Source organism: Bacteroidia bacterium (genome assembly GCA_023228875.1).
In the GTDB taxonomy this organism is placed as follows: domain Bacteria; phylum Bacteroidota; class Bacteroidia; order NS11-12g; family UBA955; genus JALOAG01.
On sequence record JALOAG010000001.1, the window covers coordinates 1 to 57671 of the forward strand.

Here is a 57671-nt window from a genome sequence, read left to right on the forward strand (position 1 = left end):
AAATGTTATAAACTATTTTATCTCTTGCTTTCTCGTCAAGCTTATCAAGAAACTCTTTTGCCTCTTCCAAAAACTCAACTCGAAATTTGTAATCTGTCATCCGTTTTAAATTATAAGCAAATTTACAAGTTTCTTATTTAGGAAACAAATTTTTTCGTTAAATCTTAATTGTGTTCTTCAATTTCGGGGTTCGATGTTTTGGGAAACGGTTGAAAATGCTGACGCACAACGGTTTGGGTATTGCCGAAGGCAGGGATTTTTAGCACAAAAGTTCAATCGAAGAACGAATGTTGAACCTTGCACAAATGTCCAATCGAAGCCGTTCGTCCCCGCTTTTGGCAATACCTTGTGCCTGTTGCACAACCACACCCATAACTTCATTAGGCAAATATAAATCAATTATGCATGTATTAACAAAAGTGCAATAAGTGTGCGTAATTAATTGATTGTCAGTGTTGTATATTTTGCCTTAAAAATTTCTTTTCTTATCTTTGATGCATGCAGGGACGTAAGGATATTCAACCAAAAATGTTGTATCAAGTAAGCATTGACAGCTTGGTACCAACTGACAATTTTTATCGCTTATTATCACAAACCCTTGATACAGCATAGCGCAAGCCATGCAAAAAATAGAGGCAACTGCGCAAAACACCTTTCGTTTTTTTATTGACTACATCACAACGCTCACAACTCCTATATAAACCACCCAAAAAACCAACTTAAAAAGCGTAGTTGAAAAAACAAGTGTGCTTAAATCGCTTCTAATGAAGCCGTTTTTGATGTTTTTTTCTTTTTTTAGAGAGTTGTGCAACAGCTACGCCTGTTACCTGCTGGCTTTTTATCTTTCGCTTTGTATTTCATACCTTTTATTGTCAGGGTTGTGAATTCTGTATATAAACTTTTCAAACATTGTCGAGGTACAAACTTCGTCCGCAATTTGTCTTGTTTTTAAAAATAACGTGTCTCCCGAAAATTCAATATCTCCAATTGTCTTTCCGCAAGCATTTACTTCAATTAAAGTCGTTACGATTAATGTGTCGCCAATTTGCTCTTCCGAAAAATAGTCTTTGATAAAGTTTTCATAGTCTTCGTGATAGCCGTCAGCTTCCTCTCCGTCTTCCATTACATACTTCGTTTTACAGTCTATTAGTCTTTCGTGAGTTTTTGTCTTGTCAATTTCTTTTTTGTCGGTCGAGTTTGAACACGAAAAAAGTCCGAACGATAATGTTAAGATAATTGCCAAGCTGTATGTTTTCATTTTACTCATTTAGTTGTAAGTCTTGAAATTAAAAACGAAACTAAGTTTAACAGGATAAGTCCGGGAATGTAAAAGAATGCACCAACAATAGTGTAGGTCATTCCTGTGTTCATAAGAATGTCTGTAAAGTCAGTACTTTGACCTTCTGCATATATTTTCTTGTCCATAAACCCCATTAGTCCTAAATAAAACCCTGCCAAGATAATTTGAACAATAAGAGCAAAATTGAAACCTTTAATCAATTGTCGTAACGAAAACGGGGTAAATGCTTTTCTTGTCAAAATGAAATACAAAACGGGAAGTCCAAATGATAGAACTGTCAAAACGATTGATATTTCATAATTTCCTTTCATAATGTTGTATCGTGTCGTTGTGTGTCTAAGCTTGCAGGTAACGTTTTGCCGCTTTGCGAAGGCGGGGATTTTTAGCACTAAATTTCATTAGATGCACACAGCTTGAATTTAGCACTTCACTATCATAGAAGCACGAAACCCCCGCTTTTGCAAAACGGCTGTTAGCAGGCGTTATTTTTTTTCTCATCAAAGTATATGTCAATTAGGTTGTCAAGTTTGTCAAAGGAATAGAATTTAATTGTTTTCAAGTCAAAAGTCTGTCCGTGTCTGCTTTGAATTTTTGCATTTAATTCTTCGGGTGTGTCAAGGTTGAATTTGTAAACTGAGTCATTAATTTTTATTGGCGAATAGTAAATTGAAGTCATATCAAAGTCTATGAAACCAAAAACTTTTTTGTCTAAGTCGAATATTGTAAACGGTGTTCCGGAAAGTTTGTCTGTCGGATTGTATGCAAGTTTTCTTATAAATAAAAAATTGTCGGAAAAAGTCAGCGAGCGGTCGCCTTGCCAAACAAACCATTGATTTGTCGGGTTTGCAATGAGTGTTGGTTTGTGTTTGTCTTTAAAAATTCCAATAAGTCCTGCATAGGCCCCCATTCTATACTCGCTAATTGTGTAGTACAAGCAAGATAAATTCTCTTTTTCGTAAAGATTGTCAAAAACGAAAATATATGGGTCAGCTCCACGCTTTGGTGTCAGTAATTGTCCAAACTCAATATCCCAACCTTTTGTGTCAAGTTCGTCTGGTCTGTTTAATATGTATAGTTTGTCTGTCATTTATAATGCCTGCTAACGTTTTGCAGCTACCCGAAGGTGGCGATTTCGGAGCACTTCACTGTCATAGAAGCACGAAACCCCCGCTTTTGCAAAACGGCTGTTATAGCCCGTTTTTCTCTCTTTCATATAAGGTTTTTCTATTTGTCCGGTCTTCAATTTTTTGTATTTCGTTCGTGTAAAAAAAGTCAATGTTAAAGTCTTTTATTTCTGGACTTATGTTGGTCGTAATATGTGCAAACTCGTCACCAATGTCATAACCCCAAGCTATATTCCAAACAGTCAAAACGGAATTGTTGTCAAGATACACTAACTTTTCTATTTGGTCTGTTGTCTTGAAAATTTCAATTATGTGTTTGTCTTTAACCATTAGTTTTTTCATTAAGGAAATTTAATATCTCCTTGTTCGTTAACATATTTCCATTCACTTTTATTAATTGTCAAAGTGTCAATCGGTGTTGGTAAAATCCAAAAATTCATAAAAGGCTTTATCTCAACCGTTCTCTGTCCACCGTAACCAAAAGCTCCAATGTCATAGAGTTGTTCTTTAATTTCTCGGTTTTCCGTCTTGTGTTTGTATATTGTCGTTACAGTTGTCCAAACACCAAAGCCAAATGAAAAAATCATAAAAAGCTGTCCTACGAAACACAAAATGGAAGTCAAAGCTGTCAAAATGCCCAAAGTCCAATTTTTTGTTTTTGAGTTTTCTTTTTTTAGTGTCCCAAAAAGAGTCAGAAGAACGGCAAATGGAAGTCCAAATATGATTGTGTCATAGAACTTGTGTTGAATTCTGTAGTCTGCAAATTCATAAGGCAATAGTTGTCCAATTGTCAAGCTAAAAACTGTCAAGCCAATAAAGGCAATTGCAGTCCAAAATATTATTTTTTTAATCGTTTCTGTCACTGTAGTGTTGTCGTCTTAAAATTGGCTATAACGTTTTGCAGCTACCCGAAGGTGGCGATTTCGAAGCACTTCACTGTCAACCAGGCACAAACTTTGATAGAAGCACAAAGCTTGATTTAACCACTGAACCGCCACTTTTGGGTAGGTGCTGTTACCTGCTGGCGTTCTGTCCGCTGTTGTTTTCATTATCAATTTTTCGTTTTTGTCTTATGCTATAAATTATCCCTGCAATTAGTCCTGTCAGCCCGCCTAAATAACTAAAATTATGCATTGAGCCGACTACAATAAAATTTTTTGTGTCAATCAAGTTCTCGGGCAACCACCAATTTACACCTGTATCTGCGAGATATATTTTTCCGTATGCAAGTCCAATAAGTCCTGTTGCAAATGCTATAATTACGGTAACTATAATTGCTTTAATTGTTGTCTGAAACATTATTTTACTGTCCTTATGAACCAACCCCACAAGTCCGAGAATAAGGCCAATTGGAAGACCCATCCACCAAGTTGCCATAAAACCAACTACTGAAACTTGAAGTCTTGGAGTTGGAAAAATTGCTTCGTTACCCAAGTCCATTAGTCCAAATTGATAGAACTTGAATTTTGTATAATACTCAGGCGAAATCGTGTAAGTCAGTTGGTCGTGCAAAATGCCGTATAGACCACCAATTATAGGGGCGAGAATTATAATCAATATTAGTATTCCGAACTTCTTCAAATTAATTTTCTTTAACTGTCATTAAAAGTTCGCTGTCAAAAATTGCCGCTGGTGAAATTACTATTTCGTCCATTGGAATTTTGTCGCCATATCGTTCTTTCATTTTTTTCTTAACTGCATCGTTTGTCAAATCAAAGTCGCTTAGTTTTTCAAGTTTCCCTATTTCAATTCCTGTCGCACGTTTATAGATTTTCCAAATGAGTTCAGAGCAATAAATTTTTTCGTCACTCCACTCAAAAGTCAGGTCGTAATTTTTGCCCTTAAATTTATCTCCTTCTTTTTTCATTTTTTGAAGTGTCTCTGCTGTCAATACTTGGTCAGCGTTTTTAAGTCGCTTGATAACATAATGTCCATCTTTTCCACGAGCAATCCATTTGTCAAGCGGTGTTGTCGTTACCGGTTGTATTGCTTCAAAAACGTAAAACTGTCCGTTGTCGTTGTAAACAATTCCGCAATGCGAATATTTTGAGTTTGTCGCAAGTTGAATTGCTTTGCTTTGTCCTGAAAGAGAAGTCTGGAAAATTAAGTCGCCATTTTTTATTTCGTCATTGTCGGCAAGTTGTTTTACTTCCGTTTTAGCATTTTCAAGTTTGTGTTTCGGGTCGTAAAATTTTCGTTTAGCAGAAAGTCCACCGAAAATTATCAGTCCTAAAAGTCCAAGTATAATTATTGCTTTCTTCATTCTCTTTTGTTGTTGTGCCGTCCGCTACGCTTGCAGGTAACGTTCCGCAGCTACCCGAAGGTGGCGATTTCGAAGCACTTCACTGTCAATCAAGCACAAACTTTGATAGAAGCACAAAGCTTGATTTAACCACTGAACCGCCACTTTTGGGTAGGTGCTGTTATGCCTAGGCTTTCTTTTCATTTGTCTGTCAGCTTGTTGTAAAATATTCAATTAAGAGGTTGTTTCCTTGTCGCCACCTTATCCAACCTGATTTTATTTTTGTCTTGCTGTCTGTGTAGCCCTCGTCACAATGGTCAGCCGTAAAAATTTCAATCCAATCTCCCCTCATTGATTTTACTTGAAAACAGTCTCGACCTTGATAAATAATTTCTTCAGAATTGTCGGTTGGTAAACTTCTGATTTTCTGTTTCCGGTCAGGAAGTCTTGCAACACCGAACATTTCCTTTAAATAGTCTTCCCAATTTCTAAAAGTCGTCAAGTCATTTTTCTTGAGCCATAAAGTCTCTCCGTTTTCATTGTTAACTATAACTTTTAACCAATTGTCTTGAACTGTTATGCAGCGAAAAACGAATTGAGAATAGTCGAGCCACAAAATCTCTGGTTTCAGCCATTCTGTTTGTTTGTCACGGTCACGAATGTTCCAACTGTTAATTGTCTGGTCGTTAAAAAACTGAATTATTCTTTTTGGTTCTTTGTCGTTAGGTGTCGAGTAGAAATGCAAGGTCGTTTTGTCGTCAAAGTTGATTGAAACGAGTCCAAGTCCAAGGTCTGTTTGCGCCAAAAGATTTGTCGTCAAAAAGAGAAATATGTATGTCTGTAGTGTCTTCATTTAAGCTTAGGCATAACGTTTTGCAGCTACCCGAAGGTGGCGATTTCGAAGCACTTCACTGTCAACCAAGCACAAACTTTCATAGAAGCACAAAGCTTGATTTAACCACTGAACCGCCACTTTTGGGTAGGTGCTGTTATGCCCAGTTTTTCTCATTCTTCCCACAGTTCAGAGTTTAAAATTGTCCATTTGTCGCCAACTTTTTTAAACATATAACTTGTCGTCAGGCCTTCACCTACATATGAAAGTTGAAGTCTTACCGAATTTAGTCCACAAACCCAGTCACCAACCACAAAATAAAACTTGATTTGTTGTTTCTTAATTTCTTCTTCGGTCATTATTTTTATTTGTCTGCCGAATTTTTTCACTCCTGTTAAGTTGTTGTGTTTAGCGTCACCAAAGTATTGGATTATTATCTGTTTTCTTGTTGTGTCCGTGTCAATATGAAAGTATTGTTGCAGTTTTGGTAGGTCAAGAGCAAGTTGAAATATTTCTTTAAAGTCTATTGGCGTTAATTCCTTCGTTTTGTCTCCGTGAAAATATTCATACAAGTCTTTATAGCTGATTTCATTTTGATTCTTACCTACTGCACCCTTTGCTTTTTTATTGTAGTTGTCAGCTGTCAGCCAGAAGTCTCCACAACTTGAAATAATGTAATCAGTTTCTTTTTCATTTATATGGGTATATTCTGAGCCATTTTGTCCTTTGTAAAAAGCTATAATGTAATATTCTCCAATTTTAAAATTTGAAAGATACGGTCGGCATAACGCTCCATTGTCTCCCCAAATGGTTACTTTCTTTCTTGTCTCTTGTCCGTTAAAAATTTGAAGAATTTCAACTTCCATAGACATTGGAGTCGGTTTATCGTAAATATTTTTGTAAGTCAAATAACTGTCAACCTTTACGAGTGCAACAAGTTTTGCTTTTGGTGCAACAGTCAAAAAGTTTCCTTGAGAACCACAGTCACAAGCGAAAGTCAGACTTGTCGAAGTCAGAAAAAGAATTGTCAATATTGTTGTCAGTCGTTTCATTGCTGTGTCGTCTTAAAATTGGGCATAACGTTTTGCAGCTACCCGAAGGTGGCGATTTCGAAGCACTTCACTGTCAACCAAGCAGAAACTTTGATAGAAGCACAAAGCTTGATTTAACCACTGAACCGCCACTTTTGGGTAGGTGCTGTTATGCGGTCGGCTTTCTTGTATTTCGTTCATTTTCTGTCCTTTTTATATTTCTGTCTATTCTCTTCGCTAAAAACTATTGGCACTACCCAAGAACGTCTTTCGTGTTGTCCACGTCTATAAAATACGTCCCATTCAGGAATTGATTTTACTACTCTTATTGCTTCATTGTCATAGGTTTCGTTAAATCCTTTTCTAACTTCTACACTGTCAATAATTCCTTGTTCGTTTGCAGAAAATTGAACAACTATTTTAACTGGCTTGTCTTGATTAGGCAACTTGTCCCAGTCAATGTTGGTGTAAATGAAGTGTAATAAGGTCGTGTCTTCGCTGTATATTGATTTTCTTGATTTACTGTTGTCAAAGGTTGTCGTTCCTATTAATTGCCCGTTAATAATTTCGTAAACAACTTCTCTTTCGTAAAGCGATTCGTAATGTGAATGAACGTAGTAAAGTTGTTTTCCTTGCGGTGATAGAATTTTCGCTGTCACCCAATCTGCTTGAACTTTGCCATTTATAAACTTCTCACCAAATAGCGACTTTAAGTCCGCTTTAATTTTGTCTTGATAGTAGTCACAACTGTAAATAGCTGTCAAGTAAAGTTGATTATCAATTAATGTCCATTCAGCTTGATACTTTCTATAACAAGCAGTTGTCCAATAGCTCTCTTTATCTCCAAACAGTTTCTCCCTAAGAGTATCAATGTTGTCAAGTTGCTCTAATGGATTTGAATATATTGAAAGTGTGTCACCATTGTATATTAGTATATCTGGAATTTGAGCAGTCCCAAAACTCTTGAAGTGGATTGTCGTCAAGAGTAAAAGTGTTAATATGTAATTTCTAATTTTCAATATCGTGTTGTCTTTTAAGCTGCCGCATAACGTTTTGCAGCTATCCGAAGGGCGGGATTTTTTACCACAAAATTTGATTTGAAAAACTAATGTTTGATTATCCACAAAACTGTCTTTGGAACACGAAACCCCGCCTTTTGGGTAGGTGCTGTTATGCGGTCGGCTTTCTTTTTTTGTCGTCAGTTTCATTGGTTTTCTAATTGTCTTTTTGCTGTTTTAAATGCTGTCTTAGTCCAAAGGTTAGGTTTGTTTTTTCTTAATTTTTATTGTCTTTGTAAATGCCAAATTCGTTCAATGATAATTTCTAAAATTAATCTATATACCAAGTCATCATCGCTGAAAATGGTTTCCAATTCCACAAAAGCAAATACAGTCCACAGCCAATATAACTTGTCAAAGCTTGTCTTAATGTCAATTTTGGAAAAGGTTTTATTAGTCGTCCGATTATAAAGTGTCCCAAAACAATGCAAGGAATTATTACAATGCCCCAAAAGGTCGTCATCATTAAAATCATATTTACTAAACCGCTGTAAGGTATTGGATAACTTTCTTGTCCGCCATCTATTCCATATTTAGGTAGGTGTCCAAGTTCATTTCCTGTAATTAGATAATTTGTCAGGACTAGAATTACCCAAATGACTGGCAATAAACCTATAGTCCAATAGGTTAGTGAAACAATATTATTAATTCTTTTCTGTGTCATTGTTTTCTTCCTGGTGTCTGTTGTGGCGTCTTTTAAGCTGCCGCATAACGGTTTGCAGCTACCCGAAGGTGGCGATTTCGAAGCACTTCACTGTCAACCAAGCAGAAACTTTGATAGAAGCACAAAGCTTGATTTAACCACTGAACCGCCACTTTTGGGTAGGTGCTGTTATGCCTAGTTTTTTATTTTCAAGTCCTTTTTCAAGTCAACATATTTATATTTCAATTGAATTGTCGGTGTCAAATTTTTAATTGCGTTTGGAAGGTAACAATTTTCAATTATTTCTAAATGGTCAGAATAAAGAGCAAACGATTTCAATGTAAATTCCTTTTCACAGTTTTCATATTGCTCTAATGCCCAATTATAGGTGTCTTCGTCAAGTTCTGCATTTTTGTCGAGCAACATTTCTTTGAGGTCTTTTTTCTGTTGCTCATATTGTTTGTCTCTGTCTGCAATAACTCGATTTTTAAAATTCCCTGTTGTATCAATAATTTGGTCAATGGTTAAAAACTGTCCTGTTATGTAATTGTATGTAAAGTAGTCTGTCCAAACTGTGCAATATGCTCCGCAACCTTCAGCACTTATGTTTAACGAAATAAGTCCGTTTTTTAAGTAAGTAACTTCAAAGTCAAGATAAATAATTCCATCAGACCATTTAATTAATGTAGAGTCAGTTGAAAGGTCTGGATATTCATTATTAGTAAAACGGTTTTTCAAGTCGTTATTTATTGCTTTGTCAACTTGCAAATTACCTGTCTTTATCACAGGAAATTTTAGCTTTTCATCTTGAACGTTTGAGAATTTTTCTATTCTAGGAATGAATAAAGTGTCAACGGAAATTTTCTGTCCGAATGAAGTCAGCCAAAAGGTCAAAAGTAATATTGTCGTTAGGATTCGTGTCATTTAAAATTAGGCATAACGGTTTGGGGCTTGGCGTAGTGGCGGATTTTTAGCACTACACTTCAATAGAAGTACCAAAGTTCAAATTTAGCAAAAACTTTCATACGAAGCACTTCACCCGCCATTACGCCAAACCCTTGTTACCGGCTGGTGTTCTGTCTGCCAGTCTTTGCAAACCATTGTCAGTTTTGAATTTTTGTGTCATTGCCGGGTCGGTTGTGCGTTGCGTTTTTTACTTTTTTGAAGGGTCGGGAATTTTTTAAAAATAATTTTGTCTTGAGTCGGCTTTGCAAGCTCTTTGCCAAAGCTTTGGTTTGAGCGTTGGCTTGTGTGGCTTTGGCAATGTGCTTGCAATTGATGGGCTTTAATAATTCAATGATAGTCCAACCCCAAATCCCATATCGCTGTCATAATGTGTTCGTATTCCCATATTTTTATTGATAATGTATTTTAGTTCAGCCATATATTCAAAATCGGTATTGACCATAAAACCTGCTCTTATTCTTTTTGAAATCGGAATGTCTTCACGCATCAAAGACAATCGGACAATTCCATCGTGATATACTTCTGCCTGAAAGTTAACGAGCATTGGCAGGGTGTACATAAAACCTAAACTAACAGCTCTGCGTGTATCTTTTTCATTCTTTTGTCCGAATAAGTTTGTTTCGTGTTCGTCAATTCCCATTTTTCGGTATCGGTAATCAAAACCAATAAACGGCATAAACCATTGCATTTTGCCGATGTATCGTCCCAAATGCGTTTCTACTTCGTAGCCGTGCATATCATTATAGCCCAACCGCCATTCTGTACCCAAACTCCATCTTGCATTTTGAACCATTGCTTCACCATCGTTCCCATTGGTTGCAAAATCATTTTCAATCATAAAGTGCAGCATATTACTTTCTCTTTGCAATTTATTGTAGGCTTGTTTCTTGTTGGGTAAGTGTGGATTTTGATAGTCATCAACTGCAAAAACTCTATTCATTCCGCCCATCATATGGTATAAGATATGGCAGTGAAAAAACCAATCGCCTTCTTCATTTGCCAAAAACTCGATGGTATCGGTTTCCATCGGCATAATATCCAACACATTTTTGAGAGGAGCATTTTCGCCTTTACCATTGATTACCCTAAAATCAAAACCGTGTAAGTGCATCGGGTGGCGCATCATAGAGTTGTTATAAATGGTAATACGCAGTATTTCTCCTTTTTTCACTGGTATTTTATCCACTTCCGAAAGTATCCGGTTATCCATACTCCACACATAACGGTTCATATTTCCGGTAAGTGTAAATTTTAATTCTTTCACCGGAGCATCTTTAGGAAGTTCTGTATTATGGGGCGATTGCAACATTGCATAATTCAGGGTCTTTATTTCTCCTAATTCGTTGGCATTGTAGCGGTTTGGGTCGCTGTCCACATTGTGCTGACTATGGTCTTGCTTTTGTTTTTGCTTCGCTTCTCCTGTTATTTCGGGATACATTACCACGTTCATATCCATTTGGTTCAGACTCATTTTCATTCCCATATCGTCCAGATTGCCATCCATTTTCATCATATCATTCATCATTTTCATTCCCTCAAAATATTTTAATGTTGGAAGCGGAGAAATTAATTGCTTGATGCCGTTGCCAATAAAATAGCTTGCAGATTGTGTTCTGTCTTCGGTTGTTGCCAAAAATTCGTAAGAAACACCGTCATAAGGAATGGTTACAACAATATCATAAGTTTCAGAAACCGCAATAATCAACCTGTCCACTTCAACAGGCTCAACATCGTTACCGTCATTGGCAACTACAGTAATTTTACCGCCTGCATACCGCAACCAAAAATAGGACGAAGCTCCACCATTGGAAACTCTTAATCTTACTTTATCACCTGCTTTCAAGGTTTTTCCGTCAACCGTTTTTAAATCGGTTGTGTGATTTCCGTTGAGTAGAATTTTATCATAATACACATCACTTACGTCCATCGCCAACATCCGTTTCCATTCGTTCTTGATTTTTGTTTTAAAATACCCTTCTCGAATAGCTTCTGCGTATGACTGTGTTGCATTTTTTTTAATGGCTGCCCAATCGTTGGCATTGTGCAACATTCGGTTGATATTATTGGGATTATAATTTGTCCATTCACTTATCATCAGGGGAACGGTTGGTAAATCATCGATGCCTTTTCTAAAAGTTGGGTCGTTTTGCTTTTTTAGCATCACAAAACTGCCATACATTCCAATTTGCTCTTGCAAACCCGAGTGGGAATGATACCAATGTGTTCCGTGCTGGATTATGGGAAAACGATATGTGTAAGTTGTACCGGGCTCAATAGGTTTTTGTGTAAGCCAAGGCACACCATCTTCTTTATTGGGCAAAAATACTCCGTGCCAATGTAGTGATGTACTTTCTTTTAGCTGATTGTGTACCACAATTTCAGCAGTATCGCCCTCTGTAAAAGTGAGTGTTGGCATTGGAATTTGACCGTTTACTGCAATTGCTCTTTTTTCTTTTCCTGCATAGTTTACCAATGTGTCTTTTACATATAAATCGTATCGCACTACTTTTTGTGCGAAAAGAGAAGTTGTTGCCAAAAGCATCAGTGTTATCGGCAACAGCTTTTTTTGAAAAATATTTTGTATATCCATTTTATAATTTTCATTTATTAATTTTTAAAAGGCTTGCATTTATGGCAACCACAATTGTACTTACGCTCATCAAAACCGCACCCATTGCAGGACTTAAAACGAAATTCGGATAAAGCACACCTGCTGCAAGCGGAATGGCAATAACGTTGTAGCCAACCGCCCAAAGCAGATTTTGAACCATCTTTTTATAAGTCCGTTTACCGAAGTCAATCATTTTTACTACATCTCTTGGGTCGCTGTTCACCAGAATAATATCGGCTGTTTCGGCTGCTACATCCGTACCTGAACCTACTGCAATACCTACATCTGCCTGTGCCAATGCCGGTGCATCATTCACACCATCTCCAGTCATCGCAACCACTTCACCTTTGGCTTGATATTCCTTTACTTTTTCCTGCTTTTCGTGAGGCAATACATTTGCGATATAACCGTCCATTCCCAACTGCTTTGATACGGCTGCCGCAATTTTTTCATTGTCGCCTGTAAGCAGAATGGATCTGATATTCATCTTTGTTAACTCGTTAATGGCTTCTTGTGAACCCTCACGAATACTGTCAGCCAAGGTGATTATGCCGATAACTTCATTATCAATAAAAACATAATTGACCGTTTCAATATTTTGATTGACTTCTTTTGGCGTTTCAGGCTCTGTAAGATTGTTTTGTTTGAAATAATTAGGTCCTGCCGCTACTATTTCCTTTCCGTTCACTACTGCTTTTACACCTATACCTGCCATATAGCTGAAATTCTCTGACTTCCATAGTTCAAGGTTTCTTTCTTTTAGAGTTTTCAAAATACCTTTCGCAATGTGGTGTTCGGAATATTGTTGAACGGCTGCTGCATATTGTATTATTTCATCGGCTGCATATTTATCGGTTAATGGAATAACCTTTTCAACAGCGTGAGAACCTTGGGTAAGCGTTCCTGTTTTGTCAAAAATAATGGTGGATAAGTTGCGTGTGGTCTCAAATGCGGTACGATTGCGGATGAGCAAACCATTGGTTGCCGAAAGCGTTGTAGAAATGGCAACCACCAACGGAATAGCCACACCCAAAGCGTGTGGACAAGCCGTAACCATTACCGTAACCATTCTTTCCAATGCAAAAGCAATATCTCCGCTACTGCCAAACCAATAAATAAAAGTGATTACGCCTGTTGCAATGGCAATATAAGTAAGCCATTTAGCTACTTTATCGGCAAGGTTTTGCGTATTGGATTTTGCTGCTTGTGCATCCTGAACTAAATTGATAACCTTATTGAGGTAACTGTCTTTACCCACACCTGTTGCTGTAACTCTTAACGCACCTTCGCCATTGATAGAACCTGCAATTACTTTTCCGTCTTTTTCCTTCTTCACCGGAACACTTTCGCCTGTGAGCATACTTTCGTTTACATAAGAAACTCCATCGACAATTGTTCCATCGGCAGGAATTTTTTCACCGGGTTTGATGATAATGGTTTCACCGTTTTTTAGGTCTTCGAGTTTTATTTTTATGGCTTCTCCGTGTCGTTCTACAGTAACATCGTTTGGCAAAAGTGCCACCAATGACTGCAATGCTTTTGAAGCTGCCATAGTAGAACGCATTTCTAACCAATGTCCCAAAAGCATAATCACGATAAGGGTTGCCAACTCCCAAAAGAAATCCATACCTTTCAATCCCAGTGCCACGGCTACAGAATATACATAAGCGACAGTAATAGCGATGGCTACCAAGGTCATCATACCGATGGCTTTGGCTTTAATTTCGCCTACCATTCCTTTCAGGAAAGGCATTCCACCATAGATGTAAATAATAGTTCCTAATGTCAGCAGTACATATTTATCTCCCGGAAAAGCAATAGTAAAACCGAACCAATGCTGTATCATTTCCGATAAGAGCAAAATGGGAACGGTAATGATCAAACTTACCCAAAAACGTTTGAGGAAATCGTGGGTATGATGTCCTTCGTGTTTGTCGTAACCACTATCGGAATGATGACTGTGGTTTTCACTATGATGTGAATGTTCTTTATGGTCGTGATGTTGGTGGTGTCCGTGATGGCTGTGTGTTTCTTTTTTACTGCCACCCATAGGAACTAAATCCATTCCGCAAAGCGGACATTTTCCCGGTTCGTCCTTTATCACTTGTAAGTGCATCGGACAAGTATATTTTTTCATATTCTTTTTGTTCTGAAAAGCAATGAAGATGGATTTTACCACTTCATTGCTTTGTTGGTTATTTTATAGTTTCAACTGTACTACCGCAAGTAAGCATTTGCGAACCGTAATAAGGGTTTTTAATAGCATTTTCTTTGCTCAACCAATTTGCTCCCTTGCCTTTGTTTGCCATTGGGCAATGCTGATAATAAACAGGTGTTTCCTGTTTTGATACTTTTATCAGTTCGTACATATTTTTTGATAAGCTCATAAAATGGTCTCGCTGATGTGCTACATCTTTGGTTTCAGCAATGTGTTCTGCATCAAAGGCAAGGTCTTTCATTACTTTCATCCAAACCGTATGTTCCTCGTTTGAAAGTTTATTCATTTGAACAGCGACAAGAGCGGTTAGCAAGTCTTTTGCTTTAGTGGAAGTTGTGTTCCCGTCAGATTTTACCAAGGCATCTTTTACCGAAAAATAGTTTTCAAAAACGGATGTCAGTTGGTTTACTTCCTGCATTTCTGTAGATGCCGTATGACTTGAATGGTCGTGTGTTTCCGTTTTCGGTTCTGCTTTTGCAACAGGTTTGTTCACCCGTTCATACAGGCAACATTCAGGCAGTTTTGCATACACATCATCGGGTGCAAGAAATTTATCGCTGTCATAGCCTACTAAAGCGATACGTTTCAGAATTTCGTCCTGATTGGTCTTTTTTGCATCGTAGGTAATGGTCGCCATTTTCGTTTCTTTGTTCCAATCTACCTCGGCTACTTTTTTAACATTTCCTGCTTTTTCTATGGTGCTTTCGCACATTCCACAGTTTCCGTAAATTTTTACGGTTTCGGTTTTGGCGTTTTTAATTTGAGCGTTGCTCACTCCGAATGACAACATTAGCAATGCGGTCATTACATATTTTAATGATTTCATTTTTTTAAATTTTAGATTACTAAATTACTTAAATTTTGAAAGCCTTTAAATCGCTTTCAATAGGACACAGCTATGGCTGTCAAGTCAAGAAATCAGCTTATTTTAGGCGGTTGCCAAATGGAATGAAATCCCGAAGAAATATAACTTTGCGTATAGCCAAAAGTTAAATTTTCGAGTACGATGATGTGATTTTTCATTCCTGCATCAAGAGTTAATGCAAAAGCAAGGGGAGCAGTTGGGCAATGACAGGAAGGGTTTTTACATTTTCCACCACAACCGTCATTGTTTTGGTTGTTGTCAGAATGATTTTTGCAACAGTCTTTTTTCTCTGTTTGTGATGTTTTTTTGTCGCAACAAGATTTTTCGGTTTTCGTGTGAGATTTACCACAAGCATAGGTCAGCGTTGGTGTCAAAAAGAAACCAAGCATCACTATCAGCATTATGGAAATTTGTCTTGTCATATTTTTTCTGTCTGCAAAGGTATAAATTTTTTTGTTCGGGTGTGTTGGCAAAAAATGGCTCTTTTGGTTTTGTGAAGGGTTGGCTTGTGTGTCGGGCAAAACCAAATGTGCCATTTGTGCGGTAGGCTAAAAATTGTCTTTAAAAAATGTGCGTTGGCAAAAAAATAAAAAACATAGGGTCGGTCAGCGTGTCGGGTTGCTCGTTGTCCGTTAGTAATAAGGTCTATATGTTGGTCGCTTTTCAAAATGGTTTGTCCTTGTGTTAATGTTCAAATTTTGGTCGTCCGTTTAATGTTAGCACTGTCGTCTGTTACACTTGCCGGTAACGTTTTGGCAGCTTTGCGAGGTAGCGGATTTTTAGCACTAACTTTGAAACGAATCCGACACTTCAAATATACAAAAAAACTTAGAAACGAAGCACTTCGCCCGCTATCTTGCAAAACTGCTTGTTATAGGCATACCCCTTCATTTTCGTTCGGCTTGTCTGTTGGCTTGGTAGCTCTTTTTCATTTTTTGTTTGGCTTTGTGCGAATGGTAAAAATGAAAATGTGCTACCAAATGCGGTAGGCTATTCTGTCGTTTGTAGTTTTCCTGCGTATGTCCCGTATGGTTTGCCCGAATAATCTCCTGTTTTGAAATAATCACACAACAGTTTAATTACATTGTCAATATCTTCTTCCGTTTCAAATTGAATTTTGCCATTTTTTATATTTATTGGTGCTTTTTTCTTTTTGCCTAATGTTTCTAATTTCTTTAAGTTTTTTGAAGTTAAAGAGTTTAGGTTTCCAATTTTTTCTAACTTCATCAACTTTTTATGAATGGCAAACTTGGTTTCTATTTTATCGGTTAGCAATTTTACATCACCGAAACATTCGTGTATAGATAATGATGTTGCAACTTCTTCGGCTCTCTTTTTGTACTCTTCTTGTAATCCAACAAGTTGTTCAAAGTAATACTTTTTCAAGATGTAAAAAGTTTCTTCATAGAAGATACAGTCTATTTGTTTATCTAAATAAACAGTATCACTTTTTAACAATGACAAGGTGTTTGTATTGGTATCAAAGAAGGTTCTAATTTGATTGCCAATGCTTTTCTTTTCTCCGTCTTTTTCTTTCTCGACACCTACTTTCCCGGGTGAAATCTTTCTAAATGTGTAGAAAGATTTATCACTATCAATTTCAAATTCTACACAATATGCCCAGAGTGTTTCGTCTTGGAGTATATCGTTTAAATCTGTTATTTTCTGAGGGCTTTGATTTAATTGGTTGTAAACAACATCTGAAAATGAGCCAACTTTATTTTGCATTTGGTATGTAAACAAATGCTCTGTTTCATCTGCAATGACATCATAATCAAAGAAATGTAAATCTTCATTATCTTGAATTTTCTGAAACTGTTTTAGCGAAAGTTCATAAAGGTACTTTCTTACTTCGTCTGTAATTTCTATCTGATAAACTTTGAAATCAAATTTTTCTAAAACTCGTGAGTTGGCTCTCATTCCCTCTTTGAGAATACGGGTAACAAAGTACATTTTCAAATTTTCAGAATTTGCCAGACTGATTATATCAACTAATAGAGATTTATCCATAATAAATGTTTTTCGTAATTAGATTCATTTTTATTTCTTGTTCGCTTTCCAAATCTTCTTCTTTCGTTATTAAAAGTCCTTTCTTTGTTTTTCCCTTTTTATTGTAATCAACTTGGTAAAGTGTGTGAGTAATACTCAAAATGGGGTTTATCACAATCATATTTGATTTGGTGTAAATGAAAAATATGATGACTAAAACAATAAAAATAGAAGTAATGTCAAACAAATTGTTTGTATCCTGAAAGATAAATGGAACGATGTAGGTAGAAATATAACTTATGCTTTCACTATTTTTGTTTTCTACCTCAACAATTTTCACAAGTTCTCCATTTGATTTTTTAGTGTCTAAATTTGTCAATAGGAATTTCAATCCGATATAACCGAATATTGCAACAAGAAAAAGAAAAGCACTTAACCCAAATTTCTTAAAAGCTAACAAAATGCTTGTTTGGTTAAAACCTCCAAAATTCAAAAACTCAATATTTTGCTTGACTTGTCGTAAAATCAAAAGTCCAAACAATGGAATGTATGATGTAATGAACAGCACAAAAATTGCAATATTATTTAGTTTTACTTTTTTCATTACTTCATTTTTCAAGTATTAGATGATTTGTTCTGTTAATTCTTTTTCATCAACGATAATGGTTGTTTTTACACAACAATTAGTCAAAGCATATACTATATTCCACATCAAAACAGGTGGAACAGCATTGCCAATTGCTCGATATTTTCTATTATCTGAAACACTATCTAATTTAAACGATAATGGAAATGATTGAATACAAGCAGCTTCTCTAGGTGTAAAACGCCTGTATCGTTCTCCAACCATTAAAACAGGGTCAGTTCCGTTTAAACTTACTTTTGCTAAATGTGAAGTTATTGTATTGCAAGGTTCATTTAAGTCTTGGACTCTTCCTTTATTCATTTTTTCTCTAACACGTAACATTCCTTCAACAGCTCTTTGACTGAAAAACCATTTTTCGTCTTTGTCAGCCTTTTTATCAATGACTTGTTTTAGTACAATTTTAGAGCTGTTTAAAGTATTTGGCAATGGAAATTTGAAATTGAAAAAATCTTCAAAATCTCTAAAACCAACAATGAAAATTCGTTCACGCTTTTGTGGTACTCCAAATTCCGAAGCGTTTAATAATTTGTAATGAATATGATAACCTGCTTTTTCAAATTCTTTTATAATTAATGGGAATGCTATACCCTTGTTAGCTGAGAGTAAGCCTTTCACATTTTCTCCTATGAAAAAACGTGGTTGTTTTTCTTTCAAAACTTTTACCATTTCAAAGAACAGTTGACCTCTTTCATCTTTATAGCCCAATCTTGGTGGATTTTGAGCACTGATTGAAAATGATTGGCAAGGAAACCCACCTAACAAAATGTCGTGGTCTGGTACTTCACTCGGGGTAATGTCACGAACATCTTTTGTTTCGCATTTATGTGAAAAGTTATCATTATAAATTTTTGTTGCATACGCATCATTATCAACCGCATAAACAACTTCAAAAGGTAATTCAGCATAATGCTTGTCAAGGAAATTAAAATCTCCTTGAATGCCTAAATCCATTCCTCCGCAACCGCAGAAAAGTGAAGCAACCTTTAACTTGCTATTTCCAAAAGTTTGTGCCATTGCCCTGATGTTTTAGAAAATTCAACAACTAAATTTTTATCTACTTTCAAGTTTCCTAATTCAAATTGTTTAATAGGATTTTGAATAACGAAAATGTTTTTTCCTTCGTCATTTATCACTAAATAATAAACGAAATAATTATCGCCTAATGTTTCGGCTGTGTCCCATTCATTTGGCGTAAGTTTGAAACGGTTATTGTTAATCGCTTTTCTTGATTTGGTTGTTTTTACTTCGATGTATCGTTTGTTTTTAGGAATTTCGATACTTTGTAAATCGTAACCAACTCCAAGTGGAGTAGGGATTTTATTGATTAAGTGTTGACGATTTGAACCGTCTTTTGTTCTCAAATATTCGTGAGCCAAGATTAAAGTTTCTCCGTAATCCCCGAATATTTTTGTAGGTACTTTTCTATCTTCTTTCATTCGTGAGTAATACTCTTGAATGAGTGTAGAGATATTTTCAACTTCACGTTCTTCTAAATGCGGAGCAAACGCCTCGATATTGTCAAAGCTGTTTACAAAGTCAAACCAAACTTCTTCTAACGCTCCAATTTCTGGATTTGTGATTTCGTCTGCATTGTAGAATTTGTCGTACTCATCAAACCAAACATCATTTTGTAAATGGAAGTTGATAGTTTCTTTGTTTTCGCCATTCAGATAATAATAGTAACCTGTTCCTTTGTGTTGCAAAAGGTTAGCTAAAACCATATAATCTAAAATATCTCCTGCATAACGATTGGTGTCGCCCTTTGACGGAAATTCGCCTGTGCGTTCGTTTCTTAAAGCCTCGTAATCATATTCATATTCTACTTTGTCTTTTCTATTTTGTAGAATGAGTTTTGCGACTTCCTTTGCTTGTCTTTTTCCTGTTGTAACTCGTAGGTCGAAATATGCACATTGTGTAAGTTCTTCGGCTGTTATACTAAATGATTTTTCTGTTAATTTTTCTCCTTCAATTAGTAAATTAAGTATGAATTGACAAGGTTTAAACCTTACGCCTGCTTCAATTTGTTTGATTACATTTTGAGATTTTATGTGTCCTGCTGGATATTGAAATGAATACAAAAAGTAATTAAAAAACTCGTCCAAATATTGATTGTTGGCAAGTCTTTTAGCCATTAAACTTGGTTGGGAATAACCATTTGTTTCTTGGATAAACCCAAACAAAGCGGAAATTTCTGTTCGCCAATTGTCTATTGTCTTTTGTGTAGATGTTGCATTCTTTTTAAAACCAAATAATACCTTATTCAATTCATTCCTGAAATCGTTGTTTGGTAAAACCGCCATTTCTGAAATAGAAGTTGCTACATACAACAAAACTTCTTCCACATCATTTTTGAAACGTGGTCTGACGTGGTGCAAACGGAAAAAATATTCGTCTGGTATTCTGTATGTTTTTATTCCGCTCATAGATATTTCTTAATTTCAGTTGCCAATACCTTTGCCAAAATTGGCGGAACGGCATTGCCTACTTGTTTGTACTGGCTTGTTTTACTTCCTAAAAAAATGAAAGTGTCGGGAAACGATTGTATTCTCGCACTTTCTCTTACAGTTGGTACACGATTGTATTTATAATGAAAATGATGTCTGTGTCCTGTGTCAATTGTAAAACTTGGTTTTTTGCTGTTTAGTCTTGTCCAAGCAATATTTACGTTTCTTGTTTTCCGTAATTCTTCGGGCAAATCTTTATAATTCCCACCGTCAGGAACAAGCGAAATAATGCTTTTTGTTTGTTCGCTATGATTTGTTATTTCGTGATTGTAAACTCCAACAGATTTTTCCCTAATTAGTTTCTGATAATCCGATTTTGGTTCTAACTTGTATTTCGTTCCGTCTGTCAACGATTTTTCAGGCAAGTCCGAAATTGCTTCTTTTGCATTTATTGGTTTTTCTGTTGTAGGTTCGGGAAAAACAAACTCTGTTTTGTTTTTTGTGCCAACAAAAAACGCTCTTCTTCTGTTTTGTGGAACGCCAAAATCCGATGCTAACAAAACTTTATAAACTACCGTGTAACCGAGCTTTTCAAAATCTTTAATGATGCTGTCTTTTACAACACCTTTTCCCATTGAAACAATGTTTGGCACATTTTCCATTAGAAAAACTTTAGGTTGGTAAAATTTCACGAAACTTACAAATGATTTGTAAAGTTGATTGCGTTCATCGTCTACAATCCGTTTTCCTGCAATGGAAAAACCTTGACAAGGTGGGCCTCCAATGATTACATCAATATTTTTGATTTCTGTCTTTTTACTGATTTCTATTGGTGTTTCTGTAAATAAATCGGCTACAATTCCTTTTGCATTTTTGTGTGTATTTTCAAAAGTTGTAATGGCGTCTTTCCAATGGTCAATACCCAAAAGCACATTATATCCAGCTTCGATGAATCCATAAGAAAGTCCACCGCAACCGCAAAACAAGTCTATCACCGTTGGTTTATTTTTCATCTTCAAAACTTATTTTTTCTTGTTTTACGTTTATATTTTTTAAATAATTAATCTTTTCTTCTGCTACAATTAATGTTTCAGGTGAACAATTGTATTGATACATTTTCTTTGCGAACTGGTCTGCAAAATATTCAGTTTTCAATTTTTCAAAGTCGAGTTTAAAAGCATTTGCCAATTTTTCTAATCGTTTTTCGTCAAACTCTCTTTTCCCGTTTTCTATTTTGCTGAGATTTGCAGAGTCGAGGTTAAGCTGAAATGCAAGTTGTGTTAAAGTCAAACCATTGTCTTTCCTTAATCGCTTAATGTATTCACCAAAAGTTGCTTTCATATACTTGCAATTTAATACTTGTCAATAATCGACAAAATTACTCAAATTTTTTTGTATCGCAACTGTTTTGTTTATTTTTTTCGTGCGTTGGGAAAATTCAAGCTCTTTTGGTTTTTTAGCGTTGGATTTGTGAGTGGGAAAAACCAAATGTGCTTGAATGTGCGGTGGGTCAGGGGTTGCCTATAACGGTTTGCGGCTTGGCGATGTTTTTTGTGAGGGGATTTAAAGCACAAAAGTTCAATAGAAGCACTGCCGTTCATTATTGCACTAATGTTGAATAAAGCACTGTCGCCCCCGAACAAAAAATATAGCCAAACCGCTGTTAGCTGCCGTTTTTCTTTTTTGTCGTGGGGGAATAGTGGGGTCATTTTCCGTATTTGTCTTTGAGTTCAAGTTTCTTTATTCGTGAGTTAATTGCTCCTACGTTTCGTCCAAATATTTCTGCAAGTTCTTTCGCTTTCTTGCCTTCACAAAATAGCAATTCAAGTTTATTGTCGTCTTCTGCTGTCCAAGGCAAATATGCCTGTTGATGTGTTTCTCTGATTTTCTCTACCGAATATGTTTTGCCGTCTTTGGGTTCTTTAAGTTCTTTGAACTTTGTCAGCGACTTTTTTAATGCTTCAACAAAGTCTTTCAAGTCTTCGTCATAAACCATAAGTCGGTGATGTTCGTAACCGCTTTGAATTTTTTTACTTTCGGAAATTTTCAGATACAAGTCACCTTTCTCACTTTTCTTGATGTCAAAAAAGTAAGTCCGTGAACCTTTAGTGATTTTCTCGCTGTAAATTTCGTTATCGCTCATAGTCTATTTAAAAATGTCAAAGTTATCACAAAGGTATTTGTCAAAACGAGGATATGCGTGTTCAGTTTGATTTTTTGTTTTTTTTCCGTTGAACCATATTGAGCGTTTTCCCTGATTTTTTCCTGTTTTGTTTTGTACGGCTTCATTAATAAAATCTTCTGAAGATAAAATCCACATTTTGTCCAATCTGTGAGAGTAAAATACAAAATAGTAGTTTTCTCTGTGTTCGTGAGTAATTGCAGCAAACAAAGCTGCATCACCAAATTTCACGTCTTTTGAACGAGCTTTTATCTGGACTTCTATGAATGAGCCGTCTTTTTTTCTAATAACAGCGTCAATAGCAAAGTCGTCAATTAAAGGAATGTAAACGTCAAGTCCTTGTTCAAGCATTTTACTGATAACGTAATATTCCATTCGTTTCCCAAAACCTGCATTATGTCTAAAAGTGTTGCTCATTTTTGTTTGTGTCTTTCGTTTTAGTGCTGTCGCCCCAAAATGGCAGCTAACGTTTTGGCGCTTGGCGCAGTGGCGGATTTCGGAGCACAAAACTGTCAATACACCACAAAAGTTGATGCGAGGTAGAATGTTCAATTAACCACTGCACCCGCCATTGAGCCAAACGCCTGTTACCAGCTGGCGTTCTTGTCCACCGTGTATGTAAACCATTGTCTTTGTTGATTTTATGTGTCTTTGTCGTGTTGGTCTGTGTGTCGGGTGTTTTAATTTTTTCAGAAGGGAGGGAGAAAAAAAAATGAATTTCTTCTTGGGTTGGGAAAAGCACACTCTTGGCCAAGTTTTGGCTTGTGTGTCGGTTTGTGCGACTTGGCAATGTGTGTGCTTTTGTGCGTTGGCTTTTCATTATTATTTTGTTTGAAAATTCCAATTAGAAACTTTGATGTCATCAATTGTTTTAAAGAAATCTTGATAGTGTTTAAATATTTCGTGTTTTCTAACATTGGTCAAAGCATTAGTTACTAAGTGACTTCCAGCTTTCCATTGAAATACGTCTCTTTCACTTTCAGGATTCCAAACTTCATCTTCTCTTTCTTTTAAATGTATGTATGGAATTAAAACTGTGTCAGATATTATTTTCAGATACTGTTCGAGAGCCAAATAATCTCCTTCCTCAAGTCCGTATATATGAATACCTGATAGTCCTATGAGAAGCATCAGTTCTGTAAAATGTGTTGCCAAGTATGTTGCTCTAAAGCCACCGTAAAACAATGTCTTAAATTCATGGCAAACATTCTCAATATCTTTTCTATTTGAGTCGGTGGCAGAAAGCAAAAACAATAGAACATAAGCCAAAGCATTTTGAAATTTACCTTCATGCAACTGAAAGGAAGTGAAAGGGTCGCTACTATTTTCTGATGCTAAGTGAATTGGAATTTCCTTTGCTATTCGTTGTAATTCGGAAACAAATTGATTTGTAATTACAATTCTGTTTGAATCGGGAATTTCGCTTGGGCTTATTTTATTTAGAGATAACCAACTAAACAAAGCAATAAAGTCATTTGGAAATACAAATTTGCTTATCCATTTTACAGTTTCTGCATTCTCTGTTTTTATTTTCTTCAATAAAACTACATGGCTTAATTGTTTTAAATGGTCATAAAGTTTGTTGTCATTCTTGTTCCTATAACTTAAACCAAAAACATGAACAAAAATTTGTTTGCCAATTGTGTCCCAGTGGTTTTCTAAAAACTTTTCAATTAGAGTTTCTGTCAGCCAATCAGGTGGGGTTTTGTCTGGTGCTGAATCATCAACTAAACATGCTGATAAAAAGATTAGTTCTTTAGAATTTTGATAGAGTGTTTTGAGTTTTCCTTTAGTAATTTCCAAGTCAAAACCATACTGTCCAACCAATACAGCCCTAAGTAAAGGCTTCATTTTTTCAAGCAAGTCATAATTTAATTTCCGATTTCTTTCATTCCTTACTAATTGCAAACAATTAATAAGTGGGTCAGATATGCCATGCATGTATTGAGTAGAACGAAAAATATCTAACCAGTCATTTGTGCATAGAGGTTTTTTTATTGAATGATTGTCCTTGTAATATTCATTATTGAGTGAAGAAATAAGAAGATTGAAAATATTTGTACAGACATCTTTTCCAAGTTGTTTCTTGAAATTTTTCAAAAGGGTTTCTTTGTCTTCTCCTTTATAACTGGCTCTTGTAAATACTATAAACAAGTTCGCTAATGCAATAGGATTTGATTTAAATTCATCTAAAAGTTCATTAGCTATTCTTTGAAATTCAATTACGACAGAAGGCTTATTAAGTGAGATGTAACCTTGGTTTGTTTTGAAAGGTTCATTGTATCTTTCCTTACCATCAACAAACGAAAACTCAACTCCTTCAATTTCAATTTTTGATTTTGAAATATCGTGGACAACCATCCAGTCAACTGTTGACTTGGAAGAAATTGTTTTTTGAATAATAGTTTTAAGCTGCTCCATTATATACGCAATCTTTCTTGTGAATTTTTAAAAATGCCTGTGTATTGTCTTGTTATTTGCCGCAACTGACTTTCATCTATAACAGGAACAATATCAAGTTCACTCATATTTCCTATACTGTTTGTTATAATTACACACCTGTCTAATACTTCAACTCCATCTTGGTCAATCAATGAAAACCAATATCGGGCATGAAATTCAGCTTGAGCATTGAAGAACATAATAGTTGATGCAGGAAAATATTTTTCAAATTTATTTGTGAGAATATACCCCTTGAAATACTTCTCATACTTGCTAATCCAATCAATTGCTAATTGATTTCTTGCTCTTCCCCAGTAACCTAAAAAGTAGAATTTGGAAATACCTTTTTCCAATGCTGAATGTGTCATCGCATTAAGCAAAGCAATTTGGTCGTCTTTCAATTGAAGTTCTGCTGTTACACTATCTTCTTTTATATCACCAAAAAAGTATGGGTCTGCAATTAGAATTTTTGGTCCTAAATAATCTAAAATGGATTTGAATAAATCTGATAATTTTTTGTTCGCTGTATTCTTGTCAGCATAAACATTTTGTTGCCAAGTGAAATTCGAAATATTTTCAGGTCTTTTTTTCTTGTCTGATGTGAGCATGAAGTCTCTACCATAAGCATCCTTGAATGTGGCGTTGGCAATATGTCCGTTCACTTGAATGTCTTGAATGAGAAAATATTCAATTACTTTTTCTTCATTGTCATCAACCAAAATTTCAACCTTACCTTTTTTTGTGGGTTCAGTTAACTTGGTTTTGAAAAATCCTGTGTTGCTATCAATGGTTGCTTTTCCAATCTCCTGTTCACTTTCATTTTTTATAATAGCTTCATATTTTGATTTTGGATTGAAATTTTGTTGATAGAAGCCGACCATTTCTTTACTGCCAATTCCCTTTTCAGAGGTTTTTCTTACTCCATGAAATGTAAGATAAGCGGTTCTATATTCTTTGATGCCCCAAATTCCTTTTTTCAAATTGTCGTGAATGAAATTGTCCTCAAAGAATCCTAAAGGGAATAACGGTTTAATTTCTAACGAACCATTTTTGAAAGCAGAGAGAAATTGCAAGTTCTCCTTTTGATAAAACTCTTGTGGAATTAGAGTATTGTTCTCCGTTACTAATGAATCAAATTTATTTTCTCTTCTACTTTTAAAAGGGTCAGCATTATTTGTCTTTATATCATGTGGAGAGATTGTCAGAGAGATTTCTTTACTATCAATGATTAGCTTTTTATCTGAAAGTATATCGTCAAAAATTTTCAGCATTATGGAATCCTTTCCACATCCTGTCCATTGATTTATAGAAAGTTTATCCCAAACTTTATTTGGTTTCCCATCTTTCCCTGCTCCGTCATACCAATGAATTTTATTACTTGGATAAAAATCAGGAATAGTTTTTAGATAAATAAAAAGCAACTTCTCATTGCTTCCATCGCTTTGAGTAATGAGGGTAAGTATGCTTGCATTTGGAAACTTAGTAGGCATATTATCTTCTTAAAAGTTCATGATTTATACTTTCTTCTTCAATCCATTTTTCAGGAATAAGACTCGTCAAAATTTCCTTTGCATTTTTCGGAAAAAGCGAATAGTCGATTTCGGTTTTCCATTCTCTAATCTTGGCCAATGTTTTAATTGGCTCTTGTGGAACAAGTATCTCAATTTTTGGGAAATATTTTCTTTTAATACTTTGGAAAATTTCAATTCCTCTGTTGTCCCAATCGCACAAATAATAAAATGGAATTTCAGGTTCAATAACATATTTTAATTTGGCGGTGTTTCTTCCTCCTGCATACCATAACTCTACATTATACAATCTTTCTTTTTTCATTTGATTGTCATTTTCACAAAGAATGATTGCCTTAGGAATTCTGCTCTTGCAATGCAGTATTTTTAAATACTGTTGGTCGTGTTCATCAATCGGCAATTCATTTAATTCTAAAACATTTAATACAGCATTATATAGCTTGCTTGCTCTCGTTAAATATTTTGCACTATCAAAGTAAAGCGTTGAAATCTCTTTTTGACTTTTATCTGAATCCAAAATTTGTTCTCTGTTTTGTTCTATTTTTAAAAGTGCGTCAAGTTCTGATTCTTCAAAATTTGTATCATTGAGACTATATCTTTCAAGGAGTCCAGAATAATTGATAAACTTTTCTTGCAAATTTTCAGAATAGAAACAGTCAAAAGAATCCGTTTTGGAGATTGTTTTTTTATTTACAGTAATTACATATTCCATTTCCAAAATCCTTTTACCCAAAGGAACGCCAAGCAACTCAGTTGATGTTTCTCCCTCTATATAAAGTTGATTAAGTTGTTTTAATGCCTTCCACTTCATTTTGTTCTTGTATATGTTTATCTAGTTCAACTTTTCTGAATTTCGTTTTAAAGAAACTCATTGGTGTATAGTTGCGGTCTTTGTCCTGCTTACCTTTAACAAGCATATGTAAATACCATTCATCATTGGTGTATGAGCCAAATGGTTTTGGAGTCATTGTCAATAACTGATATCCAAATTGTTTAGCTATGTCAGGAAAAATATTAAAATTAGTGTCGTCAATATTTGAAAGTTCTTCAATGATGATGAATTTTACTCCTTGATTTTTTTCTTGATGCTTTTGAACTATTGACAACCTTCCAATACAAAGAAGTGCTAAAGCTGTGTATGCTTGTCCGCCACTTCCAGTATTCTTTTTCCCTTTTTCATCTTCCATTCTAACCTTTAATGAGAAATAAAATTTTGGATTAAGAAGTTGAGATGTGTCAGCATTCACCGAACCATAAAACTTCTTCGCAATATTTCGTATCAGATTTTCAGGAGTATTTTCATTAGAAGGTAAATCTTCTGGAAGGGTAAACAAGTCAGCACCTTCTTTATGAACTCTGCCTCTTGCTTTCATCTTTTCAATCCAGTCAATATTTATGTCTTTACGTGGTTCAAATTCAACTTTAAATTGGAACGCATCACTAACTTTATTTTTCTCAAAGAAGAAGTTCAACCTTCGAACAGTATCCTCATGTGTTTTATATTGTTTTTCAACCAATCCAAAAACATTTGTAAGAATCTTTAATTGTAATTCTCCTAAAGTTAAGAGTTGTGTGTTAAGTTGATTAAGTTCTTTAGTCAAGCCGCTTAAACCTATTTTTCCACACAATACATTTTCTAATGTTTGATAGCTATAATAAGAAATGCCATTTCCATCATACAGTTCAGGATTTTTCTTTTCTGGTTTTGATTCATCAAATGTTGCAGCAACGGTCATGTATTCCTGCTGATACATTTTTTCTGAGCTGTCAAATTCCTCTTTGACTGTTATAACGGTATCTTCTGTTACATCGCCTAATGTTAGAAGTTTATCAAATTGTAAATCGGTTTGTTCTTCAAGATTTCGTTTTGCAATATTGAAATTAGATTCCGAAGATTCCTTAGCGACTTTCAAGGAATGAGTTTGACTTTTAGCATTATTGAATGCAGAAAGAGAATCATCTCGTTTTGTTTTTGTTATTCGTCTTATTCTTTCTGCTGCTCTAATATCTTTTTCTCTTTCATCTCTCATTTCAATAAGTTCTTCCTTGCGGATTTCCTTTACCTTTAAATCTGTTTTATCAACTGGTTCTTGCATTTCAGATTTTAACTCATTGATGTCGGTGAGTAAAGGTGTTAGAACTTTTGTATTTTCTTTTAATGAAGATTCAATTCTATCTGTTTTCTTAATGATGTCGGTAATTTTATCGTCCAACTCTCTAGCTTCTTCAGTAAGTGTTGTCAATTTTGAAAAAGAATCAAAATTATCTTCAATGAATTGAATATTTTCTTCCGTTAAAAGTTTATCTATTTCAAATTCATCAATTATTGAACGGTTAGTGTAAATGTCAATCAGTTCTTGATTTAATCCGATTTGTATAAGACCTGCATTTAATTCCCTGTTTTCACGAAGTTCTTTTTCATATACTAAAATTTCATTTCTGATAGCTTCTCTATCGCTTTCAATAGCCTTTTCTAATTTGTCTTTATCGTTGAATAGTTGTTTGGGAACTAATTCAAAATATTCTGAAACTTCGCCTAGAACAATCCAAATTCCGTTGCCATCACTTTCGTATGAATTTAGTAGTGCTTTGGGATTCAAAGAAAACTTGTTGCCTTTTTTTGCTTCAATCTTCTTTATGTAAATTTCTTTGAACGCCATTAAAACAGTTTCTTGTTCAATCGTCAATGCCGATTTCTGCTTAACAGCCCAATGAAAAATCGAATCGGTGTTTTTTCCTTCATACAAGGTTAATACCTCTTTCAACGTTTCAATTTTCTCCTGTAAGAATAAGTTACGCTGATTGTAGTATGCATATGCGGATTCGTAACCTTCAATCCACTTTGAAGTTTCAAACTTCTTATAATGAATGCTTGTTATTAATTGGTTTAATTTGAATTTTTGTTGTTTAATTTTTTCCTGCTTTTCAAAAGCCGACTTAATCAAATCAGGTGTTTTAAATTGTTCTATTACCGAAGAAAGATTTTCTAAACGTTTGTTGAACTCTTTATTTTTATCAAGTTGCAATTTAAGTTTCTCAATGTTTTGTTTTCCTGCTTCCGTTTGTTCATCTTCTAACTTGCTTCGTATTTCATTACAAATTTCCTTCTGCTCAATCATTTTAGTATACGATTCTCGGCATTGGGCTTCATAAGTTCCTTTTGCATTATTGTATTCATCAAATGCCTTGTTTTTTAACTTTTCATTTTCTTCAAACGCTTTTGTTGCTTCTTGCTTTTTCTTAAAAAGCAAATGTGCGTTTTTTGAAAAATAACCTTCTTTTGCTTTTACATAAGTTTCATGATTTCCTTTCAGGTGTTCTAAAAGTTTCTGTTTTCTTTCCCAAATTTTAATTTCTTGGTCTGCACGATGAAAATTTCGGATGTGCTGATTTAAAATTTCCTTCTGATTGTCAAAAGTTGTTTTTATGTCTTCATCATCTTCAAATAGAAAATTTTGCAAACTTCTTGAGTCTGTAATTTTCAGTGTTTTCGCTCTTGCAAATGACTGTAAGACCTTTGCAAATGATTTTAAGTTTGCTTCTTTCGTTAAGTCAAAAGGTAAAATATGATTTTTGAAAAGCAACTCAAAATATTCATTCAGCTGCTCTCTTTGAAAGAAGTCTTTTAAATAAATGTCATGCTTCTTTTTAAGGTTTCTTTTAAGTTCAGTTAAATCATAAATGTGTAAGTTCTCCGCAATGAAATCTTCTGAATTAAGAGGTTGTTCAAAAGGTTTAAGAGCAATTTTCTTGTCTTCAAAATCATCTCCTTTCTGAACAATGAAAGGTCTTACAGGAACTCTTGATGTTCTCGGAATGAAAACACCAATTGTTATAAATTTCCCTTTTGATTTTTCAATATTTAAAAAACAATAAGCGTGGCTTATCCAATCTCTTTCCAACGGAATTGTTTCAATTTTTCTATCGTCTTTATCTAAGCCCTCTGTTCCAGGCTTCCATTCATCCCTAAGGGGAATAAATATTAATTGCAACAAATCAGCAATAAGCGATTTGCCTAAGCCGTTGTTCCCCGTAAAATCAGTTCTGACATCATGCAACAAGTAGTCAGCATTTTCGTGCTGACGAACGCCTACGGTTGATATGGAATATATTTTAGGATAACTGCTCATTGTTCAAATACTCTTCAATTGATTCTAAATTGTCAATTACATCTCCATATAATCTGCTTATTCGTTCAATGCTTGGCAAAACTTCAAAATGGATTTCTTCCTGATTTTTGAAAACAATCCACCCCAATTTTTCAAAGTCAGAAAGGATTTTTCTCACTTTATCTTTTACATCTTGTTCTTCTCTTGGTGTGTAATTTTGTTTCACTTTGCTAAAGAGAATATTTTGCCAAAGTTCTTTGTGTTCACCTTCCTTAAAAATTTGTTCAAGTTCTTGCCAAGTAAATTCTTTCTGTTCAAAAAATCTCTCCTTGTATAGGTTTAAAAACAGAATAGCAAAAATCACTTTGTCATCTTCTAATTCTTTGCTTCGGTTTTCTTTCCCAAATTTTCCTTTTCCGTCATCTGGGAAATCTAAATAATAGAATTTACCGTTATCACTTTTATCACTTACTAAGTTCATTCCGAAGAATTGTTTGTAATAATCTTCAAGTCCTTTATCGTAAAATTCGTCTATGAAAGAAAATAAACGAATGTCCGTTCCAAAATCTTGAATGTGTCTCCCTTGCTTTAATGCAATGTCTGCATCTGCAAAGTATTTTGTTGCTTGTTCCGAATTTAAGAACGGATAGTTTGCATTTGCATTCTCCATAATGTTATGTCGTTTTTATTTTTTGTTACTTCTTCTTTTTGGATAGATATTGTTTTTTGGTCTGATTGATTATGTTCTTCAATTAAACCGAAGCATACCTGAATAGGCACTTCAAGATTATTTTCTTGTTCAATGATTTTGTCAAACCATTCGTCAAATTCAATTTTAACTCCCGATTCTATTTCAGTATTCATTTTATCTAACCATTTTGCAGTTGCTTCTTGAATTTCAAGCAATGCAAGACCTTTTCTTCTTTCAGATTGTTCGTGATGTTTGTCGTATTCTTGTTGTTGTGGTTCAGCTTTAGCATAAAACTGAAAATCAACTTTAGGTATTGCGATAAATTTTACAGGAATAAACGGCAAATATTTTCTTTGGAAAACATCAGGAAGCTTTATTTCTCCTTTTTCGTTTCTACTGTATTTAAGCATGAGCAAAAGCAATTTTTCAATTTTGATTTTAAAAAGTTGCTTATGTTTCAACGTGTCAAGTAAATTTCTTAGCCGTTTTGAAGCAAGTTGAATTTTATCGTTAATGACCATTATTCTTCTGTCAATACTGCCAAAAAAATATTCAACTTCATTTTGCATTCTTGAAAATTCATCAAATGTTTCTTCATCTGTTGCAAAATGTTCTTTTGCTGACTTTATTTTACTTAAAGTGTCATTCTTATAGTCAATGGTGTTTATTATGCCCGTTGTTTGCTTTTCAAGCAAGGTGAAAATTTCCATGTAAGAATTAATCTGCTCTTTTGGATTCTCGGTTTCGGTTTTAAGAAGTGTGCTTAGTTCGTTTATTCTGTCTGCAACTTCATTGTTCAATTTTTCGGTATGTGAGTATATTTCGTTTCGTGCAGGTTGAAAGTTATTTTTGAACCAATAACTAAAAGTTTCAATGTTAAGTAAATCTTCGTCAAGTAATGGTAAAGTCCTTTTGAACACATGAAATAACTCTAACTTTTTTATTTCAGGTTGGACTTCTTGAATAAGAAGTTTACAAAATTCCTTTGCAAAAACTGTTAAGTGAATTTGATATTTGTTTCCAACTCTTTCAGTAATGTAAAAATGATTACTTAGTTTTTTAGATAGGTTTTCTTTATTCTTGTCTGTTGTAATGTTTAAAAATTCCACAACATCGTCTATCGTATCATCAAGGTCTTTTTGACCGAAATCTTCATTAATGTACCCCTTTTCTATTTTTTGATGAAGCCAAACAATAAGCAATAAAGATTCCTTTTGCGGAATCAAGTCAGCATAGTTTTTATTAAGTGATATGATTAAATCTTTATCCATGTTCAGTTCACTAATATAAGTTTATTGCGGAATAGAGCAGAGGGAAAAAATGGCTCTTTTGCTTTTGCCGAAGGGTCGGCTAGTGGGGTCGGGGCAAAAGCAAATGTGCCATTTGTGCGATGGCAATAGAAATTCATTTTTTTTTGTGCGGTGGGGAAAAAATTAAAACACAGAAGGGTCGGCAATGAGTGTCGGCTTACTCGCTGTCCGTTTGTTATATCGTTTCTATGTCTTTGGTCACCTGTCAAAATGGTTTACTTTTTCTCGTTAATGTCTGTCGCTTTCTTGTTGTTGTGTCGTCCAATACGCTTGCTGGTAACGGTTTCGGGCTTTGCGTTCGGGCGGGTTTCGGAGCACAAAACTGTCATTAAGCACTGAACTTAAATAGAAGCACAAAGCTCTAAGTTTGCACGTCAGCCCGCCTGACGCAAAACCCGTGTTACCAGTAGTTTTTCTTCCGCTGTTCATTATTTCAAGTCGTCAACGATGTCCGCAAAGTCATACTCGTGAATAAGCATTATTGTGTGTCCTTCTTTTCGCATACTCAAAGCCTTTTCTACTTTTCGTCCATAGCAAGAAAAAGCCCAAGCTGGATTTCCATTATCGCCAACAATTAAATAGTCTGTCTTGCGTGTAACACTGTCTGTTGGAATGCCGCCAAGTTTTATAATGTCTTTCTGTAGTTCTTCTCTGTTGCCTCGTTTGAGAACGCCAGTTATGCAAAATGTCTTTCCTGGAAATGTCACATTAGGTTCGCTTGTGCAAAGTCCTGAAATACTAACGTCCGATGTCTCACTCTTAATTTGTTCGCCTGTTTCTTTGTCATGAAGTTTTACAAATTGGTTGAAATATGCTTTTAAAACTAATTTTTCTTCTTCGTCAACCTTGTGGTCGGAAACGATTGATAAAATTAAACTCCTTATTTCGTCATAGGGATAGTAAGTGTTTAAATGCTCGTTTTCTTGAAGCCAATTATGCAGGTCGAAAATTTCCTTTTCGTTTATTATCCCGTCTGATAAAATTCCATGACAAAGTCCTTGCAATGTTTGCAGGTCTGTTGTTACAGCGTTGTAGTAGTAGTTGTCATTTTCATATTTTTGGCATAACCAATACAAGTCTTCAATTGTTTCTTTAGGTGGAATTTTGTTCGAGATTGTCTGCTCGATAATATTCATAAATTCATTGAACGGATTTCGGTCAATAAGGTCATTGTGTGCAACAACCCATTTATGAAGTTCGTTAATTTCCTTTTCGTTTACGTTGCCGTCTAAGTTAATGCCAAGCAAAATCCCTTTCAAAGAACTTATTGCTTTGTCGGCTTGTGCTTTTGCGGTGTAAACTTTTAATGTCTGTTCGTCAAGGTTGCTCATTATTGTGTCGTCTTTTAAAATTACTGGTAACGGTTTGCAGCTACAAGAAGTTGGCGATTTCGGAGCACTAAACTGTCTGCCGCCACTGAACTTGATACGAAGCACAAAGCTTCATTTAACCACTGAACCGCCAATTTCTTGTAGGTGCTGTTATAGCCAGTTTTTCTTTTCATTTCGTGTCAATTTGAGTTCTTCTTCGTTTCCATTCTTTCCACATCAATTCGTATCCATCTCTGTCGTAGTTGTCGTCAGGCATTTGTTTTGGTTTACTAGTTTTGTAAAATTCTTCTACCCTGTCCACAAAGTTTATTATCTCATTTTTGTAGTCGTCTCTTGAAATCAAAATCTCTGCATTTGATTCCGTTGTCAACTGAATATTGTTGTCAATATGTTTTACCCAATAATTAATTCCTGTAAAACAACCTTGTATGTGAACGTCTGTACTATTTTCAAGATGGTCAATATGGTGTCCGCAACAAGGAATCAAATGTTCACCGACTAAATTTCCTGGGTTGTGATTGTTGTCAATTGTTCTTAATAAATGAACTGACATTGCACTTAATGTCCAGTGATTTTCTTTTTCTCTTCGGTCAACAATAATTTCATTACCAATTCTAACTTTCACTTGTCCGTGAGCACATAAGTCAATTTCTTCAGGGGTGTCTTCCAACCAATGAATGTCTAAAAGTTCTATTTCAAATTGTTTTTCTTTCATTTCGTTGTCGTCCTAAAATTGGCTATAACTCATAAATATGCGCAATAATACAATATTTATTTCAAATATCAACATACTAAGCAAACGGGAATATTCTCTTGATAAACAGGCAATCAGATTAAAACCAATATTGCGCATTTTGCATATTATCTTTTCAAAAAGATTGCGTAAGTTTGTATTTTGCTATACAAAATGCGCACTTTATTATGACCAACACCAAAAACTTTTTTAATAAACAGTGTTATTCTTTTGCACCAGGGCAACACCGTAAACAGGAAATTATCTGGATTATATTTCCGTATGATTTGAAACTCATTGATCACTTAAAAAAATTCTCAAAAGCAAAATGGAGCCATTCTAATAAAAAATGGTATGTGCCCGATAATACATTTTACCGAAAACTATTCGGAATAGACCGGGAATATTCAGGGAAAAGTGCTTTGATTAAAATTCATGAGGTCAATCTGCCTGCATTAAAGCGATTTAAAGAGCAGTTGCTGATGAAAGCTTATAGCCCCAATACTATTCGTACTTATGTCTCTGAATTTACGCAACTGCTTATAGCTATTAAATCATTTTCGGTTGATGAACTTAATGCTGAACGACTAAGGAGTTATTTCCTTTATTGTATAAAGAAGCTGCGACTGTCAGAAAATGCTTTGCACAGCAGAATGAATGCAGTTAAGTTTTATTTTGAACAGGTATTGAACAGAGAAAAATTTGTTATGCAGATTCCTCGTCCTAAAAAACCAAGCATACTACCAAAAGCCCTTTCAACCAATGATGTAAAAAAGATGTTGAGCAGTTTAGAAAATAAGAAGCATCAGTTGCTACTTAAAATGTGTTACGGAATGGGGCTTAGGGTGAGCGAACTGGTAAACCTTAAAATTACAGATATTGACAGCAACCGAATGCAGGTTTTGGTTCAGCAGGGTAAAGGCAAAAAAGACCGCTACGTAAATTTACCTGAAACAGTGTTAGAGCAATTAAGGGATTATTATTTAGTTTATAAACCAAAGAAATTTCTTTTTGAAGGACAATACGGGGGTCAGTATGCTGTTCGTTCGGTGCAGCAAGTGTTTAAAAATGCAATGAAAAATGCAAATATCAACAAGAAAATAGGTGTTCACAGTCTAAGACATTCCTATGCTACACATTTGATAGAGCAAGGAACAGATATCAGATTTGTACAGGAATTACTCGGTCATAAAGACATTAAAACCACTATGATTTATACCCAACTTACTGATCAAACAAAAAGAAAAATAAAAAGTCCGCTGGATAATTTATTTGGTTCAGAGTAAATTTTCCTTCTGCAACATCAATCAATTTACCAAAATCAACTTAGTGACGCAGGTGTTGTCGCCTTTTTAGTCTGTAACACAACGGCAGTCTGTCTAATAACTTCCTTTAGTTTTTGATAAACGCTGCTAAACTACTCATTTATTTCATTTCTAATCAACTTTAGAGAACCTTTCTCAAAAGTTGATTTACTTAAAGTGAAAAATATAATGTTGTGAAACGGCTTCAAATTGCTTGTTAGAGCTAAAAAATTACAGCCAAGTACTCTTAGGTACTTTTTGAGCAGGTTTGGGTCTAAAATATTGAAGATTCAGCGGTGGTTTAAATTTAGTAAACCAAATATATAAACTAACTATTAAATAATATGTTGTTAAGAATCAATGAGTTAATAAAGGGGGTGGTTTTTAGACAGTTTGGAGATTTTGTGCAGCTTTTTAATTCATTGGGGTATCCATTTCTTTTACAATCTCTTGTTTTACCCACTGTCTATTTTTTCGGCTCCATAGATATAAGTCTTGTAGCATGTCACCGGAGCTCATTATCGGCATTCTTTGTATTTTTTTTGTCTTGGGTTCATTATCAACATCAAATGTGTAGTAGGTTTCATACCAATAAAGACTTGCTCCGGGATTTAAGTCGGTCTCTGCTGATTCTACAGAGTTGTCTTTTCTAAATTTCAGTGTCGTAATCTCTTGGAAACTTAGTCTAACATTTTCAAACTGTATAATAACCACTCCCTGTCTATCATAAATCCTTATTATTTGTCTGTTATTTCTTGTTTTACCATAGGTAACAGAAATTTTTCCGTCTTTATATCTAACAGTACTAGAGTCGTCTTCTATTTTTCTTTGGGGTTTTGGGTTAACTAAAACCTTCTTTTTCTCCTTGGCTTGCGTATCGGTTTTAATCTGGTTTTCTTGTGTAGGTTGTGTTGTATAAACAGTATCAATTTGCGATGTTGTATTTTCCAGTTCTAAAATTACCTTTTGTAATGAATCTATTTTTGCTTTTGCAGAAAGGTCCGGCTCGTAGTAATGATTCTCTTGAAAACAAGAAACCAATAAAACAGAGCCTAATAACAGCAAAAAAACTTTCATAACTTTTCGATTTGCAAATATTAATCCGGTTTTAATAGGAAAAGTAAATATTGTGAAAAAGAGGTCCTTACGTGGTTTTCATATCGACAGATATGGATTGCTTGTTTGCACTATACATAATGCTGATTAACAATTATATGCAAAGGGTTCTATTTTATTTTGCCACATCTTTTCCCTCCGGTTTTTCTTTCCAAAACTTTCATTATTTTTGTACTCCAATCGCAGCTATGTATTAAGACTGTTAAAGGGATTAAGCGTAATTGAGCTTTTTAAAAACAGCCATACAGAATTGTCGGTAACAACTCTAAAATTATATTTAATTAATAAACACAATGAATGGATTTGAAGAACATCTGGAAACCCATGTAAAGAAAGAACGAGCAGCGGTTAACCTTGCAAGTAAAACAGGGCAGCTTCTTTATGACAAAGGTGTAGAACTTGTTTTTTTGAGAAACCACTTAGTAGATTTAACAATTTCAGAAATACTTAACTTACACGAATATGCTAGAAAAGTAATTGACAGACCTATTGACGTTTATATGTCGTCTTCATTAGCAGAGGCGCTGACCGAAATAGATTTAGCTCCTTCAAAAATTGATATCGGTAGATTGGCATATGAATTTTCTCAAAAGAAAGATACTTATAATGGAGACCAGTCCGCATTTTTGAAAGATACATTAAAAGACTTTATTGGACCCGATAAGTTTAAAATGATACCAAGAGATGTTGTATTATATGGGTTTGGACGTATAGGTCGTTTGGCAGCAAGAGAATTAATAAAACAAGCAGGAAAAGGACAGCAACTCAGATTGAGAGCCATTGTTACCCGCGATAAAGATCCTGAAATGCTCGAAAAACGTGCTGCTTTATTGAGAAGCGATTCTGTCCACGGTGCTTTTGACGGTACAATAAGTGTTGACAAAGAAAACAATGTGTTAATTATTAATGGTATGAGGGTTCAAATGATAAGTGCCAACAATCCTGAAGATATAGACTATACACAATACGGTATTCATGACGCACTTATTATTGATAACACCGGTGTGTTTAAAGATAAAGAAGCATTAAGCAGACATTTAAAATCAAAAGGTTCTTCTAAAGTAATCCTGACCGCACCCGGAAAAGGTGTTCCAAATGTTGTTTATGGAATAAATCAGGGAACATTAGACAGAGACAACGACCATATTTTCTCTGCCGCTTCTTGTACTACGAACGCAATCTCTCCTATTCTTAAAGTAATGGAAGACAATTTTGGTATTGTAAAAGGTCATATCGAAACAGTACACGCATACACCAATGACCAAAACTTATTGGACAATATGCATAAAAAACCAAGAAGAGGTCGTTCTGCTGCCATTAATATGGTAATCACTTCTACCGGAGCGGGTAGTGCAGTAACAAAAGTAATCCCTTCTTTAGAAAACAAATTAACGGCAAATGCAGTTCGTGTACCTACTCCAAATGGTTCTTTGGCTATTTTATCTTTAGAACTAAATAAAGAAGTTACGCTCGACTCTGTGAACGAAGCAGTCAGAAACGAGGCTCTTAATGGTAAGCTAATTAATCAAATCTTTTATTCTGTAGATCCAGAACTGGTTTCCAATGATATCATAGGAAACACTTGTTGTTCTGTTTTTGATTCACAAGCAACCATTATTTCTAAAGACAATAAAAATGTGGTGCTATACACATGGTATGACAATGAATTTGGTTATACAAAACAGGTAATACGTTTGGCTAAATTCGTTGCAAAGGTTCAACGTTTGATTTATTATTAATCAGATATTGTTTGTAATATAATGTTAGAAATGGCTGAAGTAAACTTCAGCTATTTTTGTTTAAACCCGTTGATAATTGTGTTGTATAGAGTATATCAACATTTACCCTATATTTATGTGAATTGCTGAGGATAAAAATAGAACAACTGAGGATAAGCCCATAAACCAATTTTTCTTTGTTGATTGTTGTGTATAATCTTTCGTTTTAACCACAAATAACCAACAGTAATTTATTTTTAAAAACCCATTTTAAACACTCAAAATTATCCCATTCACATTCAAGAATAAAATGTGTAAAACAGCCATATTAAAAGGTTTGGATGTTAATATTGCGTGAACAAAGTATTGATTGACATATACACAAGCGATTGGTAAAAAATAGTTTTGCTGCTATTCACATCTGTAAATATGAATAAAATTAATTTTAAAGAATATGAATATATTTTGTTTTGTTGATAGGATAAAACCGTGAAAGAAAAACGAAACGAAAAATAATACTCTCGCTTACTTACTTTTGCGGCATCAAATTAAATAGAGATGTTGGAAAAGTTAAAACAAATTGCTTCTCAAATTGAATCATTTAAAATTGATTCATCTGCAACTTTAGAAGAGTATAGATTAAAATTCTTGGTAAAAAAAGGATTGATAAACGAGCTTGTAGATGAGTTTAGAACTATTGATAATAATTTAAAAAGAGAGGTTGGAAAAGAGTTAAACTTGTTAAAAGAGAGAGCAAACCAAAAATGGGAAGAAGCGAAAGAAAAGTTTGAATCAAACAAACCAACAAAAGAGCAAACAATTGATGTAACATTACCTGTTCATAGCGTAACATATGGAGGCAAACATCCGATTACAGAGGTGATAGATGAGATAAGTAATATTTTTGCAAGAATAGGTTTTACAACAGAAGAAGGACCTGAAATAGAAGATGATTATCACAATTTTTCTGCTTTAAATTTTCCACCAAATCATCCTGCAAGAGATATGCAGGATACTTTTTTTATTACGAATGATTTTGCATTAAGAACCCATACATCATCAGTACAAATAAGGGTAATGAAAAATGAAAAACCGCCAATCAGGGTTATTTGTCCCGGAAGAGTATATAGAAACGAGGCTGTGTCAGCAAGGTCTAATTGTTTCTTCCATCAGATAGAAGGATTGTGTATAGATAAACATATAAGCTTTGCAGACTTAAAACAGACATTGTATTTTTTTGTAAGAGAATTCTTTGGAAAAGATTTACCGGTAAGGTTTAGAGCTTCTTATTTTCCTTTTACAGAACCAAGTGCAGAAATGGATGTGTTTTTAGGAACAGAAACAGAAGAAGATTATAGGCTCACCAAAGGAACAGGTTGGTTAGAAATATTAGGATGTGGAATGGTAGATGTGAATGTGTTGCAAAATGTTGGATTAGATTCAAAAATTTATTCCGGTTATGCTTTTGGATTAGGTGTTGACAGAATAGCAATGTTAAAATATGGTATTAAAGATATACGAACATTATTTTACAACGATGTCAGGTTTTTATCACAGTTCAGTTCTTTTTAAAAAATAACAAATGCTTCCATCAGAAAAAAGAATAGGAATTATAGGAGGAGGGCAGTTGGGGAAAATGTTGGCAGAAGCCGGTTCTCCATGGTTAGTAAAATATAATTTTTTAGATATATCCGGTTCCCCTTGTGCATTGTTAGGAGGAAATTTTATTGAAGGAAAAATAACCAATGCTGACGATATAAATAAATTAGCTCTGGTTTCAGATGTGTTAACCTATGAAATAGAACATATCAACACAGATGCTATTACTAAATTAGAAGAAGAAGGGAAAAAGATTTTCCCAAAACCTTATGTACTCAAGATTATCAATGACAAAGGAAGTCAAAATGAGTATTTAGAAAAACATAACATAGAAATTCCAAAGTACTACAACTTAAAAGAAGAAAAGGATTGGGTAGAAAAATTAGATTTATTTGAGGGAGAAAAAATTGTAGTAAAAGCACGCAGAGGCGGATATGATGGAAAAGGGGTTAGTATTTTAACCAAAAATGAAATTAAATCCGGTATAAAGCCTTTTCAGACAGATAATACTTTGTATGAACAGTTTATAGATAACGTTACCGAAATATCAGTCATTGTAGCAATAGACCAGCAAGGAAATGCAGAAACATTTCCATTGGTAGCAATGGAATTTGACCCTATTAGCAATTTAGTAATGTTTTTACATACCGAAATTGATTTGCCGGAATCTGTTCAGAATGATTGTAAAGAGATATCCATAAAAGCTGCTTTGTCTTTTAACTCACCCGGTCTTTTTGCAGTTGAATTATTTGTAAAAGGACATGAGGTATTGGTGAATGAAATTGCACCCAGACCACATAATTCGGGTCACCATACAATCGAAGCATGTTATACATCACAGTTTGAACAGTTAAATAGAATACTATTAGGATTACCTCTGGGCAAAACAGATTTGATATGTTCTGGAGCTATGATAAACCTTGTGGGTGCAGATAATTTTTCAGGAAAATATCAATTATCAAATACCGAAGAAGTAATGAAAGAGTCGGGTATTTACATTCACCTTTACGGGAAAACAGAAAGCAGACCCAATAGAAAATTAGGTCATATTACTGTGTTAGCAAAAGATAAGAAGGCTTTATTTGAAAAAGTATCCATTGCTCAAAAAATTAAAGTAGTACCCAAATAAGAGTATTATAAATAAAATTAGTACCTTTGCACCCTTGCATAACAAGCACCTCTAATAAGTTTTATTCAACACAAAAATTAATATTCTAATCAGTACGAATGAGACAACTCAAAATAAGTAAACAGTTTACAAACAGGGAAAACAAGTCCCTTGATAAATATCTCAATGAAATCAGCAAAGTTCCAATGATTGATGCTCAAGAAGAAGTGGAACTTGCTCGCAGAATACGAGAAGGAGATCAAAAAGCCTTAGAAAAATTGGTTAATGCAAACCTAAGATTCGTAGTTTCTGTATCTAAACAATATCAAAATCAAGGGTTAACTCTTGGAGACTTGATAAATGAAGGTAATTTTGGTCTTATTAAAGCTGCAAAAAGATTTGATGAAACACGTGGTTTCAAATTTATTTCTTATGCAGTATGGTGGATTCGCCAGTCAATTTTACAAGCACTTGCAGACCAATCCAGAATAGTTAGACTTCCGTTAAATAAAGTAAGTTCAATTGGAAAAATTGCAGCCGCAGCAGCAAAACTTGAGCAAGAACTAGAAAGACCTCCAACATCTGAGGAAATAGCAAAAGAGCTTGATATTTCTGTTGTAGAGGTTGAAAATGCATTCAAATCTTCCGGACGTCACTTGTCTATTGACGCTCCTTTAACAGAAGGTGAAGACAATACATTGTTAGGAATATTGGATAATAATGACGAACCGGATCCGGATTCACCCTTGTTAAACGAATCGTTGCAAAAAGAAATAAATAGAGTTATTAGCACACTTTCAGACAAAGAAAGAGATGTATTGAGATATTACTATGGCTTAGATGGTGGTCCCGCTCATACATTAGAAGATATTAGCGAAAAGGTGGGATTGACAAGAGAGCGTGTAAGACAAATTAAAGAAAAAGCTCTTAGAAGATTGAGGAAGTCTTCAAAAAGCAAAATATTAAAATCGTATTTAGGATAAAAAAGCCCCTTTGAAAAACCAAAGGGGCTTTTTTGTGATTAGAAGGTTTTATTGTTTAATAAAAATCGTTCTATTGATAATATCCTTTTGGTCTTTAAGTGTAATATAATAAGTGCCAATTGGCAACGAACTAATGTCAATTACTTCATCTTGTAATACTTTTCCGGTTAAAGCCATTTGACCCAATGTGTTATAAATTTCATAACGAGTATTAGGTAAAAATAAGCCACTAATTCCTATGAACGAATTTGCAGGGTTAGGATAAAGAACTATATTTTCATTTACACCCAAAAAAACTTTTCTAATTCCCAAAAGAGTTTTAACACCGTTAATATCTGTTTGACTTAGCCTATAATAAACAAAACCTTTGAGCTGTGTAGGTTCTTCAAAATGGTAATTTAGCGGAGTATAACTATTACCCGCACCGTTAATTGTTTTGACTTCATCCCAATTTACTAAATCAATACTCCTTTCTACTGTAAAAAAGTCGTTATTTTCTTCAGAAATGGTTTGCCAATAAAGATGAACACTTCTCTGGTATTCTTCAGCTTTAAAATATCCTAACTCAATAGGAAGTCCAATAACAGCCCTCATGTTAAATGCAACAAATGCTTGATCGCTTTCGCCACTCAATTTATGAAATAGTGATTTAACCAATAAATAGTTGGAGGCTGTAATCCCAAAGTCTGCAAAGTCATATCCAATGATTCTAATATCTCTATTACCGGCAAGGCTGGGTTGATAGCTAGGTGGTGAACTGCTAGGATTATAAAATTTCCAATATCCTTTACCGCAAGTAGAAACAGTGTCAAAACGAACAGCTAAAAAGTTTCCGATGACAGAATCTTTAACGTCTCTAATGCTAAAACTATCTGCTTTAGTCTTAGAAGGGTCTCCTACTTGTGTAATAATAATATCAGGAATACCGTCATTAATATAAGCTAAATCAATACCTGTATAATGATAAATTATAGACCCGCTTGAATTAAACAAAGCTGTACCCAAATCTAAACCATTCGTACCGTCATCTAAATAAAAGGGCGGAGGATTTGTTATTGGATTTGGGGTAACATTACCCGGACCTCCATATCGAAAACCAACTCCAACATATTGAGTAGAAATAGAATTAGCAGGTAGTATAGCCTTATAATCTTGAGGTGTAAATGAGATACTTTTTGAAGTTAATAATGCATCATTAACACCTGTAGAATAAACAGTGCTACCTATTTTATATCCTAATAATAAATGCGATGTATCGGGATAGGTGCTAGACGAGCTTGATACAACCTACCATCCGTCATAATCGGTATAAATTTCATGAACGGTTTTTTGTGAATATCCTTGTGGTATATTCATAATTGTGCACGCAACAACCAGTATGAAATTGAAAATATGAGTGGGTACTTTTGTTGAGAATTGTTTTTTCACCTAACTAGAAATTGATATGCAAAATAAAGCCAAAGAATAAAATTAAAATCCTTTTGTTTTTCACTAATTATGAAGTTTTATGTGGAAACAATTCATAATGTGTTAAAAATACAGAGTGTAAAATGTTATCAAAAAAGAATCCTTGTATTTATAAATTGGAGCCCCTTAAACGTATTGTCAATTGACGTAAATTTGTAACCCCCAATGATTAAATACACGGAGTTTAGTTTAGAGAATGGTTTGAGGGTAATTCATTATGAAGATAAAACAACTCCATTGGCAGTTGTGAATGTATTGTACAACGTAGGATCAAGAGATGAAAACCCAAACCACACAGGTTTAGCGCATTTATTTGAACATCTAATGTTTAGTGGTTCATTAAATATTGAGAGTTTTGATACACCGTTACAAAAAGCCGGAGGTTCAAACAATGCCTTCACAAATACAGATATCACAAATTATTATTTGACACTACCGGCAGAAAATATTGAAACTGCTTTTTGGTTGGAATCTGATAGGATGCTTTCACTGTCTTTTAAACAAGAGGCGCTGGATGTTCAAAAAGGTGTTGTGGTTCAAGAGTTCAGACAGCGATATTTGAATCAACCCTATGGCGATTTCTGGTTAAAACTTAGACCTCTTATTTATAAAACCCATCCTTATAATTGGGCTACCATAGGAAAAAAAATCGAACATGTAGAAAATACTACACTTGAAGACATTAAAGCTTTTTTTAAAAAATTTTATAATCCTAACAATGCAATACTTTGTATTGCGGGAAATGTAAGCATTGAAAAAACTAAAGAACTTTGCAATACATGGTTTGCACCAATTCCTTCCGGAAGCAGAAACCCAAATATTTATCCAAAAGAAGAAGAACAACGTTCACAGCGAATAGAAACATTTTATGAAAATGTACCTCAAGATATGGTAGCAATTGCTTTTAAGTCAGTTTCAAGAACAGATGTAAAATACTATGTTTCGGATTTGTTATCAGATATTTTGGGTAGAGCAGAATCATCAAGACTTTTTGATAATTTAGTAAGAAAACAAAAACTGTTTACTGCTATTTCTACCTATACTTCAGGAGAAATCGATGAGGGCATTTTTGTGATTCAAGGTAGGGTAAGTCCCGGAGTTTCTCATACAAGTGCAACTCAAGCAATTTGGGAGCAAATTGAAACGATAAAACAAGAGGGTGGTATTACCGAAAACGAATTGTTAAAAGTCATAAACAAATCAGAAACATCGTATTTGTTTAGCCAAACACAGGTGTTAAATGTTGCAATGGCTTTGTGTATATGTAAAAACCTTGGAGATATTAATCTTATAAACAAAGAACCGGAATTAATTCGAGCTGTTAAAGTCACCGACATTGTTGATTTTGCTAAAAAATATCTCACAAAAGAGAGGAGTGTAACACTAAACTATTTAAGCAAGGAAAAAAATGAACTCAAATAATTTCAGAAAGAAAGGACCTGCAATCTACCCTTTATCCTTGCCTTTGCTATCAAATCCGGACAAGGTTGCAAAAGGAATTTATGGGTTTTTTAAGGATGAGTGTGACGTTTTTAAACTAGATATAGTTTTTCCGAAAGCAGGAGTGGGTAATAGCATTTTGTCAAAAAGTAATATCTTTTGTGCTGATATGTTGCTCTCTGGAACTAACAAGCTATCAGCCCAAGAATTAAACGATAAACTTGATTTCTTAGGCTCTTATATCAATGTTACTACTACGTATTATAAAACGGTTTTGTCTGTTTATGGTATGAATAGGTATTTTGATGAAGTGCTTGAGTTGATTCATGAAGCTGTTTTCTTCTCAACTTTTCCTCAAAGCGAATTAGATTTATTAAAACAACAGAAGAAAAACAATCTACGAGTACAGCACCAAAAGACGGTATATCAAAGTTCGGTTCTGATGAATAAATATTGGTTTGGAGATGGTTCAATTTTAGGAAAACCAACTGATGAAGAAGATTATGCGGTCGTTACACGAGAATTATTACAAAACGAGTTTAAAACTAAATTTAATGAATGTTTTTTGATACTTACTTCGTCAATAGCTTTATCTTCAAAAACCAAGCAGATTGAAGAAGTTTTTAAAGATAAACTCACCGAGGATTTAACCTTTGTTGCGCAAGAAATAAAGTTTATTAAAAAGCATGCTGCCGACTCGGATTGTTTTTACTGTGTTTCTAATGCAAATCAGTCTTCTTTTAATGCAAGACTTGAAGTAGATTCCAGAAACACTAACGACTATGCTTCCATTACAATGTTAAACTTAATACTTGGCGGATATTTTGGATCTCGATTAATGAAAAATATTCGAGAAGACAAAGGCTGGACTTATGGAGTTTCTAGTAGGATTGTAAACTATTCTGACAATGCATTTATAGAAGTCTCCGGTGATATACAAGTAGATAAGGCAAGTCCGGTAAAAGATGTAATATTGAAGGAGTTTAACAAACTTTCGCATGAAACGGTAAGCAATGAAGAGTTTGAAACAGCAAGAAATTATTATTTAGGGAATCTACAGGAGGCATTTGACAGTTACTTTTCGTTTTCAGAAAGACATTTAGCGTTACTTGAAACAAAAAACACTCTTTCATGGTATAATACATTTGCAGACAAAATCAAACTGCTTACCCCATCACAAGTGCAACAAGCCGCACAAAATTATTTAAACTCAAATTCGTTAATTTATACGTGGTCAGGACCCAATCCATAGTATCTATATTTGTATTGTTTTTGTGCGTGTTTAAATTTTCAAATGTTTTAGGCATTGATAAACCCGTTCAAATTACAAGCGTTTGCTTGAATAAACTAGACTCAACAGCAATGATAAAATGGGTTGTTGTCTCTGATAATTGCGGTTCTTTTATTAAATATAAAATCTATGGAAGAGATGAACCATCATCATCTTTTGAACTAGTAGCCACCGAAAACGCCTATTTACAAACACAGTCTCAAGTTAAATTAAAAAACAATAAAGAATGGGAGTTTTTTATTGTAACCCAATTTGCTTGCAATGGAACAGATACACTGGTTTCAGATACAATCAAGGTAGATGTTGAACAGCCTTTTGAATGGGAGCTGGACTCTGTTAGCGTTGATTTAAAAACACAGAAAACGATTTTAGGGTGGAAACAACATCCGGCAAAAGATAGCAAAGGTTTTTATGTTTATTACGTTGGGTCGTCCAACATCCTTTTATCTGATACAAACGGACTTGTATTTCTAGACTCAATGCATGGACAGCCGGCTAAACAATCAGAGAAATACGCTTTGGCAACCTATGACAGTTGCGTCAATACATCACCCATTTCCCAAGGACTAAAAACAATATATTTAACAGGTAATCTTGATACTTGCAAGAGAACAGCATCTATTCAATGGACACAATATCAGGGAGTTACAATTAAAAACTACAAAGTTTATGTAAGTTCTGACTCGTTTTCGGGATTTACTGAGGCAGCAGAGGTTAATCCTGACACAGATTCTTTTATTTTAAGCAACCTTGAATCAGGTAGAAGGTATTGTATTGTAGTAAGGATGAATAGTGATTCCGGTATAACAAGTACCTCAAATAGAATTTGTTTTGAAACACCTACACCAACGGGCGCATCAAATAGTATTTATAATGTTAGCGTAACAGAAAAACAAGCAATTCAAATTGTTTTTATGAGCCAATTAAAGGAGGGAACAATAAGCCTGTTGAAATCATCTGATGGAATTAATTTTCAAACCTTTAAAACTTATGATGCAAAGAGTTTCCCTGAAAACATTACTGTGATAGATTCATTAGTAGATGTTGCTTCCAAAATTTATTATTATCAAATAACCCATAAGGATGTCTGTGACTATGTTATTCCTCAAGATTCAAGTTTAATATCAAATTCAATTTTATTAAACGTTTCAGAAAACAGTATTGAATCAGAATTAAATTGGAATCCTTATAATACATTTTCAAACGGGGTTGGACAGTATCATGTTTATAAACAATATGGACTTGAAATTTTACCTCGTTTCACGTGGAACTTAACAGACGTACTTACACCTAATCAAACTACTTCTTTTGATGTATATCAGAATCAAGAATATGCGTATAAATTATGTTATGTGGTTTCAGCAATAGAAAACGGAATTAATGTTTATAACAGACAGGACACTTCCTTTTCAAACTCTTTTTGTTTTGTACGAGAGCTTGCAATATATTTTCCTAATGCTTTTTCTCCTCATGGTATAAATACTACTTTTGGACCCGTTGGTATTGGTGTTATTGAAAAAGATAATGCTTCACTCCTCAGAATATATAATCGTTGGGGACAATTAATTTATGAAACACATCAAGTTACAAAAGGTTGGGATGGTACAGATAGTGCAGGAAATATTTGCCAATCCGGAACGTATATTTATTATGCCAAAATTAAAGGAGAGCTCGGAGAGGCAGTAGAATTTAAAGGTACTTTTTATTTAATAGATTAGGAATGATATATCTAAATAACACATACAATCTTTCTTTTCCGGCATCTGTAGAAAGAGTATATAAAACCGGAATTAAAGCAATAATGAATGACCATAAAGTTGATTTTTCATCAATAACGATAACCATGCTAAACGATAGCGCTCTGCTTGAGATAAATCAGAATTTTCTTAACCATGATTATTTTACAGATATTATAACTTTTACCTATTCTGATGAAGACGAGCCAATTGAAGCTGAACTATTTATCAGTGCAGATATGGTTGAAAGCAATGCTAAGAAATACAACGTGTCTTATCATAAAGAACTGCTAAGGGTGATTTTTCATGGATGTTTGCATTTGTGTGGTTTTGATGATCATTCTGAAGAAGAAAGAAAAGAGATGAAAAGAGAAGAGAACTTTTATGTAATGAAGTTTGCATTAAAAACTAGTTTCACGTGAAACAATAAAAAATGATTTTTGAAAAATATGATGTAATTGTTGTTGGAGCGGGTCATGCAGGCTGTGAAGCAGCTTATGCAGCAGGAAAGTTAGGCTCGAAGGTTTTGCTTATAACCATGAATATGGAAGTTATGGCAAAAATGAGCTGCAACCCCGCTATGGGTGGCGTTGCAAAAGGGCAAATTGTGCGAGAAATAGATGCTCTTGGTGGAATGTCAGGAATCATTTCCGATAAGACAATGATTCAATTCAGAATGTTGAATCGCTCAAAAGGTGCCGCAATGTGGAGTCCCAGAGCTCAAATAGATAGAATGAGATTTTCCGAAGAATGGCGATTAGCATTGGAAAACAACCCCTATGTTGATTTTTTTCAAGATTCTGTTGTAGATATTTTAACTAAAAATCAGAAGGTTCTGGGAGTAAAAACCGGAATGGGATTGGAAATTTATTCTCAATCTGTAATTATAACGAGCGGAACATTTTTGAATGGCAGAATTCATATAGGGAGAAAGAGTTATGGAGGAGGTAGAATGGGTGAAGCTGCTTCAACAGGCATTACTGCCAGTTTAGAAAAATTAGGTTTTCAATCCGGAAGAATGAAAACAGGAACACCTCCACGGTTGGATGGCAGAACCATTAATTATTCAATTTTAGAAGAACAAATGGGAGATGAAAACCCCGGTAAGTTTTCATTCTCAAATCAGACAAAATCTTTAACAATTCAAAAACCCTGTCACATAACATATACAAACGAAAAGGTTCATGACATATTAAGAGAAGGTTTTGCAGATAGTCCAATGTTTGCAGGAGATATTCATGGTCTTGGACCACGTTATTGTCCGTCAATTGAGGATAAAATTAACCGTTTTGCAGAAAGAAATCGTCATCAAATTTTTGTTGAACCGGAAGGTTGGAATACGATTGAGGTTTATGTGAATGGATTCTCTTCTTCTTTGCCGGAGACTATTCAACAAAGGGCGTTAAAAGAAATAAAAGGATTTGAGAATGCGAAAATGTTTAGACCCGGATATGCAATTGAGTATGATTACTTTCCGCCAACACAATTAAAACTAACTTTAGAAACAAAACTTGTAGATAATCTGTATTTTGCGGGTCAAATTAATGGTACAACCGGTTATGAAGAAGCAGCATGTCAAGGACTAATTGCCGGAATCAATGCGCATCTAAATTTAAATGAAAAAGAGCCGTTGATTTTGGATAGAGCAGATGCATATATAGGTGTATTGATTGACGATTTGATTAATAAAGGTACAGATGAGCCATACAGAATGTTTACTTCAAGAGCAGAATATAGAATCTTGCTTAGACAAGATAATGCCGATGTTCGCTTGACTCCAATAGGTAGAAAAATAGGTCTTGCCGATGAAGACAGAGAAAGAAACTTGGAAAAGAAAATAAACAATGTAAACAGCATTGCTAAACACCTGCAAACCAAGCAATTAACACCTGAAGAAATAAATCCGGTTTTAGAATCATTAAAAACACCGGTTGTCAAAGAAAAGGTAATTGCTTCTAAGATTTTGCTTAGGCCTCAAATAAGTATTGAAAATTTAAAACAGATTGAATCCATTTCTTCTTTTATTAGCACCATGCCGGAAGAGGATGTTGCACAAGCAGAAATAAACATTAAGTATGCTACATATATAGAAAAAGAGAAGGAAACAGCAGATAAAATTAAACGATTGGAGGGAGTTAAGCTAAACCCAGATTATGATTATTCTAAAATTGTTTCATTGAGTTCTGAGGCACGTCAGAAACTCAGTAAAATTAAACCGGAAACGCTGGGACAAGCAAGCAGAATAAGCGGAGTTTCGCCTGCTGATATTTCTGTTTTACTCGTATATTTCGGACGTTAAATAATGAAAAAAAGAACTTATTTATACTTGCCTCTTTTAATGCTTCTTTGGAGTTGTGCAAATATGTTGGCACCTGCAGGCGGACCTAAAGACATTAAACCACCTAAAGTTTCAAAATCAGAACCTTCAAACAATCAAACTGAATACACAAAAGCTTACATTAAGTTGACTTTTGATGAATATATTGGTATTGATAATCTTAATAATGAGCTAATCGTTTCACCTCCTCTCAAATATAAACCCACTTCAAAGATTTCAGGAAAAACAGCCATCATTTCATGGACAGATACACTGCTCGACAATACTACTTATACCTTTAACTTTGGTAAAAGCATCATTGATATTAACGAAGGAAACATACTAGAAAATTTCACTTTAACATTTTCAACAGGCAAGGAAATAGATTCGGCAGAGTATAAAGGTGTAATCACAACAGTAGATAAAAACGAAACATTAAAGTCAGCTTTCGTTTATCTATCAGAACAACCTTTTACTGATTCAACTTTCTTTCCGGTTCGTGCTCAATATCAAACCAAAACAAATGCTCAAGGATTCTTTAAATTTCAAGGTGTCAAACCTTCTACATATCAACTATTCTTTTTAGAGGACAAAAACTCAAACAAAATTGCCGATAACGGTGAATATGTCGGATTCTCGGACACGCCCATTTTAATTAAGTATTCCGAAATTGTTGAAGAACCGGATACGGCAAAAACAACAGAAGTAACTATAATACCCAATTACAAATCATTTCCGTTTTATAACTCCAAAAATCATTTTATAAAAAACGTATTTGTGTTAAACGATAAGCAAATAGCATTTCTTCCCCAAGAAAATATCTTCTTGGAAAAATGTTTTGCGATTGATCAAACACATTCTTTTCCTTCTTTTTTATTCAACGACACTTTCTTTGTTGTGAATACTAAATCCAATATAGTCCAACTAAAAATCACGAATAATAACCAAACAAACCTCTACAATTCAGATACACTCAAAATGTTATCAAAACCGGGAATGCTAAAATTATATAGGAAAAAGCAACTTGATAACAAACCTAATGACACTTTTTATACACTAAAGGCTACCTTGCCAATCCAACATTTTGACACCTCAAAAGTTGTATTGAAATGGGATAGCATAGAAACAAAACCAACAGTTTTTTGGGACGAATTTTCGGTTTCAATCGTACATCATTGGGAAGAAGGCAAACAATACAAAATAACCATCCAAGACAGTGCTTATAAATTCAATGATTCTATTTGGAACAAAAAGGAATTAGTATTTCAACACAATATTCCATTTCAAAAAGAGCTAAGCAATTTTGAACTTAGATTTATAAGAACAGGAATTGAATTTAGAGATATTAACTTGATTGTTCAAATTGAGAAAGACCAAGAGAAGTATTTTTATTTCTTGGCACCCGGAGATAGCATATTAACTTTATCATCACTTAAAGCGGGAAGTTATACAGTGTCCGTTTACGGGGATAAAAATGGAAATGGAATTTGGGACTCGGGTAATATTCAACAGTATATTCAGGCTGAACCGATTTTCAGACTCAATGCTCCAATAGAAATAAAAAAGGGATGGGATGGTGATATGAAAATTGAATTGTAAATTATAGAAGTTTTGGGAAGACACTCATATCTAACATGATTTTGTTTTCTTTGTTTGATATTAAAAGTACCATTGATTTTACTAATTTTGTCGTTCCTCAATCCATGAAAGATTATAGACTTTATAAAGGTGAATGTACAATTGGAGAAGCATTGGATAAAATGCTTGACTCTTATCACATTAGAGATAAAGTTGATTTAAGCAAGATTAGAACGTATTGGAAGGAAATAGCGGGAGAAGTAATTGCAAAATACACCACAGATCTTTATATGCGAAAAAAAGTTTTGTATATCAAAGTTTCAAACTCTATGCTTAAACAAGAGTTGAACTATATGAAAACAAAGCTTATACAAGCTATCAATGAATATTTTAAACGACAGGTTGTTGAGGAAATTGTAATTAATTAATACGCTAATTTTGACCCCATGAGTCATATAGTAGCTCCTTCTATTCTATCTGCCGATTTTGGTAATCTTCAGCAAGCATTCCAACTAATTAATCAAAGCCAAGCTGATTGGTTTCACGTGGATGTTATGGACGGTGTATTTGTACCGAATATTTCGTTTGGTTTCCCGGTTATGAAAACACTTAAGAAAGTTGCACAAAAACCGCTTGATGTTCATTTAATGATTGTACAACCGGAAAGATATATCCAAGAGTTTGCCAATGCCGGTGCAGATATTCTCACTGTACATTTTGAAGCATGCACTCATTTGCATAGAACTCTTGGTGCAATCAAAGAAGCCGGAATGAAAGCAGGAGTTGCAATAAATCCTCATACCCCAATAAGCAGTCTAAAAGACATTTTATATATGGCTGATTTGGTTTGTATGATGAGCGTAAATCCGGGATTTGGAGGACAAAAATTTATTCAGAATACTTATTCTAAAATAAAAGAGCTCAAAGAATTGAGTAAGTCGCAGAACCTTCATCCTTATATTGAAATAGATGGTGGTGTTACATTAGAAAATGCAAAATCATTGATTGATGCCGGTGCCAATGTGCTTGTTGCCGGCAATACTGTTTTCTCCGCACCTAACCCAATTGAGGCGATAGCAGCCTTAAAGAATGTTTAAAATATTACGAAGCAAACCCCGTTAAGTATCTATTGTGCAGCGAATCTTGTTATTTTTTATCATTTCATTGTTCACTCTATTGAACTTGAATGGACAAGATTCACCAAATGCGATTGTTTACGGAAAAATAATGTCGGATGACAAACCACCAAAACCCATGTCAGATGTACAGGTATTGGTTGACGGGGTGTTTACAGGGGTATTGTCTGATAATAGCGGGGACTTTGAAATAGAAATACCGGCAAACAAACAAGTGCTTTTGGTGTTTACTTATGCAGGCGTTAGTTCAAGAATATTAATAGAGCCGCTTAGCCCTATGCAAAGAAAGAAGGTGGATATAACCATTGCTGCAAAAATTCTTGAAGGGGTTGATATCAAGGAATCAAAGCGTCCAACCGGAAATATCATAAAGCTCAATCCTAAAATAGTCTATCATTTACCGAGTGTTAGCTCTGGTATTGAGGGGATTATAAAAACACTACCCGGAGTGTCTTCAGGTAACGAATTAAGTTCTCAATACAATGTAAGAGGAGGAAGTTATGATGAAAACCTTGTTTATGTTAATGATTTTGAAGTATTCAGACCACAATTAGTTCGTACGGGACAACAAGAAGGGCTGAGTTTTATCAACCCTTTTATGGTAAATAATATTACGTTTTCTGCCGGAGGATTTGAGTCAAAATATGGAGATAAAATGTCTTCTGTTTTGGATGTAGAATACAGAACACCCAAAAAATTTGAAGCAGTTGGGGAAATAAACTTTATGGGTGGAGAACTTAGCTTTGGAGGTATGAGTAAGAACAACAGACTTTCTTATATTGCAGGGTTTAGATACCGAGCAAATAATTATTTATTAAACTCTCTTGATGTTGAAGGTCAATATAATCCACAATTTCTAGATTTTCAATCTCTTGTTGTATATAATTTCAGCAAGAGTCTTAGGATTGAATGGTTGTCAAATGTTGCAAAAAACAAATATAGACTCGTCCCTGTTTCACAAACCACCTCTTTTGGTACTATTCAAACCGCTTTACAACTTAATGTAGGCATGACAGGCAATGAAATCATGGAATACAACACAGCCATGTCGGGATTTTCTCTTGTGTATGAACCATCAAAGGCATTGACTTTAAAATTTATGACTTCGGGAATATCTTCTGTTGAAACCGAAAAATATGATGTTTTTGGTGCTTATCAGTTAGATCTTATTGATAACAATATGGGCTCAGATGATTTTGGAAACGCAATAGCAACATTAGGAAATGGATTTTTTATCAATCATGCACGAAACGAACTGTATTATCAGATTATAACAGCCGACCACAAAGGAACATTTAAACCTATAAAAAAAAATATTGAACTCACATGGGGTATTGGATATAGACGTGATATGGTTGAAGACAAGTTTAAGGAATGGCACTATGATGACTCGTCAGAATACAATATCAATCCGTTTCATCTCTCTTCTGATTCTATTTTTCTCAGCTCTTATATCAATTCAAAAATTAATGTAATAAACAACCACATTCAGGGTTTTGGGCAATTCTCATGGATGATAGACCCTGAAAATTCACAACAAATCACAGTTGGGTTACGTACCCATTACAGTTCTTTAAATCAACAAAATGTTATCAGCCCGAGACTCCAATATTCAATCGAACCAAACAGAAGATTTAATAATAATATAGGAAACGACAGTCTTCGCAAAAGAGATTATGTTCTTCGTGCTGCAACAGGATTCTATTATCAGCCTCCTTTCTATCGCGAAATGAGAGATTTTGAAGGTAATATCAATACATCACTCAAAGCACAACGCTCGATTCATTATATTGTGGGAGCTGACTATTATTTTGAATTATGGGATAGACCCTTCAAACTCTTTACAGAGATATACTTTAAAGACCTTGATTATCTTGTTCCTTATGTTGTTGACAATATGAGAATCAGATACTACGCAGAAAATAGCGCTCATGGTTATGCCGGTGGTATAGATACCCGAATTAATGGACAGTTTATACCGGGATTAGAAAGTTGGTTTACTTTTTCATTTCTCAAAACAGAAGAGAAAATCAAGTATATCAATAGTTTCGGAACAGAGATTGAAAGTCCGTATTTGCGCAGACCCACAGATAGGAGAGTCAGCGCATCGTTATTTTTTCAAGATGAGCTCCCAATTTTGCCTGATTGCAGGGTAAATCTAAACATGGTTTTTGGCGCACCCATTCCTTATTTTCTGCCAGGAGAAGCTCGATATAGAGAAGGTAATAAAATCCCTGCTTATAGAAGATTAGATGCCGGATTTAACTATGTGTTTATTAAAGAAGGAGATAAAACAAAGAAGCTTTCCAAGACGTTTTCTTCTCTTTGGGCAGGTTTAGAAGTATTTAACATGTTGGGTATTAACAATGTGATTTCCTATCTGTGGGTTAAAGACATAAATAACAATATGTTTGGAGTACCTGAATTTTTAACCTCTCGAAGAATTAGTTTGAGGGTAATTGCCACTTTGTAAGGTGTTTAGTTCGTTTCTTCTTTAGCGTCTGAAGACTTTTTTCTATTAATCTCAGGGTTTTCTTTTTTGTGTGTCTTTAGGTTCTTATTAAATTTATTGAACACCAAGTAGAACCCATAAAACACTATCAGTGTAACCACAATTTCAGAAGCAATCAACAATATTTTAAATTCTTTACTGTGTGGATCGTTACTTATCAGCAGAAGAGTATTTAAAAGAGAATACATGGTGCTGCAAATGTAAGTGTTAGTTGCCTCTTTTTTATTTTAGTGATTTATTAAAATTGCAAGAATTAACTTCGCAGATTAAAATTCATGAAACTCTTTCGCCATAAGGATTTTAGGTTTTACTTGCTATTGTTTCTCACGAGTCTGTGGGGCGGTGTGTTTTTTATTCTACCTGACTTCTTTATTTATCCCACTGTCGGTATAAAGGGAATGCTCTATACAATTGCACATTGGATATTGGTTAGTCTGCCATTGATGATGTTGTTGTATTTGACAATGCTCAACAAATACATTTTTGCTACCATTCTTCCGGTTTTGGCGGTGCTTGGAGCCTGCATAGGGTTTTATAGCTTTTATTATAAAGCAACCCTCACCCCCATGATTTTGGACGCAACTCTTAATAATGATTTGCAAACTTCAATGGATGTTATGCCCTGGCTTCTCTTTGTCTGGATTGCTCTGTGTTTAGTTACTGCCATTATTGCTATTATGGCAAGATTCAGACTTAGGGGGCTAAGCAGACCCTATCTTCATTTGTTTGCGATTCTTGTAGTGTTTGCTCTTTTGTTTTCTGTGAGTATGAGGGCAAAGACCTCTTTCTATCAACACTTTCCTTTTTCGCTCTATTACAACATAAAAGAATACAACAAACTGTATGCATCACAAACCTCTCAACGAATGATGCCGGACACAATTAAAAACTTTGTATCCGAAGAAGGCCTTACCATTGTTTTTGTGATTGGCGAAACATTGCGTGCAGACCATTTATCATTAAACGGATATTCACGGGAAACAACCCCGCATTTAAACAACAGAGAAAATATAATTTCATACCCTAATATTTATTCAGAATATACTTATACCAACCCCAGCGTGGCACATATCATGACAAGGGCTGATAGCCTTCATAAAGAAAGAGCTTATACAGAAACCTCATTTGTTCCTTTGTTTAAGTCTTCGGGTTTTTACACAGCATGGATAGCAAATCAAGAACCTGCAAAGAGTTATGTTTCATTTATGAAGGAGTGTGATACACTGATTTATGCTCACCCCGAAAAATCTGTCTATACTTACTCTGAATGGCTTGACGGAGATTTGTTGCCCGGGTTTAATTATCTAAACAACATGCAAAATAACAACAAGCTTATTATCATGCATACAATAGGCAGCCATTGGTATTATAATAATCATTACACAAAGGATTTTGAAAGGTTTAAACCCGTTACCCAAAGCAAAATTGTAACCCAAAATGCCACACAAGAACTCATCAACTCTTATGATAATACGGTCATTTATACGGATTTCTTTTTAGACAGTGTGATTGCAACACTCACTTCAAAGAATGCCATTTTGATTTTCTTGTCTGATCATGGAGAGGCATTAGGCGAAGACGGGCTTTGGCTACATGCCAACGATAACAAAGCACTCAGAAATCCTGCTTGTGTTATTTGGTGTTCAAATATGTTTATTGACAAGTATCCTGAAAAGTTTTCTGCAATACGAGCTAATAAAGACAAGCGTTACCGCACTGATTTTTTGTTTCACAGCATTTTGAGTATTGGCAAAATTCCCACTAAGTTAATTGAAACCAAATACGACATTTCAAATGTTTCTACTCACCAATCAACAGATTCTCAATGAAGAATAAATACTTTTTTTCTGTCATCATTGCAACATACAACCGTGCTGTACTTGTACAAAGAGCATTACAATCTTTGATGGCACAAACAGAGTCTGATTGGGAAGCATGGATAATTGATGATGGCAGTACTGATGACACGCAACTTGTAGTCTCTTCTTTTCTCAGCCAAAAGATTCATTACTTTTATCAACCCAATCAAGGTGATGCGGCAGCAAAAAATAAAGGTGTTGAACTTGCTAA

52 protein-coding genes (1 of these 52 running past the window's edge) are annotated in these 57671 nt (G+C 34.6%); 16 read left to right on the forward strand and 36 right to left on the reverse strand.

Annotation, left to right across the window (positions count from 1 at the left end; all coding sequences use genetic code 11):
* Positions 1-838: 838 nt before the first annotated feature.
* The 33 genes from M0R38_00005 to M0R38_00165 form a co-directional block, all read right to left on the reverse strand.
* Complete coding sequence (locus tag M0R38_00005) at positions 839-1258, reverse strand: hypothetical protein (protein MCK9480130.1); 420 nt, start codon at positions 1256-1258, stop codon at positions 839-841.
* Between the two features lie 5 nt (positions 1259-1263).
* Entirely contained in the window at positions 1264-1611 is a 348-nt protein-coding gene (locus M0R38_00010; GenBank protein MCK9480131.1) for a hypothetical protein, read from the reverse strand.
* Between the two features lie 161 nt (positions 1612-1772).
* On the reverse strand, positions 1773-2387 hold the full coding sequence (locus M0R38_00015) for a hypothetical protein (GenBank protein MCK9480132.1): 615 nt from the start codon (positions 2385-2387) through the stop codon (positions 1773-1775).
* Between the two features lie 100 nt (positions 2388-2487).
* Complete coding sequence (locus M0R38_00020) at positions 2488-2766, reverse strand: hypothetical protein (GenBank protein ID MCK9480133.1); 279 nt, start codon at positions 2764-2766, stop codon at positions 2488-2490.
* Positions 2766-3287, reverse strand: a complete 522-nt coding sequence (locus M0R38_00025; GenBank protein MCK9480134.1) for a hypothetical protein — start codon at positions 3285-3287, stop codon at positions 2766-2768. The genes M0R38_00020 and M0R38_00025 overlap by 1 nt, the downstream gene beginning before the upstream one ends.
* A 151-nt stretch (positions 3288-3438) precedes the next feature.
* Positions 3439-3981: a hypothetical protein gene (locus M0R38_00030; protein MCK9480135.1), complete on the reverse strand. Its 543-nt coding sequence runs from the start codon at positions 3979-3981 to the stop codon at positions 3439-3441.
* A gap of 25 nt (positions 3982-4006) precedes the next feature.
* On the reverse strand, positions 4007-4687 hold the full coding sequence (locus tag M0R38_00035) for a YiiX family permuted papain-like enzyme (GenBank protein MCK9480136.1): 681 nt from the start codon (positions 4685-4687) through the stop codon (positions 4007-4009).
* A gap of 190 nt (positions 4688-4877) precedes the next feature.
* Positions 4878-5519 carry a hypothetical protein gene (locus M0R38_00040; GenBank protein ID MCK9480137.1) on the reverse strand — a complete coding sequence of 214 codons (642 nt, stop codon included), beginning with the start codon at positions 5517-5519 and terminating at the stop codon, positions 4878-4880.
* A gap of 152 nt (positions 5520-5671) precedes the next feature.
* A complete protein-coding gene (locus M0R38_00045; protein MCK9480138.1) occupies positions 5672-6550 on the reverse strand; it encodes a hypothetical protein in 879 nt (292 codons plus the stop codon).
* Between the two features lie 176 nt (positions 6551-6726).
* Entirely contained in the window at positions 6727-7737 is a 1011-nt protein-coding gene (locus tag M0R38_00050; protein ID MCK9480139.1) for a hypothetical protein, read from the reverse strand.
* A gap of 121 nt (positions 7738-7858) precedes the next feature.
* Complete coding sequence (locus tag M0R38_00055) at positions 7859-8251, reverse strand: hypothetical protein (protein MCK9480140.1); 393 nt, start codon at positions 8249-8251, stop codon at positions 7859-7861.
* Positions 8252-8425: 174 nt separating this feature from the next.
* Positions 8426-9154: a hypothetical protein gene (locus M0R38_00060; protein ID MCK9480141.1), complete on the reverse strand. Its 729-nt coding sequence runs from the start codon at positions 9152-9154 to the stop codon at positions 8426-8428.
* Positions 9155-9515: 361 nt separating this feature from the next.
* On the reverse strand, positions 9516-11786 hold the full coding sequence (locus tag M0R38_00065; GenBank protein ID MCK9480142.1) for a multicopper oxidase domain-containing protein: 2271 nt from the start codon (positions 11784-11786) through the stop codon (positions 9516-9518).
* A 10-nt stretch (positions 11787-11796) separates the two neighbouring features.
* Entirely contained in the window at positions 11797-13944 is a 2148-nt protein-coding gene (locus M0R38_00070) for a heavy metal translocating P-type ATPase (protein MCK9480143.1), read from the reverse strand.
* Between the two features lie 58 nt (positions 13945-14002).
* Complete coding sequence (locus tag M0R38_00075) at positions 14003-14851, reverse strand: DUF3347 domain-containing protein (GenBank protein ID MCK9480144.1); 849 nt, start codon at positions 14849-14851, stop codon at positions 14003-14005.
* Between the two features lie 92 nt (positions 14852-14943).
* Entirely contained in the window at positions 14944-15312 is a 369-nt protein-coding gene (locus M0R38_00080) for a hypothetical protein (protein MCK9480145.1), read from the reverse strand.
* A gap of 568 nt (positions 15313-15880) precedes the next feature.
* Positions 15881-16900, reverse strand: a complete 1020-nt coding sequence (locus M0R38_00085) for a DUF4868 domain-containing protein (GenBank protein ID MCK9480146.1) — start codon at positions 16898-16900, stop codon at positions 15881-15883.
* The gene (locus M0R38_00090; protein MCK9480147.1) at positions 16893-17483 is read right to left on the reverse strand and encodes a hypothetical protein; all 591 of its coding nucleotides are present in this window, start codon (positions 17481-17483) and stop codon (positions 16893-16895) included. The genes M0R38_00085 and M0R38_00090 overlap by 8 nt, the downstream gene beginning before the upstream one ends.
* A gap of 18 nt (positions 17484-17501) precedes the next feature.
* Complete coding sequence (locus M0R38_00095) at positions 17502-18539, reverse strand: DNA cytosine methyltransferase (GenBank protein MCK9480148.1); 1038 nt, start codon at positions 18537-18539, stop codon at positions 17502-17504.
* Complete coding sequence (locus M0R38_00100) at positions 18509-19948, reverse strand: DUF3883 domain-containing protein (GenBank protein ID MCK9480149.1); 1440 nt, start codon at positions 19946-19948, stop codon at positions 18509-18511. Before M0R38_00100 ends, M0R38_00095 begins: the two co-directional genes overlap by 31 nt.
* Complete coding sequence (locus M0R38_00105) at positions 19945-20982, reverse strand: DNA cytosine methyltransferase (protein ID MCK9480150.1); 1038 nt, start codon at positions 20980-20982, stop codon at positions 19945-19947. Before M0R38_00105 ends, M0R38_00100 begins: the two co-directional genes overlap by 4 nt.
* Positions 20972-21310 carry a helix-turn-helix domain-containing protein gene (locus tag M0R38_00110; protein MCK9480151.1) on the reverse strand — a complete coding sequence of 113 codons (339 nt, stop codon included), beginning with the start codon at positions 21308-21310 and terminating at the stop codon, positions 20972-20974. Before M0R38_00110 ends, M0R38_00105 begins: the two co-directional genes overlap by 11 nt.
* A gap of 71 nt (positions 21311-21381) precedes the next feature.
* Positions 21382-21678, reverse strand: a complete 297-nt coding sequence (locus M0R38_00115) for a hypothetical protein (GenBank protein ID MCK9480152.1) — start codon at positions 21676-21678, stop codon at positions 21382-21384.
* Positions 21675-22112, reverse strand: a complete 438-nt coding sequence (locus M0R38_00120) for a PUR family DNA/RNA-binding protein (protein MCK9480153.1) — start codon at positions 22110-22112, stop codon at positions 21675-21677. The genes M0R38_00115 and M0R38_00120 overlap by 4 nt, the downstream gene beginning before the upstream one ends.
* A 3-nt stretch (positions 22113-22115) precedes the next feature.
* Positions 22116-22568 (reverse strand): group I intron-associated PD-(D/E)XK endonuclease, encoded by a 453-nt coding sequence (locus tag M0R38_00125; GenBank protein MCK9480154.1) that lies wholly within the window; start codon positions 22566-22568, stop codon positions 22116-22118.
* 405 nt (positions 22569-22973) lie between these two features.
* Entirely contained in the window at positions 22974-24572 is a 1599-nt protein-coding gene (locus M0R38_00130; protein ID MCK9480155.1) for a hypothetical protein, read from the reverse strand.
* A complete protein-coding gene (locus M0R38_00135; protein MCK9480156.1) occupies positions 24572-26083 on the reverse strand; it encodes a hypothetical protein in 1512 nt (503 codons plus the stop codon). The genes M0R38_00130 and M0R38_00135 overlap by 1 nt, the downstream gene beginning before the upstream one ends.
* Position 26084: 1 nt before the next feature.
* The gene (locus M0R38_00140; protein ID MCK9480157.1) at positions 26085-26933 is read right to left on the reverse strand and encodes a hypothetical protein; all 849 of its coding nucleotides are present in this window, start codon (positions 26931-26933) and stop codon (positions 26085-26087) included.
* Complete coding sequence (locus M0R38_00145; GenBank protein ID MCK9480158.1) at positions 26905-30252, reverse strand: hypothetical protein; 3348 nt, start codon at positions 30250-30252, stop codon at positions 26905-26907. The genes M0R38_00140 and M0R38_00145 overlap by 29 nt, the downstream gene beginning before the upstream one ends.
* The gene (locus M0R38_00150; GenBank protein ID MCK9480159.1) at positions 30236-30901 is read right to left on the reverse strand and encodes a chromosome partition protein MukE; all 666 of its coding nucleotides are present in this window, start codon (positions 30899-30901) and stop codon (positions 30236-30238) included. Before M0R38_00150 ends, M0R38_00145 begins: the two co-directional genes overlap by 17 nt.
* Positions 30868-32193 carry a hypothetical protein gene (locus tag M0R38_00155; GenBank protein MCK9480160.1) on the reverse strand — a complete coding sequence of 442 codons (1326 nt, stop codon included), beginning with the start codon at positions 32191-32193 and terminating at the stop codon, positions 30868-30870. Before M0R38_00155 ends, M0R38_00150 begins: the two co-directional genes overlap by 34 nt.
* Positions 32194-32660: 467 nt before the next feature.
* Positions 32661-33563, reverse strand: coding sequence for a BRCT domain-containing protein (locus tag M0R38_00160; GenBank protein ID MCK9480161.1), 903 nt, complete (start codon positions 33561-33563; stop codon positions 32661-32663).
* Between the two features lie 169 nt (positions 33564-33732).
* Positions 33733-34278: a hypothetical protein gene (locus M0R38_00165; GenBank protein ID MCK9480162.1), complete on the reverse strand. Its 546-nt coding sequence runs from the start codon at positions 34276-34278 to the stop codon at positions 33733-33735.
* 206 nt (positions 34279-34484) lie between these two features.
* Here M0R38_00165 and M0R38_00170 point away from each other — a divergent pair, with 206 nt between their 5' ends.
* Entirely contained in the window at positions 34485-35582 is a 1098-nt protein-coding gene (locus tag M0R38_00170) for a site-specific integrase (GenBank protein ID MCK9480163.1), read from the forward strand.
* Between the two features lie 432 nt (positions 35583-36014).
* On the opposite strand, the gene M0R38_00175 is transcribed toward M0R38_00170, so the two are convergent.
* Positions 36015-36677 carry a hypothetical protein gene (locus tag M0R38_00175; GenBank protein ID MCK9480164.1) on the reverse strand — a complete coding sequence of 221 codons (663 nt, stop codon included), beginning with the start codon at positions 36675-36677 and terminating at the stop codon, positions 36015-36017.
* A gap of 332 nt (positions 36678-37009) precedes the next feature.
* Between M0R38_00175 and M0R38_00180 the strand changes: the two genes are divergently transcribed.
* The 4 genes from M0R38_00180 to M0R38_00195 all read left to right on the forward strand — a co-directional run bounded on the left by M0R38_00180 (position 37010) and on the right by M0R38_00195 (position 42124).
* Complete coding sequence (locus tag M0R38_00180) at positions 37010-38455, forward strand: glyceraldehyde-3-phosphate dehydrogenase (protein MCK9480165.1); 1446 nt, start codon at positions 37010-37012, stop codon at positions 38453-38455.
* Between the two features lie 537 nt (positions 38456-38992).
* Positions 38993-40006: a phenylalanine--tRNA ligase subunit alpha gene (gene pheS, locus M0R38_00185; GenBank protein MCK9480166.1), complete on the forward strand. Its 1014-nt coding sequence runs from the start codon at positions 38993-38995 to the stop codon at positions 40004-40006.
* A gap of 10 nt (positions 40007-40016) precedes the next feature.
* Positions 40017-41162 carry a 5-(carboxyamino)imidazole ribonucleotide synthase gene (locus M0R38_00190; GenBank protein MCK9480167.1) on the forward strand — a complete coding sequence of 382 codons (1146 nt, stop codon included), beginning with the start codon at positions 40017-40019 and terminating at the stop codon, positions 41160-41162.
* A 98-nt stretch (positions 41163-41260) separates the two neighbouring features.
* On the forward strand, positions 41261-42124 hold the full coding sequence (locus M0R38_00195; GenBank protein MCK9480168.1) for an RNA polymerase sigma factor RpoD/SigA: 864 nt from the start codon (positions 41261-41263) through the stop codon (positions 42122-42124).
* Between the two features lie 48 nt (positions 42125-42172).
* Here the strand turns inward: M0R38_00195 and M0R38_00200 are convergent, their stop codons facing one another.
* A complete protein-coding gene (locus tag M0R38_00200) occupies positions 42173-43117 on the reverse strand; it encodes a T9SS type A sorting domain-containing protein (GenBank protein MCK9480169.1) in 945 nt (314 codons plus the stop codon).
* 639 nt (positions 43118-43756) lie between these two features.
* Here M0R38_00200 and M0R38_00205 point away from each other — a divergent pair.
* The 9 genes from M0R38_00205 to M0R38_00245 all read left to right on the forward strand — a co-directional run bounded on the left by M0R38_00205 (position 43757) and on the right by M0R38_00245 (position 55562).
* Positions 43757-45013 (forward strand): insulinase family protein, encoded by a 1257-nt coding sequence (locus M0R38_00205; GenBank protein ID MCK9480170.1) that lies wholly within the window; start codon positions 43757-43759, stop codon positions 45011-45013.
* Positions 45000-46283 (forward strand): insulinase family protein, encoded by a 1284-nt coding sequence (locus M0R38_00210; protein MCK9480171.1) that lies wholly within the window; start codon positions 45000-45002, stop codon positions 46281-46283. Before M0R38_00205 ends, M0R38_00210 begins: the two co-directional genes overlap by 14 nt.
* Before the next feature lie 110 nt (positions 46284-46393).
* A complete protein-coding gene (locus M0R38_00215) occupies positions 46394-48040 on the forward strand; it encodes a gliding motility-associated C-terminal domain-containing protein (protein ID MCK9480172.1) in 1647 nt (548 codons plus the stop codon).
* Positions 48041-48042: 2 nt separating this feature from the next.
* Entirely contained in the window at positions 48043-48480 is a 438-nt protein-coding gene (gene ybeY, locus M0R38_00220) for an rRNA maturation RNase YbeY (GenBank protein MCK9480173.1), read from the forward strand.
* 14 nt (positions 48481-48494) lie between these two features.
* Positions 48495-50357 (forward strand): tRNA uridine-5-carboxymethylaminomethyl(34) synthesis enzyme MnmG, encoded by a 1863-nt coding sequence (gene mnmG, locus M0R38_00225; protein MCK9480174.1) that lies wholly within the window; start codon positions 48495-48497, stop codon positions 50355-50357.
* Between the two features lie 3 nt (positions 50358-50360).
* Positions 50361-51974: an Ig-like domain-containing domain gene (locus M0R38_00230; GenBank protein MCK9480175.1), complete on the forward strand. Its 1614-nt coding sequence runs from the start codon at positions 50361-50363 to the stop codon at positions 51972-51974.
* A gap of 35 nt (positions 51975-52009) precedes the next feature.
* Positions 52010-52381 carry a DUF721 domain-containing protein gene (locus tag M0R38_00235; GenBank protein MCK9480176.1) on the forward strand — a complete coding sequence of 124 codons (372 nt, stop codon included), beginning with the start codon at positions 52010-52012 and terminating at the stop codon, positions 52379-52381.
* Positions 52382-52399: 18 nt separating this feature from the next.
* Complete coding sequence (rpe, locus tag M0R38_00240; GenBank protein ID MCK9480177.1) at positions 52400-53050, forward strand: ribulose-phosphate 3-epimerase; 651 nt, start codon at positions 52400-52402, stop codon at positions 53048-53050.
* Between the two features lie 85 nt (positions 53051-53135).
* Positions 53136-55562, forward strand: coding sequence for a TonB-dependent receptor plug domain-containing protein (locus M0R38_00245; GenBank protein MCK9480178.1), 2427 nt, complete (start codon positions 53136-53138; stop codon positions 55560-55562).
* A gap of 5 nt (positions 55563-55567) precedes the next feature.
* Here M0R38_00245 and M0R38_00250 read toward each other — a convergent pair whose 3' ends face one another.
* A complete protein-coding gene (locus tag M0R38_00250; GenBank protein ID MCK9480179.1) occupies positions 55568-55789 on the reverse strand; it encodes a hypothetical protein in 222 nt (73 codons plus the stop codon).
* A gap of 87 nt (positions 55790-55876) precedes the next feature.
* On the opposite strand from M0R38_00250, the gene M0R38_00255 reads away from it, so the two are divergent.
* Positions 55877-57430 (forward strand): phosphoethanolamine transferase, encoded by a 1554-nt coding sequence (locus tag M0R38_00255; protein MCK9480180.1) that lies wholly within the window; start codon positions 55877-55879, stop codon positions 57428-57430.
* A protein-coding gene (locus M0R38_00260; GenBank protein MCK9480181.1) for a glycosyltransferase family 2 protein crosses the window boundary here: on the forward strand, positions 57427-57671 show its beginning. It continues 388 nt past the right edge of the window; only the first 245 of its 633 coding nucleotides appear in the window; its start codon is at positions 57427-57429; the stop codon falls past the right edge of the window. The genes M0R38_00255 and M0R38_00260 overlap by 4 nt, the downstream gene beginning before the upstream one ends.

Excerpts from the sequence above, each read along its gene's own strand:
- M0R38_00005 (MCK9480130.1), bottom strand. The coding sequence starts at position 1,258 with ATGAAAACATACAGCTTGGCAATTATCTTAACATTATCGTTCGGACTT.
- M0R38_00010 (MCK9480131.1), bottom strand. The coding sequence starts at position 1,611 with ATGAAAGGAAATTATGAAATATCAATCGTTTTGACAGTTCTATCATTT.
- M0R38_00015 (MCK9480132.1), bottom strand. The coding sequence starts at position 2,387 with ATGACAGACAAACTATACATATTAAACAGACCAGACGAACTTGACACA.
- M0R38_00020 (MCK9480133.1), bottom strand. The coding sequence starts at position 2,766 with ATGAAAAAACTAATGGTTAAAGACAAACACATAATTGAAATTTTCAAG.
- M0R38_00035 (MCK9480136.1), bottom strand. The coding sequence starts at position 4,687 with ATGAAGAAAGCAATAATTATACTTGGACTTTTAGGACTGATAATTTTC.
- M0R38_00040 (MCK9480137.1), bottom strand. The coding sequence starts at position 5,519 with ATGAAGACACTACAGACATACATATTTCTCTTTTTGACGACAAATCTT.
- M0R38_00045 (MCK9480138.1), bottom strand. The coding sequence starts at position 6,550 with ATGAAACGACTGACAACAATATTGACAATTCTTTTTCTGACTTCGACA.
- M0R38_00050 (MCK9480139.1), bottom strand. The coding sequence starts at position 7,737 with ATGAAACTGACGACAAAAAAAGAAAGCCGACCGCATAACAGCACCTAC.
- M0R38_00055 (MCK9480140.1), bottom strand. The coding sequence starts at position 8,251 with ATGACACAGAAAAGAATTAATAATATTGTTTCACTAACCTATTGGACT.
- M0R38_00060 (MCK9480141.1), bottom strand. The coding sequence starts at position 9,154 with ATGACACGAATCCTAACGACAATATTACTTTTGACCTTTTGGCTGACT.
- M0R38_00065 (MCK9480142.1), bottom strand. The coding sequence starts at position 11,786 with ATGGATATACAAAATATTTTTCAAAAAAAGCTGTTGCCGATAACACTG.
- M0R38_00070 (MCK9480143.1), bottom strand. The coding sequence starts at position 13,944 with ATGAAAAAATATACTTGTCCGATGCACTTACAAGTGATAAAGGACGAA.
- M0R38_00075 (MCK9480144.1), bottom strand. The coding sequence starts at position 14,851 with ATGAAATCATTAAAATATGTAATGACCGCATTGCTAATGTTGTCATTC.
- M0R38_00080 (MCK9480145.1), bottom strand. The coding sequence starts at position 15,312 with ATGACAAGACAAATTTCCATAATGCTGATAGTGATGCTTGGTTTCTTT.
- M0R38_00085 (MCK9480146.1), bottom strand. The coding sequence starts at position 16,900 with ATGGATAAATCTCTATTAGTTGATATAATCAGTCTGGCAAATTCTGAA.
- M0R38_00090 (MCK9480147.1), bottom strand. The coding sequence starts at position 17,483 with ATGAAAAAAGTAAAACTAAATAATATTGCAATTTTTGTGCTGTTCATT.
- M0R38_00095 (MCK9480148.1), bottom strand. The coding sequence starts at position 18,539 with ATGGCACAAACTTTTGGAAATAGCAAGTTAAAGGTTGCTTCACTTTTC.
- M0R38_00100 (MCK9480149.1), bottom strand. The coding sequence starts at position 19,948 with ATGAGCGGAATAAAAACATACAGAATACCAGACGAATATTTTTTCCGT.
- M0R38_00105 (MCK9480150.1), bottom strand. The coding sequence starts at position 20,982 with ATGAAAAATAAACCAACGGTGATAGACTTGTTTTGCGGTTGCGGTGGA.
- M0R38_00110 (MCK9480151.1), bottom strand. The coding sequence starts at position 21,310 with ATGAAAGCAACTTTTGGTGAATACATTAAGCGATTAAGGAAAGACAAT.
- M0R38_00115 (MCK9480152.1), bottom strand. The coding sequence starts at position 21,678 with ATGACCCCACTATTCCCCCACGACAAAAAAGAAAAACGGCAGCTAACA.
- M0R38_00120 (MCK9480153.1), bottom strand. The coding sequence starts at position 22,112 with ATGAGCGATAACGAAATTTACAGCGAGAAAATCACTAAAGGTTCACGG.
- M0R38_00125 (MCK9480154.1), bottom strand. The coding sequence starts at position 22,568 with ATGAGCAACACTTTTAGACATAATGCAGGTTTTGGGAAACGAATGGAA.
- M0R38_00130 (MCK9480155.1), bottom strand. The coding sequence starts at position 24,572 with ATGGAGCAGCTTAAAACTATTATTCAAAAAACAATTTCTTCCAAGTCA.
- M0R38_00135 (MCK9480156.1), bottom strand. The coding sequence starts at position 26,083 with ATGCCTACTAAGTTTCCAAATGCAAGCATACTTACCCTCATTACTCAA.
- M0R38_00140 (MCK9480157.1), bottom strand. The coding sequence starts at position 26,933 with ATGAAGTGGAAGGCATTAAAACAACTTAATCAACTTTATATAGAGGGA.
- M0R38_00145 (MCK9480158.1), bottom strand. The coding sequence starts at position 30,252 with ATGAGCAGTTATCCTAAAATATATTCCATATCAACCGTAGGCGTTCGT.
- M0R38_00150 (MCK9480159.1), bottom strand. The coding sequence starts at position 30,901 with ATGGAGAATGCAAATGCAAACTATCCGTTCTTAAATTCGGAACAAGCA.
- M0R38_00155 (MCK9480160.1), bottom strand. The coding sequence starts at position 32,193 with ATGGATAAAGATTTAATCATATCACTTAATAAAAACTATGCTGACTTG.
- M0R38_00160 (MCK9480161.1), bottom strand. The coding sequence starts at position 33,563 with ATGAGCAACCTTGACGAACAGACATTAAAAGTTTACACCGCAAAAGCA.
- M0R38_00165 (MCK9480162.1), bottom strand. The coding sequence starts at position 34,278 with ATGAAAGAAAAACAATTTGAAATAGAACTTTTAGACATTCATTGGTTG.
- M0R38_00170 (MCK9480163.1), top strand. The coding sequence starts at position 34,485 with ATGACCAACACCAAAAACTTTTTTAATAAACAGTGTTATTCTTTTGCA.
- M0R38_00175 (MCK9480164.1), bottom strand. The coding sequence starts at position 36,677 with ATGAAAGTTTTTTTGCTGTTATTAGGCTCTGTTTTATTGGTTTCTTGT.
- M0R38_00180 (MCK9480165.1), top strand. The coding sequence starts at position 37,010 with ATGAATGGATTTGAAGAACATCTGGAAACCCATGTAAAGAAAGAACGA.
- pheS (MCK9480166.1), top strand. The coding sequence starts at position 38,993 with ATGTTGGAAAAGTTAAAACAAATTGCTTCTCAAATTGAATCATTTAAA.
- M0R38_00190 (MCK9480167.1), top strand. The coding sequence starts at position 40,017 with ATGCTTCCATCAGAAAAAAGAATAGGAATTATAGGAGGAGGGCAGTTG.
- M0R38_00195 (MCK9480168.1), top strand. The coding sequence starts at position 41,261 with ATGAGACAACTCAAAATAAGTAAACAGTTTACAAACAGGGAAAACAAG.
- M0R38_00205 (MCK9480170.1), top strand. The coding sequence starts at position 43,757 with ATGATTAAATACACGGAGTTTAGTTTAGAGAATGGTTTGAGGGTAATT.
- M0R38_00210 (MCK9480171.1), top strand. The coding sequence starts at position 45,000 with ATGAACTCAAATAATTTCAGAAAGAAAGGACCTGCAATCTACCCTTTA.
- M0R38_00215 (MCK9480172.1), top strand. The coding sequence starts at position 46,394 with ATGATAAAATGGGTTGTTGTCTCTGATAATTGCGGTTCTTTTATTAAA.
- ybeY (MCK9480173.1), top strand. The coding sequence starts at position 48,043 with ATGATATATCTAAATAACACATACAATCTTTCTTTTCCGGCATCTGTA.
- M0R38_00230 (MCK9480175.1), top strand. The coding sequence starts at position 50,361 with ATGAAAAAAAGAACTTATTTATACTTGCCTCTTTTAATGCTTCTTTGG.
- M0R38_00235 (MCK9480176.1), top strand. The coding sequence starts at position 52,010 with ATGATTTTGTTTTCTTTGTTTGATATTAAAAGTACCATTGATTTTACT.
- rpe (MCK9480177.1), top strand. The coding sequence starts at position 52,400 with ATGAGTCATATAGTAGCTCCTTCTATTCTATCTGCCGATTTTGGTAAT.
- M0R38_00250 (MCK9480179.1), bottom strand. The coding sequence starts at position 55,789 with ATGTATTCTCTTTTAAATACTCTTCTGCTGATAAGTAACGATCCACAC.
- M0R38_00255 (MCK9480180.1), top strand. The coding sequence starts at position 55,877 with ATGAAACTCTTTCGCCATAAGGATTTTAGGTTTTACTTGCTATTGTTT.